The organism is Pseudomonas sp. 1, from assembly GCF_056626735.1.
This window is the reverse complement of record NZ_JBWXMQ010000007.1, coordinates 110706-167375: the sequence shown is the minus strand read 5'-3', so window position 1 is coordinate 167375 and position 56670 is coordinate 110706. Positions and strand designations below refer to the sequence as shown.

The window sequence follows — 56670 nt, the reverse complement described above, 5'->3', positions numbered from 1 at the left end:
GCTCAATGTGGGAGCGAGCTTGCTCGCGAAGGCGGCCTTACAACCGCCGACTCAAATCAAGGCTTACGCTTGCGCGGCCCGGTATTGAACACCGGCACCTTGCGCACAGGCTTGATCGAAGGCTCCGGCGCCTGAGTCTCGCCGCTGTCCACCCACTTGCCCAGATTGCGCTTGCCACCGCCGCCACTGGAAGCTTTCGGCTTCTTCGGTTTTTTCGGCTTCTTGATCACCTGGCCACTGGCATCGGTGTCCGGCACACGGTGCTCGGGCACGAAATCCGGCTCGACCTCACGCTTCAACGTACTGCGGGTCAGCATCTCGATCGCCGACAACATGTTCACTTCATCGGCACACACCAGCGAAATCGCCTGACCGGTCGAACCCGCGCGGCCAGTGCGGCCGATACGGTGAATGTAATCCTCGGCAACGATCGGCAGATCGAAGTTGACCACCAATGGCAGGTCTTCGATATCCAGACCACGGGCCGCCACGTCGGTGGCCACCAGAATCTGCACTTCGCTCATTTTGAAACGGTCCAGCGCCCGCTGCCGGGTCGCCTGCGGCTTGTCGCCGTGGATGCCGTCGGCGTTAACGCCCAGACCTTGAAGTTTTTCGACCAACGCATCCACACCGTTGCGAGTCTTGGCGAACACCAGCACCTGCTTCCACTTGTTCTTGCGCATCAGGTGCACGAACAGTTCCGGCTTGCGCTTCTTGTCCACCGTGACAATCCACTGCTTGACGGTATTGGCGGCCACGTTGCGCGGGCTGACTTCAATGCTCAGCGGATCGTTGAGCATCTGCCCGGCCAGCAGGCGGATGTCATCGGAGAAGGTCGCGGAGAACAGCAGCGTCTGACGTTTTTTCGGCAACGCGCGGTAAATGTTCGCCAGCTCTTCGGAAAAGCCCAGGTCGAGCATGCGGTCGGCTTCGTCCAGCACCAGGGTTTGCAACTGGTTGAACTTGAGCGCGTTCTGACGGAACAGGTCGAGCAGACGGCCCGGAGTGGCGACCAGCAGATCGACGCCGCCGCGCAGCTTCATCATCTGCGGGTTGATGCTGACGCCGCCGTACACCGCATAAGTGCGCAATGGCAGGTTTTCAGCGTACTGGCGCACGGCTTCGTGGACTTGTTCAGCCAGTTCGCGGGTCGGCACCAAAATCAGCGCGCGAACCGAGTTGGCAGCGACTTTCGGCCCTTCCATCGCCAGCAATTGCAGCAGCGGCAAGGCAAAACCGGCGGTCTTGCCGGTCCCGGTCTGGGCCGCGGCCATCAGGTCGCGACCGGCCAGCACCGCCGGAATGGCTTGCGCCTGCACCGGCGTCGGGGTCTGGTAGCCGAGCTTCTCGAGGGAGCGCAGCAAGGGTTCGATCAGGCCAAGGTTGGCGAAAGTCATGGGAGTACCGTAGGAAAAATCAGAGCAGATTGTGCAAAACGAGTATGCGATGGCGCGCAGTTTACCCTAATTCCCACGCTGCTCCGTCGCTATGACCTTCGCTGCGCCAGCCGGCTCGCTGACCACCGGCAACTGCCGAGGACGCCGCCACTGCGGCAGACCGATCAGCACCACCGCGCCGATGATCACCAGCATCGCCAGCGCCTCTTCGATGCCGATGGTCTCGCCGACAAACACGATCCCCAGCAACACCGCCACCGCCGGGTTCACATAGGCATAACTGGTGGCCGCCGCCGGGCGAACGTTTTTCAACAGATACATGTAGGCGTTGAAGGCGATGATCGAGCCGAAGAAGATCAGGTACGCCAGCGCCAGCCAGCCTTCCAGCGGCGGCATGGCTTGCAGGTGTTCGCCACTGGCCGCGCTGCCGATCAGCAGCACAGCACCGCCCACCAGCATTTCCACGGCACTGGCCATCGCGCCCTGGGGCAATGGCAGGTGTTTGCTCCACACCGAGCCGAACGCCCAGCTCGCCGCGGCAAAAATCAGCAGCGCCGCGCCCAGCGGGCTCGATTGCAGGTTGGAGCCCATGTTGAGCATCGCGATGCCGATAATCCCCATCGCCACCCCGGCCCATTCCAGACGGGTGTTGCGCGCACCCCAGAAATAACCGCAGAGCAAAGTGAACAGCGGCACCGTCGCCACCGCCAGCGCAGCAACACCCGATGCCACGCCGCTGTGTTCGGCCAGCGTCACCGCGCCGTTACCGAAACTCAGCAACAGAATCCCGATGATCCCCGCCGCTTTCCACTGCGCCCAGGTCGGCGCCGGTGCCCCGCGCCAGCGCAGGAAGGCGTACATCAGAGTGCCGGCAATCACGAAGCGCACGCCGCCGAGCATCAGCGGCGGCCAGTATTCGACACCGATGCGGATCACCAGATAGGTCGATCCCCAAATCACGTACAACGCAAAAAACGCAGCGATCAAGGGCAGGGAAAAACGGCGCAGGGCAGACATGGGCAGCTCGAAAGTCAGACTCAGTGGATTGGTTATTCTAGAAAGGCCAACCGCTAAAAATAAGTTACAAAACCTGTTTATAGCGCCGGTACACTTTTGAAAACACGGAGATCGACGGCCGAAACCGCGATTTCGAAAGTCTGCCATTTTCAGGAGTCCGACCTTGGACAAATACGACCGCATGCTGCTCAGCGCCCTGCTCGAAAACGGTCGCGCGTCCTACGCCGACCTCGCCCGCAAAGTGAACCTCTCCGCCCCCGCCGTCGCCGAGCGCGTGGCCAAACTCGAGGCCAGCGGCGTCATCACCGGCTACTCGGCCAAAGTCGACATGGCCAGGCTCGGCCTGCCGATCCAGTGCGTCATCGAACTGCGCCTGAACCAGCACGGCAATCCAAAGGTGTACGAGGAGCTGATCAGCATCCCGCAACTCACCGAATGCCACCGCGTCACCGGCGACCCGTGCGTGATCATGCAGGCCGCCGTGGGCTCGATGACCGAGCTGGAAGAGCTGATCAACCGGGTGGCGAAATTCGGGTTCAGCAAGACGTCGATCGTGTTGTCGAGTGCGATAGAGAAGCGGGTGCCGCTGGGGCATATCGAGGGCAACGGAAAGTAACCTTCCCGTCCCGCTCGTTCCCACGCTCTGCGTGGGAATGCCTCAACGGACGCTCTGCGTTCGGCTTTGGAAGGGACGCGGAGCGTCCCGGGCTGCATTCCCACGCGGAGCGTGGGAACGATCAACAGGGAAATGTGTTTGCCTGAAAATCAGCGATAGCGCTGGAGGTGTTCGCCGACTTTAGCGGCCGGCACTTTCTGCAATTTGCACAGCAGGTCGTGCGATAGCTCCCGCACGCCGTGCTTGTGCCGCAACTCATCCGCCAGATGCGCCAGCAAGTTCGCCGCCATCTCCGCATCCGCCATCGCCCGGTGCGCCTGGCCGGTGTGCGGCAATTGGGCAAACGTGGTGAGCGTGCCGAGCTTGTGGTTCGGCGCCGCCGGCATCAGACGACGGGCCAGCAGCAGCGAGCAGGCGAAGTTCTGCAAACGGGTGCGTTTGATCCGGCCCAGTTCGAAGTCCCAGAACTTCTGGTCGAACGCGGCGTTGTGCGCCAGCAAGGGGGTGCAGCCGACGAATTCGTTGACTTCGTTCATCACCCGCTCGGCCGACGGCGCGGTGCGCAGCATGGCGTTGCTGATGCCGGTGAGTTGTTCGATGAAGGCCGGGACGCGCACGCCGGCGTTCATCAGGCTCTGGTAACGCTCGACGATGCGGCCGTTTTCCAGCATGACCACGGCGATTTCCGTGGCCCGGCAACTGCTGCTCGGCGAGATGCCGGTGGTTTCAAAGTCGATGACTGCAATGCGTTCCAAACCGGGTGGTACTCCGTCCAGATCAATTCTTGAGCAGGGCTCAGTTTTTCAACAGCAGCGCGCCTTCGATCGGCACGTAACGGCTGGCGGCGCGGATCAGCGAGTTGGCGGTCAGGCCGGGAACGCCGTAGGCCACCGCTTGCACGCCGTGTTTGTTGATGATGCGTTCGAGCAGCATGTCGAAATCGCCGTCACCGGAGGCCAGGACGATTTCGTCGACGTGGTCGGCGGCGTCCATGATGTCGAGGGTGATGCCCACGTCCCAGTCACCCTTGGCCGAGCCGTCGCTGCGCTGGATGTAGGGTTTGAGTTTCACGGTGAAACCGAGGTTGCGCAGGATCTGCTGGAACTGCTGCTGTTTGCTGTCGCCCCGGTCGATGGCATAGGCGTAGGCCTCGACGATCTGCCCGTGCTGGCTGACATCCGCCCACAGCGCCGCGTAGTTGAAGTGGCAACCGTAGGCCTGGCGGACGGTGTAGTAGAGGTTCTGCACATCGGCGAACACTGCGATTTTTTTCACCGGAGTTCCTGTGAGCGCTGACGCGCATGAGCCGGATCAGGCACCAGGCCCGAAAAAGACGCCCAGTATGCCAGCCCGAAGGAAGGTTCCGCGAATAATCGGCCCGGGGCGCTCAGGCGCCCCGGACGAATGGTGAATCAGACGAAGGAATCGTCGTCATCGAAGAACGATGAGTTGTCATCGCTGTAGTCGGTGTCGGCAAAGCCGCCCTGGTCATTACCCCAGGAGTCGTTGTTGGCCATGCGCTGGTCATCGCCCCAGCCGTTGTTGCTCTGATCATTGACCTGAGCCGGCTCTTCCTTGATGACTTCGACGATTTCCTGCGGCTGCTGGTTGTGATGGAACAGGCTGCTGATACCTTGTGCCAGCATCACGCCACCCGCCACGCCGGCAGCGGTTTTCAGGGCGCCGCCGAGAAAGCTGCTGCCGGCCGCCGGGGCTGCTTGCTGCTGACCATAACCCGGTGGTGGCGCGCCGAAGTTCTGTTGCGGCGCGGGCGCACCGAAGTTCTGCTGCGGTGCCGGCTCACGCCAGCCGCCGGTGGACGTCGGGGCGCTCTGGGTCGGCGCCGGGCGCGAGCTGCTGCCACCGAAGATGCTCGACAGGAAGCCACCGCCGCTGGAGGCCGGCGGCGCGCTCTGCGCCTTGGCCGATTGCAGTTCGGCCTGCAATTGCTTGACCTGTTGAGTCAGTTGCTTGTTTTGTTCGTCGAGGCTCTTGAGGGCAGCCTCCTGCACCAGAATCGCCTGGGTCATGAAATAACCTGCGGCCGGCTGGCGCGTCAGGTGTTCCTTGATCCGCGCCTCAGCCTGGGCGTCGCGCGGGGCTGCCTCCGTTTCGGCCTGCTGCAGCCGGGAAAACAGTCCATCGATCAGGGTTTGTTCTTCGCTGTTCATGGCGACCTCGTAGATTGCCGGGGATAACGTTGCCCTCGTCCACGTCGGAGGAGGCGCCCCTCTGTAATGGAGGCAGCAACAGAATGTTTCAATAACCTTTACCGAACGTTTACGTTTGCGCAGCGAAACGGATCATCGGTTAAAGTGAGCCACTGTTTTTGACCTGCGATACCGACTGATGAATGCCTTCGATGTGCTGCGCGACTCCCTGTATTTCTTCAAACGCAATCTGGGCCGGATCGTCCAGTTGTGTCTGCCGCTGGTGATTTTCGAAGCCGCGCTGCAACAGGTGGTCGACCATGCCAGCGACCCGGACGGTTACTCGGCCATCAGCGTGATCGTCGGCCTGCTGGTGTATCCGTTGTACACCGCCGCGCTGATCCTGTTTCTCGATGCCCGCACCCGCGGCGAATCCCCGCAAACCCGCGATTTGCTGGCGATGGCCGCTCGCCTGTGGCCGCGCTTTGCCGTTCTTACTGCGCTGAACACGTTGCTGATCCTGCTCGGACTGTCGCTGTATTTCCTGCCGGGGCTGTGGCTGATGGTCACTCTGGCTTTCGGTGAATACCTGCTGGTGCTGCGCGGTTATGGTCCGTTGCAGGCGATGAAGGAAAGCCTGCGTCTGAGCCGTGGGCATTTTCTGCGGATTCTGGTGTGCATCCTGTGTGTGATGGGGCCGCTGTGGTTGCTCAAGGGCCTGACTTTGCAGGTCTATCCCGATCCGCAGAATCCGTTGATCGCAGTGCTGATCGACAGTGGCCACAGCTTCCTGCAACTGTTCACCAGCGTGGTGCTGTTCCGCCTGTTCATGCTGATCAGCGAATTGCCCGACAAACGTGACGGAATGGTCTGACCGCTCGGCGCTTGGGTGACGCGGCAGGTCTCGGGTATGCTCGGGACCACTTCCGTATCGCTACAAGCCGAGCCATGACCCGTCTACTGCGCTACATCCTGTTGCCCCTATTGCTCGCCTCCGCCCTGATCGGCACGCTGATCTACAGCCTGACCTGGCGCCCGGACGCCCGGGAAACCCTGCCGGTCAGCTGCACCGGGCAACCGCCGACGCTGGTTCCCGGCCAGGCTTTGAAGGTCATGACCTGGAACGTGCAATACCTGGCCGGCAAGCGCTACGTGTTCTGGAATGATCTGGCGCAAGGCGATGACGAAGCCCCGACCCCGGAAGACATGGCATTCAGCCTCGATGAAGTGGCGCGGGTGATCCGCGACGAACAGCCCGACGTGGTGCTGTTGCAGGAACTCGATGACGGCGCCAAGGCCAGCGACTATCAGAACCAGCTCAAGCTGTTGCAGGAGCGCCTGACCGACCTCTACCCGTGCAGCGCTCACGCCTTTGACTGGAAGGCCGATTTCGTCCCGGATCCGCATATTTTCGGCAGCGTCGGCCGGCAACTCGCCACCCTCAGCCGCTACCGCATCGAACACGCCGAACGCCTGCAATTGCCGGTGCAGCCGGCGAACATCATCAGCCGTCAGTTCAAGCCGAAAGACGCCTTGCTCGCCACCACTCTGCCGCTCAGCGATGGCGGGCAACTGGTGGTGTTCAACACCCATCTGGATCGCGCCACGCAGCCGGACGACACCTTGCAGGCACAGGTGACAGCGGTGGCCAAGGTCCTCGACAAACACGAAAGCCAAGGCACGCCGTGGCTGATCGGTGGCGACTTCAACCTGTTGCCGCTCGGCCAGTACCGGCGTCTGCCGGTCGAACAGCGCACGCCCTACGCCGTGGACAGTGCGCTGCACCTGTTGTGGGACAGATACCCGATGATCCCGACCAACAATGAAGCCGGCGGCATCGACCGCGCCAAATGGTTGACCCACTACCCCAACGATCCCGGCTTGAATGGTCCGGATCGCACGGTCGATTACCTGTTCTACAGCCCGAAGATCAAACGGGTCGAAGCCACGGTGCGGCAAGACGATACCTTGCGCATTTCCGATCATTTGCCGGTGATTGCGAAGTTCCTCCTGCCACCCAACTGACCTCAATGAGCCTCTTCGAGATCGTCGTGCAACAACCCGAAGATCTGCCGTTTCATGTCGATGAACGAGCGCTCCATCACCATGTCCAGCGTGCGCGGACGTTCGATCGGCACATCGAGAATCTGCTTGATCCGCCCAGGCCTGGCGCCCATCACATACACCCGGTCGCCCAGCAGGATCGCTTCGTCGATGTCGTGGGTGACGAACAGCACGGTCTTCTTGCTGTTGCCCCACACCCGCAATAACAGTTGCTGCATTTGCAGACGGGTCTGGCTGTCGAGGGCACCGAAGGGTTCGTCCATCAGCAGGATCTGCGGGTCGTTGGCCAGGGCCCGGGCAATCGCCACCCGCTGCATCATGCCGCCGGACAACTGCTTGGCGTAGTTGTCGGCAAATCCCGACAGGCCGACTTCGTGCACATAGTGATCGACGATCTCCTTGCGTTTCGCTGCCGGCATGCCCCGGCGCTTGAGGCCGAACTCGACGTTCTGCCGCACGGTCAGCCACGGGAACAGCGTGTAGCTCTGGAACACCATCCCGCGATCCGCGCCGGGGCCCTGCACTTGCTGGCCGCCGACGTAAATATCGCCGGACGTCGGCTCGGCCAGGCCGGCGGTGAGGTACAGCAGGCTCGACTTGCCGCAGCCCGATGGCCCGACCAGCACCGCGAACTGCTGATCCGGCACTTCGAACGACACTTCTTCAAGCGCGGTGAAGGTTCCGCCGCCGGGCTTGGTGTAGCGCAGGCTGACCTTGTCCACCTGCAACCTTGGCGCAGCGTGTGCCGGTACAGCGACCGGCTCGATGAAACGACGGTTGGCAGCGGTTACTGAGCCCATGCGGCAATCCTCAAACGCAAGAAGCGAAACAGTTGATCGGTGACCAGGCCGAGCAGGCCGATGATCGCGATGGCGAGAAAAATCACATCCACCTGAAAGCCGCGCATGGCCTTGAGGCTCAAGTAACCAAGGCCGCTGGACGCGGCGACCAGTTCGGCGACCACCAGATACGTCCAGGCCCAGCCCATGGTCACCCGCAAGGTGTCGAGCACGCCGGGCAACGACGCCGGGGCGATCACATGCAGCACCGCGTCACGCCGGTTGGAGCCGAGGGTGTAGGAGGCGTTGATCAAGTCCTTGGAGATGCCTTTGGACACGTCGGCGATCATCACCAGTTGCTGGAAGAACACGCCGAAGATGATCACCGACACCCGTTGCTCCAGACCGATGCCGATCCACAGAATGAACAGCGGCACGAACGAGGTCACCGGCAGGTAGCGGATGAAGTTGACCAGCGGTTCGAGGAAAGCCTGGACGATACGGAAGCTGCCCATCAGCAAGCCCAGCGGCACCGCCACCAGCGACGACACGATGAAACCGACCATCACCACTTCGACACTGGCCCAGACATGCTGGCCAAGAGTGCCGTCGCGGCTGAGGCGCACGGCGGCCTCAACCACCGCGCCGGGCGTGGGCAGGAACATCCCCGGCACGATGCCGCCGTAGGACAACCCGGCCCACAGGCCGACCAGCAACACCCAGGCCAGACCGCTGGCGCTCCACACCACCGGCACCGGCAATCCGGTCTTCGGCGTGATGCAGCGGCTCAGCCATGAATTGCGCTTGAACATGACCAGTCTCCTAGAGCGGGCTGACGAAACGGTTATCCACCAGATCGTCGTTGCTGACGTTGTAGGGCTTGCCCTGCAATTCGCTGGCGGTTTCGTTGGCCAGTTTGATCAGCGGTGCGCTGTCACCCGGCGCGCCCGGTTTGCCCAGCAACTTCTCGCTCATGGCCTGATCGTAGAAGCGCACGCCTTGCGCGGCGGCGGCCAGTTCCTTCGGATCGGACAGGTAACCGCCGACGCCCTTGGCCATGATTTCGTAGGCTTTCTGTGGGTGATCCTTGGTGTACTGCACGGCTTTGTAGAGACCGGCGACCAGCGCCTTGACGTCCTCAGGCTGCTTCTCGATCACCGTGCAGTTGAGCGCCACCACATCGACGATCACGCCCGGCGTACTGCTGCTGTCGATCAGCACCTTGCCCTGCTGCTTGTCGCGCACCATCGACAGATGCGGCTCCCAGGTCACGGCGGCCGGCACGCGACCGGCGATGAATGCGGTGGCGGCATCGTCGGCGGTCATGTTCTGCACGGTGATGTCGCTCATGCTCATGCCGTTCTTTTTCAGCAGGTACGAGAGCCAGAACTGCGAGGTCGACCCTTCGTTGACGGCCACGGCCTGGCCCTTGAGCTCTTGCAGGCTCTTCACGTTTTTACCCACCAGCACGCCATCGCCGCCATGACTGTCATCCAGCGCCGCCACGGCCTTGAAGCAGAACTGCGGACGGTACTTGAGCACTTCATCAATGGTCGAAGCCGAGCCGGACAATTGCCCGGACGCCTGGGCGGCCATGTACATCGACGCCTCTTCGACCACCGGCAATTCGACGGTCAGGCCGTTTTCCTTGAAGTAGCCCAGATCCTGAGCCAGGTACAGAGTGCCGTAACCGACCCACGTGGTATGGCCGATCGACAAGGTGCCGGCCTGAGCGGCGGTGACACAGAGGGCGGAAATCGCCAGAGGACATGCAAGACGGGTAAACAAGGACTTGTTCATGGAGCACTCCCAACGCTGTTGATTTAGTTGTCATGGGCAGTACGGCCAGCCGGGGTGTCGCGATTGCACGCTGCGGTCTCTGTCGGACTCTGGCGGGCAATGCCCTGGCTGGCGAAATCGATGTTGACCCAGGCTTGGCGTCAGGAAAACGAGGAAATAGTTAGACGCGAACGATGAAAAAACTGGGTAGTGCGCACCGCGAAAGGGCGCGGCGGGCGGGGGTGCCCGAGGTGGGTGCAGATTGGGAAAAAGTCTGGCGGAGATCGTTCCCACGCTCTGCGTGGGAATGCAGCCCAGGACGCTCTGCGTCCCATTCGAGAGCTGGAACGCGGAGCGTCCCTTGAGGCATTCCCACGCAGAGCGTGGGAACGATCAGGACACGGAACGAGCGATCCGGGGGGTTAGAGGCGACCGTACTCCTGCGCCGTACGATCCAGCGCTTTCAAGGTCTTGCCCACCAGTTCATCTATCTCTTCACGGCTGGCAATCAACGCCGGCGCCATGATCATCCGCCCCAGGGTCGAGCGAATGATCACTCCTTCTTCAAACCCGATCGTGCGGCAGCGCCAGGCGATGTCGTTTTCATTGGCAAAGCGTTTGCGCGTGGCCTTGTCTTGCGCCAGTTGCAGCGCCGCGACCATGCCAGTGCCCTGAATGTCACCTACCAGCGGATGATTGCCGAACACCTCGCGCAGGCACTGTTGCAGGTACGGGCCGATGTCATCCTTGACCCGCGTCACCACGCCTTCATCGCGCAAGGCCTTGAGGTTGGCAATCGCCACCGCTGCCGCCACCGGGTGCCCGGAATAGGTCAGGCCGTGGGCGAACACGCCGCCCTGCTCCACCAGCACGTCGGCCATTTTCTTCGACAGGATCAGGCCACCCATCGGGATGTAGCCGGAGGTCAAACCCTTGGCGATGGACAGGGTGTCCGGCTCGAAACCGAAGTATTCGTGAGCGAACCATTCGCCGGTACGACCGAAGCCGCCGATCACTTCATCGGCGCACAACAGCACGTCGTACTTGCGGCAGATGCGCTGGATTTCCGGCCAGTAGCTTTCCGGCGGGAAGATCATCCCGCCCGCGCCCTGGAACGGTTCGGCGATGAAGCCGGCGACCTTGTCGGCGCCCAGTTCGAGGATCTTCGCTTCCAGCTGCTGCGCCGCCCGCAGGCCGAATTCCGCCGGGGTCAGGTTGCCTTCATGAGCGAAGAAGTACGGCTCGTCGATGTGCGCGATATCGGGAATCATCCCGCCCATTTCGTGCATGAACTTCATGCCGCCGAGGGCCGTCGCCGCGAGGGTCGAACCGTGGTAGCCGTTCCAGCGGCCGATCATGATTTTCTTCTCGGGCTTGCCCAGCACCTGCCAGTAACGGCGCACGGTACGGATCAGCACCTCGTTGGCCTCGGAGCCGGAGTTGGTGTAGATCGCGTGGCTGTAGTGCCCCGGCAGCAGGCTGAACAACAGCTCGGAGAGCTCGATCACCTGCGGGTGGGTGGTGTGGAAAAACATGTTGTAGTACGGCAACTGCTCCAACTGCCGGCTCGCCGCCGCGTTCAGGTCTTTTCGCCCGTAACCGAGGTTGGTGCACCACAGCCCGGACATGCCGTCGAGGTAGCGCCGACCGTCGTTGTCCCACAGGTGCAGGCGATCACCGCGCACCATCACCCGTGGGCCTTCGTCGTTGAGGGCCTTCTGGTCGACGAACGCATGAATGTGGTGCGCTGCATCGGCGGCCTGGTAGTCGCGGGTTTCACGTGAGGTGGTCATCGCCGGATCTCCTTTTTTGTTGTGAGCGGCTGTCATGAGCGCAGTTGAAACCAGGTGGTTTTCAACTGGGTGTATTTGTCGAACGAGTGCAGCGACAGATCGCGGCCGAAACCGGATTGTTTGCCGCCGCCGAACGGCACGGTCACGTCCAGCGCATCGACGCTGTTGACCGACACCGTACCGGCTCGCAATTGCCGCGCCACTCGATGGGCGCGGTGCAGATCGTCAGTCCACAGCGACGCCGCCAGACCGTAGACGCTGTCGTTGGCCAGTTGCAAGGCGTGGGCCTCGTCATCGAACGCAGTCACCGCCAGCACCGGGCCGAACACTTCTTCGCGAAACAGGCTCATGTGCGGCTGCACGTCGGTGAAAATCGTCGGCTGAACGAAGTTGTCCGAGCCGTTGAAACTCAGCTGCCGCCCGCCGCAGACGCGGGTCGCGCCTTCACGCTCGGCCTGATGAATGAAGCGCAGAATGCTTTCGGTCTGACGGGTATCGACGATCGCCCCGGCCGCACTCGCCGGGTCCAGCGGATCGCCCGGCTGCCAGCGCTCGGCCTGAGCCTTCAGTCGCTCGACAAACTCATCGTGAATCGAGCGCTCCACCAGCAACCGCGAGTTGGCCGAGCAGACTTCGCCCTGATTGAAGAAGATCCCGAACGCGGCTTTCTGCGCCGCCAGATCCAGATCCTTGCAATCGGCAAACACCAGGTTGGCACTCTTGCCGCCGCACTCCAGCCACACCTGCTTGAGGTTCGACTGCGCGGAGTACTGCATGAAATATTTGCCGACCTGAGTCGAGCCGGTGAACACCAGACAATCCACATCCGGGTGCAGGCCCAACGCTTTGCCGGCCTGTTCGCCGAGACCCGGCAGCACGTTCAATACGCCGGCCGGTAGCCCGGCTTCCAGCGCCAGCTCGGCCAGACGCAAGGCGGAGAACGGCGATTGCTCGGCAGGTTTGAGGATCACCGAGTTGCCCGCCGCCAGCGCCGGCGCAAGTTTCCATGCGGCCATGTCCAGCGGGAAATTCCACGGCACCACGGCGGCGACCACGCCCAGCGCTTCGCGGGTAATGGTCGCCAGCACGTTGGACGCACTGGGAGCGACCTGATCGTAGAGTTTGTCGAGGCTTTCGGCGTACCAGCGGAACACCCCGGCGGCGCCCGGCACGTCGATGTTGTAAGCGTCCGTCACCGGTTTGCCCATGTTCAGCGAATCGAGCAGGGCCAGCTCTTCGCGATGGGCCAGAATCAGATCCGCCAGCCGCAGCAGCACTTGCTTGCGCTCGGTCGGTGAACGCCCGGCCCACGTGCCAGCTTCGAACACCTGTCGCGCATTCTGCACCGCCGAGTCGACATCCTTTTCACCGCACGCGGCGACGTCTGCCAGAAACTGGCCGGTGGCCGGGTTGATCGCGGCAAAGGTCTGCCCCGACTGCGCCGCACGCAGTTTGCCGTCGATCACGGCCTGGTACGGATAGCTCAACGCAGCGGCCTTGCGCTGCCAGTCTGCAAGCTCGAACACGGTGGTTGCTCCTTGGACTTTTGTTCTTTTGTAAACAGTGCGGGATCGATAGTCGCTCAGGCCCGCGCGCGCTAAAACCAGTAAAAATGTCTTCGCAGACAATAAAAAAGGTAACCAGCCGACAGCCCCTTCGCGCGCGTATGGGGCTATTGTTCAGGGACAAAAAAAACCGCTGACAGAACGGAGGCCGGCGGCTTACAAATTGCTTGGATGTGAAATCCGTTCGCTTTGAGGTTCACCGTGGCCGCTTACAACCTGCGTCAGTTGAAATACTTCATCACTACCGTCGAATGCGGCAGCGTCGCCGAAGCGTCGCGCAAGCTGTACATCGCGCAACCGGCGATTTCCACGGCAATCAAGGGGCTGGAAGACAGCTTCGGCGTGCAACTGCTGATCCGCCATCACGCTCAGGGCGTGTCTCTGACACCGAGCGGCGCGCGTTTTTTCCGCAAGGCCCAGGAACTGCTGCGCATGGCCAAGGAGTTCGAACAGAACGCCCTCGCCGACAACGACGTGGTGGCCGGGCAGATCGATATCGGCTGTTTTGAAACGGTGGCGCCGCTGTATTTGCCGCAACTGATTGCAGGCTTCTCGGCGCTCTATCCGGGGGTGAAAATCCGCATCCGCGACGGCGAACAACAGGAACTGGTGCAGGGCCTGACCTCGGGCACCTTCGACCTGGCAATCCTGTACAAGCACGACCTCGACGCCACCATCGAAACCGAGCCCTTGATGCCGGCCCAGCGGCCTTACGCGCTGCTCCCGGCAGATCACCGCTTCGCCCAGCTCAAGCAGGTTTCGCTGCGGGACTTGTGCCTGGAACCGATGATCCTGCTCGACGTACAACCGAGCCGCACCTACTTCGTCAGCCTGTTCGAAGAACTAGGCCTGTCGCCACGCATCGAGTTCAGCTCGCCCTCGATCGAAATGGTGCGCGGCATGGTCGGCCAGGGCTTCGGCTTCTCGATCCTGGTCACCCGCCCACATTCGGAATGCACCTACGACGGCAAGAAAGTCGTGTGCGTCGACATCGTCGAAGACGTCACCGGTTCAGGCCTCGTGGCCGCGTGGCTCAAACGCGGGCAACTGACCAAACCGGCGCAGTTGTTTGCCGATTATTGTCGGGAGCAGCTGACGGCGAAGGCTGGTCGCTGACCCTCACGTACCGCGCGGTTTGGCTCGTGCAGTGGCTTCGGCCACCAATGGGTCATCCGGCCAATAGTGTTTTGGATACCGCCCCTTCAAATCCTTCTTCACCTCGGCATAGGTGCTGCGCCAGAAGTTGGCCAGGTCCTGCGTCACCTGCACCGGCCGCCGCGCGGGCGACAGCAGGTGCAGCTTGACCACCTGCCGACCGCCGGCAATGCGCGGTGTGTCGGCGAGGCCGAACAACTCCTGCAAGCGCACGGCGAGAATCGGTGGTTGCTCGCTGTAGTCGAGGCGAATCGACGAGCCCGACGGCACGCTCAGGTGATGCGGTGCCTGTTCGTCGAGCTGTTGCGGCAGTGGCCATGGCAGCAGATTACGCACGATGCTCGACAGGTCGAGGTTGGCGAAATGGCTGAGGCGCGAGACTTTGCCCAGATAAGGCATCAGCCAGTCTTCGAGGGTTTTCAGCAGCGTCGCGTCGCTGACATCCGGCCATTGGCTGTCGCCCCTGGCGTCCAGATCGAGCTGGCGCAACAGCGCGACTCGCGCCTGCCATTGGCGCAGTTCCGGGGTCCACGGCAGCAGTTCCAGACCTTTGCGGCGCACCAGATTGACCAGCGCCTGGCTGCGGGCGTTTTCGTCGAGACCGGTCAGCGGTTCACGGCTGAGGATCAGTTCGCCGACCTTGCGCTGACGCTCGGCGCGCAACACGCCTTCGCGTTCGTCCCAGTCCAGTTGATCGACGGTGTGCACCTGTTCGGCCAGCACCGAATCGAACAGCACCGGATCGAAATCCGCCGCCAGATAAATCCGTTCTTCACGTTGACCTTGGCGGCTGCCGAGGTCGGCGATGACGATCCACGGCTCCTTCATAAGGCTGTCGGCTTCGGCGAACAACGCCGCGCGGCCGTTGGCCAGACGATATTCGGCACCTCCGGCACGCCGCTGCTGGGCGACGCGATCCGGGTAGGCCAGTGCCAGCAAGGCGCCGAGCCAGCGTGGATGATCGGGATCGCTGACCGGTTCGCTCGGTTGCCCGCGCAGGTAGCCACGATATTGCCGCGCCAGTTGCCGAGCGCGCTGCACGCCGCCCTGGGCACCGCGCGCCGCACGTTCTTCGCCGGACAGCAGCGCCAGACGACTGTGCAGATCCGCTCCGGCGCCGCGCAAAATGTCGCGCTCACCGAGCAACGCGGCAACGTCGCACGCCATGTCCGCCAGCCCCAGCGCCTGACCGCGCAACAGCAAATGGGCGATGCGCGGATGGGCCGGCAATTCAGCCATGGCCTGACCATGACGGTTGAGACTTTCGCCGTCCAGCGCACCGAGGCGCTGCAACAAATCCTGAGCCTGTGCATACGCGGCGGCTGGCGGTACGTCGAGCCAGATCAGATCACTCGGCGCCACGCCCCAGCGTCCGAGTTGCAAGGCCAGCCCGGCCAGATCCGCCGAGAGGATTTCCGCACTGCCATAAGCCGCCAGTTGTTCGTGCTGATCCTGCGACCACAGGCGATAACACACGCCCGGCTCCAGACGCCCGGCCCGGCCCGCGCGCTGGGTGGCACTGGCTTTGGAGATACGTTGAGTGTCGAGGCGAGTCATGCCGCTGCCCGGATCGAAACGCGGCACCCGCGCCAGCCCGGCGTCGATTACCACGCGCACGCCGTTGATGGTCAGGCTGGTCTCGGCGATGTTGGTGGCCAGCACCACTTTGCGCTGGCCAGCGGGCGCCGGGTCGATGGCGGCGCGTTGCGCATTCAGGTCGAGTTCGCCGTGCAACGGACAGAGCAGGATGTCGCTGCGCTCACCGATGGCGTCCGACAGTTGCTGATGAACACGCCGGATTTCCGCCTGCCCCGGCAGGAACACCAACAGGCTGCCGGCTTCATCGTGCAGGGCTTCGAGTACCGTTTGCGTGACGCGTTGATCGATGTATTCGCCCGGCTGGAACGGCCGGCCCCAGCGCATCGTCACCGGGAACATCCGGCCTTCGCTGCGCAGGATCGGCGCGTCGTCGAGCAAGCCGGCAAGACGTTCGCCCTCAAGGGTGGCGGACATCAGCAGAATCTTCAGCGGCTGTTCAGCTCGAAACAGCTCGCGACCGTTCAGACTGAGGGCCAGCGCCAGATCGGCGTCGAGGCTGCGCTCGTGGAATTCGTCGAAGATCAGCAGACCCACGCCCTCCAGCGCCGGGTCGTCCTGCAAGCGCCGGGTGAGGATGCCTTCGGTGACCACTTCGATGCGCGTGTCGGGGCCGACCTTGCTGTCGAGGCGGATGCGATAACCGACGGTTTCACCGACCTTCTCGCCCAGCTCGCTGGCCAGCCGTTCCGCCGCTGCGCGGGCGGCCAGCCGACGCGGTTCGAGCATCAAAATGGTCTGCCCGTTCAACCACGCTTCATTGAGCAGGGCCAAAGGCACGCGGGTGGTTTTACCGGCGCCGGGCGGTGCTTCGAGCACGGCTTCATGGCGTGTCGCCAACGCTTCACGCAGGGCGGGTAAAACTTCATCGATTGGCAAAAAATTCATGCTGGCTCCCAAACAGAGGGCCGAGTATAACGGCGAACTGCCAGGCGTTCGTCAGGGTCTTAACTTCACACGATGACGCTTCGTTAACAGATGACTCAGGAGATTCCCATGCGCTTACCTTTTCGCCTGATCGGCGGTGTACTGGTTGCCACCCTGCTCACCCAGATCACTGCGTGCGGTTCGATTTTCTATCCCGACCGGCGCGGCCAGATCGACGGCAAGATCGACCCGGCGATTGCCGTGCTCGATGCCGTGGGCCTGTTGTTCTATATCCTTCCCGGCGTAATCGCGTTCGCCGTGGACTTCGCCACCGGCGCGATCTATTTCGAACCGGGCCACACGGCGCAGGTCGATCCGGCCAAACTCAAGCAAGCCATCGGCCCGGACGGCCAGGTCGATAACCTCAAGTTGCAGGCTATTCTCGAAACAGAACTGGGCCGCAACCTGCCGCTGGACGACCCGCGCCTGATCCGGCACAAGGGCAGCACCCAGCAACTGGCGATGTTCGGCCTGCAACCTGCCGCATAAGGAATCGACGCCCCCATGACCACAAGCACCGAACACGCCCGCCTGCTGCGGCTGGCGACCCGCGCCTCGGTGGCGGTGGCCTGTACGCTGATCATCGCCAAAGCCATCGCCTGGTGGCTGAGCAGTTCGGTGAGCATGCTCGCCGGCCTCACCGACTCGGCCCTCGATGGCATCACTTCGTTGCTCAATCTGCTGGCAGTGCATTACGCGCTGCGCCCGGCGGATGACGATCATAGTTATGGCCACGGCAAGGCCGAATCCTTGGCGGGCATGGCGCAAGCGCTGTTCATCGGCGGCAGTGCGGTGCTGATCGCGTTCCAGGCTTATGAGCGCTTGAACAATCCTGAACCGCTCGGCGCGCCGTGGTTAAGCATCGGCGTGATCCTGTTTTCCCTGCTTCTGACGGCGGCGCTGTTGATGTTGCAGCATCGGGTAATCAAGCAGACCGGCTCCAACGCGGTGCGGGCGGACTCGCTGCATTATCGTTCGGACCTGTTACTCAACGGCAGCATTCTGATTGCGCTGGTGATGGCCGGACTGGGGTTCGAGCAACTGGATGCGTGGTTCGGTCTGGGAATCGCGGGGTACATTTTGTGGAGCGCGATCCAGATCGCCCGGGAAAGTTTTTCGGTGCTGATGGATGAAGAGCTGCCGACGGATGTCAGTCAGCACATGCTCGAACTGGCGTGCGGCGTGCCAGGCGTGTTGGGTGCGCATGATTTGCGCACGCGGATTTCCGGTAATCACTGGTTCGTGCAGTTGCACCTGGAATTGCCGGGGGAGCTGACGCTGTCAGTCGCCCATGGCATCAGCGATCAGGCCGCAGATGCCATTCACAAAGCCTACCCAAAGGCCGAAGTGCTGGTGCACGCCGACCCGCAGGAAGTTGTCAAGGCCGCCCGGGCTCAGTAGTTGACCTGATAGCCGCGACTGCTCAGGCAATTGCCCTGGGCCTGGCGGTAGGCCTGCACCACTTCGGGCGCCGGTTGATAAGTCGCGGTGCGCGGGTTGAAGCCGCTCTGCTGCACCGCGTATTGATAACACTCGTAGCCATCGCGCTGAACCTGCTCCGGTGACTGACCGTTGGCCGGATACGCCTCCACGTCATAACCATTGCCGGTCGGCTGCGGTGGCTGCTGTACCGGCGGCTCGACCACCACGTAATCCTGGGTCGCTTCCTGATAGGCATAGTAGGAGCCGGCAGCGAGGAACAGCAGCGAACCGCCGATCCATACCTCACGGGCGTAATCCGGCAGGTACTGAATGCGAATCCCGCGCGGCGGCTGAACCACGATGTAGCGCGGACCTTGCGGGCGATACCAGTAGCCGCCGGAGTAGAAATAGTCCTGGCCGCGATACGGCACGCGGTATTCACGATCCGGGAAACGGTCGATCACATGGCCCGGCCGGTATTGCGGGCCCGGACCCCAGCCATTGCCATGCCCGTCGGGGCGACCCGGCCAGCGATTGTCATTGGGGCGGCCGGTTTGCCAGTTCTGGTGATAGCCGCTCTGCGGGCGCTCGTCGCGGTAGTAGCCCTGACGGGGTTCCTGAGTCTGGCGCACGGTGTCGGGACGCGGCTGGATCGGCAGGTCATTGGCCGGCAGTTGCGGCGGCGGTGGCGGCTGGCGTACCGGGTTGGGATTGTAGGCCGGACGTGGCTGATTCTGATTCTGCCACTGGCCATTGTTCGGTTGGCCGTGGTTCTGCTGGCCGTTGTGCTCGAACTGGCGGCTGTTGTCGCCACGAATAATGTCGTTGTTCTGCCGCTGCGGATTGTTCTGACCGTGCGGCTGATTGCCGCCGCCATGTCCCTGATAATTGCCCTGATGCTCCGGCCCGCGTCCGCCGCCGTCAGGACCGCGATTCTGCGGCTCATCCGCCAGCGCTTGCGCACCGACACTCACACACAGCAAACCAACACTGGCCAGACGCCAGATGCGCGACTTCATGAAATTCCTCACTGCGGGCCAGAGCCTGTAATAGAAGGTCTTGTAGCTAAGACCGGGGACGAGCACACCGGGTTCTGCTACAGGTTATCAGTCACGTCATTTATTTATTGAGCGAGACGGGCCAAATCGCGGGCAAGAAAAAAGGGAGACCCGTCGGCCTCCCTTTCAGAGAACTTCGTCCTGGCTCGACGCTTTTGACGTCGGCTCACCTCACGCCGTCTTCTGGACAGTGTGCAGCTCGGGGGCCGGCACAACCCCGGTGGGGGTGGCGGCCGCGGCGGGCCGGATTGGGCGGGCCGCAGTGGACTGTGTTACCGAGCAGTGATTCTGGTGATAAGGATAGGCGCGGAGCCGCGACAGATGATTGCGAAGATTGCTCAAATAAACACCACTTGCGCAATTTTTAACCCTGGATAGATAATCCGCCGCAATAGTTAAGACAAAGGACCGTTTGATGAGCAAACTCGACCGTTACGACCTCAGTATTTTGGCGGAATTGCAGCGCGACGCCCGCATCTCCAACCAGGAACTGGCCGAGCGCATCGGTCTGTCGCCCTCCCCGTGCTCGCGCCGGGTCAAGCAACTGGAGGACGACGGCTACATCTCCCGCCAAGTCGCTCTGCTCGATCGCAAGATGCTCGGCTTGAGCCTGACCGCCTATGTGCTGATCGGCATGGACCGGCACACGCCGGAGCGTTTCGAGAACTTCGAAGCGGCGATCCGCACCTTGCCGCAAGTGCTGGAATGCAGCCTGGTGACTGGCGTGGATGCCGACTATCAGCTGAAAGTGGTGGTGCCGGACATGGATCACTATCAGAAACTGCTGCTGGGGCACCTGACACGGATCGAAGGCGTGACCAGCGTGCGCTCGAGCTTTGTGCTGAATCAGGTGCTCAACAGCACGGAATTGCCGCTGACTCATCTGCGTAGCTGAAACCGCCTTCGCGAGCAAGCTCGCTCCCACATTTGAAATGCATTTCCCTGTGGGAGCGAGCTTGCTCGCGAAGAAGCCGGTGCAGGCGACGAATGACTGCGGCACACCGACGCAGGTCAATGCTGCGTCGTTCGCCGCTGGCGTATACTCCCGGCCGCCCTTTCAGCCGCGCAGCGCCGGAGATGCCCGATGGATCCAGCAGTATTTGAAGAGTGGATGATGACCGGTCTGGTCAGCATCCTGATCATTTTCATGGGTTTCATCGTCTGGGATCTGGCGAAGAAGTCCAAGGCCGGGCGTTTCGGCTCGTTCATTCTGTTCTTCGTGCTGGGCCTGGGCGTGGCCGCGTTCATCATCAAGAGCGTGGTGATCGGCCTGATCGAATCCGGCGCCTTATAAGCGCGCCGGCACTTCTTTCCATTGGCCCTGATCGAGCCCTTCGATCGTCCAGTCACCAATCCTGACCCGCACCAGCCGCAACGTCGGCAGCCCGACCGCCGCCGTCATCCGCCGCACCTGACGGTTGCGTCCTTCGCGAATCACCAGTTCCAGCCACGTTGTGGGGATGGTCGCGCGAAAGCGTACCGGTGGGTTGCGCGGCCACAGCTCGGGCTCATCCAGTTGCCGCGCTTCGGCGGGCAAGGTCATGCCGTCATTCAATTCGACGCCGTCACGCAGGCGCTGCAACTGCTCGGCCGTCGGCACGCCTTCGACTTGCACCCAATAGGTTTTCGCCAGTTTGTGCCTGGGGTCGGCGATCCGCGCCTGCAACTGGCCGTCGTTGGTCAACAGCAGCAAACCTTCGCTGTCACGATCCAGCCGTCCTGCCGGGTAAATGCCCGGAATGTCGATGTAATCCTTGAGCGTCGCCCGCCCATCTGCGTCGCTGAATTGCGTCAGCACATCGAACGGTTTGTTGAACAGGATCAGCTTCGGCTCGGCGGGCGGTGCCTTGGCCACACGGCGCGGGGCTGAATAGGACGGCTTCGCGCCGGGACGGCGGGAAGGTGGACGCGGGGGACGGGACATAAGTGAGAAGACATTTAGCGATCAGGGCTGACAATGCTAGTGCCCCGACCGCCAAATGACCACGACAAACCGTTAGCGGAACGGCGGCTCGTCGAAGCTGCGCAGTTTGCGCGAGTGCAGCGAGTTGAGTTCGGTGCGTAGCAGGTCCACCGCTTCGATGCCGATCTTCAAGTGCTGGCTGACCGCACGCTCGTAGAACGCGTTGGCCGAACCCGGCAGCTTGATTTCACTGTGCAGCGGCTTGTCCGAAACGCACAGCAACGTGCCGTACGGCACCCGCAGACGATAACCCTGGGCGGCAATGGTGCCGCTTTCCATGTCCACCGCCACGGCGCGGGACAGGTTGATCAGCGGTCGCTCCTGGGCCCAGCGCAATTCCCAGTTACGGTCGTCGTAAGTCAGCACGGTGCCGGTGCGCAGACGCTTTTTCAGCTCCTCGCCTTTTTCGCCGGTGATGTTGGCCGCCGCTTGCTGCAACGCCAGCTGCACCTCGGCCAGGGCCGGGATCGGAATGTTCGGCGGCACCACCCGGTCGAGAATCCCGTCGCGACGCATGTAGGCGTGAGCCAGCACATAGTCGCCGATGGTCTGCGACTGACGCAGGCCGCCGCAATGCCCGATCATCAGCCAGCAATGCGGGCGCAGCACGGCCAGATGGTCGGTGATGTTCTTGGCGTTGGACGGACCGACGCCGATGTTGACCAGGGTCACGCCGTGGCCATCGCTGGCGATCAGGTGATAGGCCGGCATCTGGTAGCGGTGCCAGACCACACCGGCGGCAATGGCCGAGGCTTCGCCGTGATCCATGCCTTTTTCGATGATCACGTTGCCCGGCAACACCATGCGTACAAAACGCGGGTCACGGCGCAGTTGCTCCAGACCGTGGACGATGAACTGGTCGACATAACGGTGGTAGTTGGTCAGCAGGATCCACGGCTGCACATGGCGCCAGTCGCTGCCGGTGTAGTGCACCAGACGACGCAGCGAGAAGTCGACGCGGGCCGCATCGAACAGCGCCAATGGCAACGGATCGGTGTTTTCCCAGTCGTAGAGCCCGTCGGCGATGCCATCGGTGGCGGCAGACAGGTCGGTACTCGGGAATACTCGCGCCAGCACGGCAGCGGTGACACCGGAGCCGGCCAGCTCATCGCCCTGCTCGACCACGTACGGATAGGGAATGTTCTGCTCGCTGACCCCGACTTCCACCGTCACGGTGAAGTCGTGCATCAGCGGCGTGAGCTGTTCCAGCAGGTATTTGCGAAACGCCGCAGGGTGGGTGACGGTCACGCTGTAGGTGCCCGGCAACTGCACCTTGGCGTAGGCGCGGGTGGTCTGCGGGACTTCGCCCTGGCAGTGGTAGGTCAGACGCAGTTCGGGATAACGGAACAGGGCACGTTGCTCGGCGTCGGGCTCGACGCGATCCTTGAGGTAACGCTTGAGCGCCGAGTTCAGCGCCGTGGTGGCCCGCTCATGCAGCTCGGCGAGACGATCCACGGCCTGTTCGGCGGTTTGAACGACAATAAACGCTTCGGTCACGATCAGCTTCCTGTGTTCTGACTTGCAGAGCTTCATCTTGCCTGCATCGTGGCGTCACGGAAACAGTGGCGTTGTGGCAATTCATCAATCTGACCGGTAGAGGCGTTCCCTGTGGGAGCGGGCTTGCCCGCGAAGGCGTCAGCACAGCCAGCATTGATGTTGAATGTACCGGTTCCTTCGCGAGCAAGCCCGCTCCCACAGGGTGTTTCAGAAACCTTGTGGCGTCGAGCGGGCAACAATGGCTTCGACATCCAGCCCACGGGGCAACGCGCCGTAGACCCGACCGCCCCCACTCAGGCGACTGGCGATAAAGGCATCACTGACCGCCGAATTCCCGGCCTCCAGCAGCAGCTTAGCTTGCAGCCCGAGGGCAATGTCTTCGGTCAGTTGCCGCGCGCGGTACTGAATGTCGCTGGTGTCCTTGAACTGCGCCTGCAATTGCTGAATGTGCGCAGCCAGTCGCTTGTCGCCATGGCCGTCGCCCAACTCGCTGAACAACACATCAAGCACGCCCGGCTCTTTCGACAACGCCCGCAGCACATCGAGGCATTGCACGTTGCCAGAGCCTTCCCACGTCGAGTTCACCGGCGCCTCGCGGTACAGCCGCGGCAGGATGCTCTCCTCGACATACCCGGCGCCACCCATGCATTCGGCGGCTTCGTTGATCATTCCCGGCGCACGTTTGCAGATCCAGTATTTGCCCACCGCCGTCACCAGCCGGGCGAACTGCGCTTCATGGCGATCATTCAGATGATCCAGCGCCTTGCCCATGCGCAGGCTCAACGCCAGCGCGGCTTCGCTTTCCAGCGCCAGATCGGCCAGCACGTTCTGCATCAGCGGTTGCTCGCTGAGCAGCTTGCCGCCGACCTTGCGGTGGGTGCAGTGATGGCTGGCCTGGGTCAGCGCCTGCCGCATCAGCGAGCTGGAGCCGACCATGCAGTCAAAACGGGTCATCGCCACCATCTCGATGATCGTCGGCACGCCGCGCCCTTCCTCACCGACCATCCACGCCAGTGCGCCTCGGAATTCCACTTCGCTGGAGGCGTTGGACTGGTTGCCGAGCTTGTTTTTCAGGCGCTGGATATAGAACTGATTGCGCGTGTCATCCGGGCGATGGCGCGGCAGCAGGAAGCAGGTCAGGCCCTTGTCGGTCTGCGCCAGCGTGAGGAATGCATCGCACATCGGCGCCGAACAGAACCACTTGTGGCCCACCAGTTCATAAGCCTGACCGGGGCCGCTGGCGCCAACTGGATAAGCCTTGGTGGTGTTGGCCCGCACATCGGTGCCACCCTGTTTCTCGGTCATCGCCATGCCGATGGTGACACCGGCCTTGTGGGCCATGCCGACATTGCGCGGATCGTATTCGGTGGCGAGGATTTTCGGCAGCCATTGCTCGGCCAGATTCGGTTGTAAACGCATCGCCGGCACGCTGGCGAAAGTCATGGTCAACGGACAGCCACTGCCGGCTTCGGCCTGGCTGTGCAGGTAGGTCATGGAAGCGCGGGCAACATGGGCACCGTCCTGTGGATGAGCCCAGGGCAACGACGTCAGGCCATGTTCGATGGCGGTGCGCATCAGCTCGTGATACGCCGGATGAAATTCCACCAGATCGATGCGATGACCGTAGCGGTCATGGCTGGCGAACACCGGTTTGTTCTGATTGGCGAGGAACCCGGCCTCCATCAGCGGCCCGCCGGCCAGCGCGCCGTAGGCGTCGATCCGCGACTCGGCCCAGCCGGCGCCGAACCGCCGCGACCACTCCTGCAACGGCAGGTCGATGCGGTACAGGTTGGTGCCGTCCAGCGACGGTGGCTGGTTGGTGACTTCGTGGGTTTCGGCGAACTGATGCAGGTTCATGACGGGGCTCCTTGATCGGCCAGAGCTTCAGTTAAGCACCGCCCCCGAATCGATCAAAGTGTCATATCGGCCTAAATGCCGGCGCTTTCACCCTATCAGCAACTCAATACCCGTCGCTGCATTGCGACCTGCAGATCCTCGAATTTCACCGGTTTGTTCAGATAATCGATCGTGCCACCCGACGCGCAATGCTCTCGATCCGCCCCCAGCGCGATCATGAACACCGGCAGATGGGCGCATCCCGGCAGGTCACGAATCTGGCAGCACAGCGATGCTCCGTCGAGCGGCGGTAGCTGGCAATCGATCAACACTGCATCGAAGCGCTCGCGCTGCAAACAGTCTAGTGCCGCCACGCCGTGGTCGGCAGTGCGCACCCGGAAACCGAGCTTGAGCAACATGCCGCGCATCACCAATTGGTTGACACTGTTGTCGTCCACCAGCAGCACGGTGCAATCCTGCGGCGCGCGCTCGGTGTCACGACTGAACGCAGGCACGGCTTCCACTTCCGGCAACTCAAACTCGACATCCAGCTGAAAACGGCTGCCGCGCCCCGGTTCGGAGCGGTGTGTGAGCTTGCCACCGAGCAATTCCACCAATTGACGGCAAATCGCCAGACCGACGCCCAGCCCGCCGTATTCGCGGGTCATCGAACCATCGAGCTGGAAGAATCGCTGATACAGCGTGGCCTCGCCCAGATCGGTAAAACCGATACCGGTGTCGATCACCGCGAAGGACAGCGCCAGGCGATTGTCCGTCGACGGTTTGCCGGTGACCCGCAAGGCCAGACCGCCGACGCGGGTGAACTTGATCGCGTTGTCCAGCAGGCACTCCAGGCATTGCGCGAGTTTGGCACTGTCGCCGTGCAGGCGGTCCGGCAGGGTCGGCAGCACGTCGACCTTGAAGTCCAGCGACTTGCTCGCCGCGTTGCCATCGAACTGAATCCGCAACGCCTCTACCACCCCGCGCAGGCTGAAACTGCCCGGCGTCGCCTTGAGCTTGCCGGCCTGCAATTCGGTCAGGGTGAGGATGCCGTTGACCATACGCATCATGTCCCGCGCGGAACCGGCGGCAGTCTGCTGGTATTGCTCCAGTTCCGGATCGAGCTCGACGGTCTGCATCAGCTCCAGCGAACCGATCACCCCGTTCATCGGTGTGCGCAGTTCGTGGGTCAGGGTCGCGAGAAATTCGTCCTTGAGCTTGTTGCTGTGGGCCAGTTGCTGGTTCAGCACTTCGAGCTTCTGGCCGGCGTCGAACAGGGTCTGCGCCTGTTGTTCACGCATCGCGTTGATGCGGTCGGCCAGGGCCAGCGACAGCAGCGCCACTTCAATGGCCGAACCGATCTGACTGGCGTACATGGTCAGGAACACATTCGGCAGCAAGCCCAGGACCATCATGGTGTTGACGATGCCGCCGATCAGGAACGCCGACCAGGCAATGATGAAATAACGCGCCACCCGCAGGCCGCGCCACCAGGCGAGGATCCCGGCGGCGAAGATCACCACGGTAAAGGTCAGGGCCAGGGTCGTCGCCAGACGCAGGGCCAGGCCATAACTGGTCATCAACGACAGACCGATCACTACGGCACCGAACGCGATCAGGGCGATCAGCAGGCGATCGAGCCAGCGGCTGTGGTTCTTCGTCTGCAGGAAACTGCGGGCGAACTGGCTGCCGAACAGCCCCGCGCAACCAATGAAGAACGGCGTGGCAGCGTTGGCCCACCAAGGATTGTCCGGCCAGAAATACTCGACCGCCGCACCGTTGACCGACAGCTGATAGAGGCCGAACGAGGCGATGTAGAAGATGTAATAGAGGTAACTGGTGTCGCGCACGCTGAGATAGATGAACAGGTTGTAGACCAGCATCCCCAGCAGCACGCCATAAATGATCCCCAACACGTACAGGCGCACTGGCTGATCTTCGAGGTACGCGGTGCTCGACCACAATGTCACCGGCGCCTGGATCGAGCCTTCGCTGGACAACCGCAGATAAACGGTGCGTTGCTGATTCGGCTTGAATGCCAGGTCGAACAGGTAATTGTTCTGGCGGATCTCGCGACTGGCGAACGGCAAGGCGTCGCCGGTCTGCCGCACCAGACGATAGTCACCGGCCGCATCGGGCAAATACAGATCAAGATGATCGAGCGGCGGATACGCCAGCTCCAGCAACCAGCTGCGCTGCGCCGACGCATTGGTCGGGCGGTAATGCAGGTCGATCTTCAGCCAGAACGCCGAGCGCGAATAACCGGCATTGAGCGTGGCTTTGTCATGAGGTTTGAAGTTTCCGGCGGCGGCTTGCGCGCGGACGTCGGCAATGCTCGCCTGACCGCTCGGGTCTTCGAACACTTGCAGGGATCGACCCAGCGGGAGGCTCTGGGTGAACTCATCGAACTCGACGGCGCTTGCCAGGAGGGGCAAGCAGAACAGCAACATCAACAAATAGCGCATTGAAGCCCCAGCGTGGCTTGTCCGGTTGTGTCAGGAAGCCCCCATTCCCTTTGAGATGACGTAAAACCGGTATTACCTGTTATTGGTTTGGATCCACTCTAGCATAGCCGTTGATGGCCATTGAGCACCATGGAAATTTTTCCTACAAAGGCTCTAGAACGGGCGTTTCAGAGCAGAGCGCCGGGCTAGAGCTGTTTGCTCGGTCAGATTGCGCCAAACGTTACCGATCCCGCTACCCGTGTTATCGGCCGGGCGCTGCGCCACAACACCCGAAAAACAGGTTTGGTGGTAAGCTCGCGCACCATGAATATCTACAGCTCACGCCCCGTTGTCCTCTGTCTCTCCGGCCACGACCCCAGTGGTGGCGCCGGCTTGCAGGCAGATATCGAAGCCCTGCTCGCTCAGGGCTGCCATGCGGCTCCGGCCGTCACCGCCCTGACCGTGCAAGACACCGTCAACGTCACTGACTTTCGCGTCCTCGACCGTGAGTGGGTACTGGCCCAGGCCAATGCCGTGCTCAACGATTCCGAAGTCGCGGCAGTGAAACTGGGCATGCTCGGTTCCCTGGAAATGGTCGACACCGTCGTCGAACTGCTCCAGGCGCACCCGCACTTGCCGGTGGTCTGCGACCCGGTGCTGCGCGCCGGCGGCGGTGGACGCCTGGGCAAGGACGAAGTCGGCTACGCCATGCGCGAACGCCTGCTGCCGCTGTCGATCATCGCCACCCCCAACCTTCCCGAAGCCCGGATCCTCGCCGAACTGCCAGAAGGCACCGCGGACGAGTGCGCTGAAAAACTGTTGCCGTACATCAAGAACCTGCTGATCACCGGCGGTCACGGCGACGAAACCGAAATCCACAATCGCCTGTACAGCCGCGACGGCCTGCGCGAAACCTTCAAGTGCCAGCGTCTGCCGGGCAGCTATCACGGCTCCGGCTGCACCTTGGCCAGCACCCTCGCCGGCCGACTGGCTCAGGGCGAAAACCTTGCCAGCGCCGTGCGTACTGCGCTGGATTACACCTGGCGCACCCTGCGCGATGCCGAACAGCTGGGCAAAGGCCAGTTCGTGCCGCGTCGCCTGCCGCTGGATTTCTGTTCCTGATGTTTCGAGCCTGAGGTCTGCGCGATGAAACTACGTGGCCTGTATGCCATCACCGACAGCCAGTTGCTGGCCGGCAAGTTTCTGTCCTACGTGGAGGCGGCGCTGGAAGGCGGCGTCACCCTGCTGCAATACCGCGACAAAAGCAGCGACGAGGCCCGCCGCCTGCGTGAGGCCGAAGCCCTGCGCGATCTGTGCGAACGCTACAAGACGCAACTGATCATCAACGATGACGCCGAACTGGCCGCACGCCTGAACGTCGGCGTGCACCTGGGCCAGACCGACGGCCCGCTGTCGCCGACCCGCGCCCTGCTCGGTTCCAGGGCCATCATCGGTTCGACCTGCCACGCGCAACTTGAACTCGCCGAACAAGCCGCCAAAGAGGGTGCGAGTTACGTCGCCTTCGGTCGCTTCTTCAATTCCAGTACCAAACCCGGTGCACCGAGTTGCAGCCTCGATCTGCTCGACGAGGCCAAACGCACCCTGCACCTGCCGATCTGCGCGATCGGCGGCATCACCCTCGACAACGCTGCGCCGCTGGTGGCCCACGGCGTCGATCTGCTGGCCGTGGTCCATGGCCTGTTCGGCGCCGACAGCACCGCCGAAGTGACCCACCGCGCCCGCGCCTTCAATGAATTATTAAAAGTCTGAGAGCCCGATCATGTCTCGTTCCGAAACCCTGTTTGCCAACGCCCAGAAACACATTCCCGGTGGCGTGAACTCGCCGGTGCGCGCGTTCAAGAGCGTTGGTGGCACGCCGCTGTTCTTCAAGCACGCCGAAGGCGCCTACGTCACTGACGAAGATAACAAGCGTTATGTGGATTACGTGGGTTCCTGGGGCCCGATGATCCTTGGCCACAGCCACCCGGACGTACTGGACGCGGTGCGCAACCAGTTGCAGCACGGCCTGTCCTACGGCGCGCCGACCGCGATGGAAACCGAGATGGCCGATCTGGTCTGCTCGCTGGTGCCATCGATGGAGATGGTGCGCATGGTCAGCTCCGGCACCGAAGCGACCATGAGCGCGATCCGTCTGGCCCGTGGTTTCACCGGCCGCGACAGCATCATCAAGTTCGAAGGCTGCTACCACGGTCACTCCGACAGCCTGCTGGTCAAGGCCGGTTCCGGCGCACTGACCCAAGGCGTACCGAGCTCGGCCGGCGTGCCGGCAGCATTCGCCAAACACACTTTGACCCTGCCGTTCAACGACATCGACGCGGTTGAAAAAATGCTCGCTGAAGTCGGTCAGAACGTCGCGTGCATCATCGTCGAGCCAGTGGCCGGCAACATGAACTGCGTACCGCCGGCGCCGGGTTTCCTCGAAGGCCTGCGCAACCTGTGCGACAAGCACGGCGTGGTGCTGATTTTCGACGAAGTGATGACCGGTTTCCGCGTCGCCCTCGGCGGTGCCCAGGCTTACTACGGCGTGACCCCGGATCTGACCACCTTCGGCAAGATCATCGGTGGCGGCATGCCGGTCGGCTGCTTCGGCGGCAAGCGCTCGATCATGGAGCGCATCGCACCGCTGGGCCCGGTCTATCAGGCGGGCACCTTGTCCGGTAACCCGCTGGCGATGGCTGCCGGCCTGACCACCCTGCGCCTGATCAGCCGTCCGGGTTTCCACGCCGAGCTGACCGACTACACCACGCGCCTGCTCGACGGCCTGCAACAGCGCGCCGATGCCGCCGGCATTCCGTTCGTGACCACCCAGGCGGGCGGCATGTTCGGTCTGTACTTCAGTGGTGCCGACGACATTGTTACTTTTGAAGACGTGATGGCCAGCGATGCAGCGCTGTTCGGCCGCTTCTTCCACTTGATGCTGGAAGGTGGCGTGTACCTGGCGCCGAGCGCCTTCGAAGCCGGCTTCACCTCGATCGCCCATGGCGAGGCCGAGCTGAAAATCACCCTCGACGCCGCCGAACGCGCCTTCGCCAAGTTGAAGTAAAACGCTTCGCCGCTGACGTTGGCCATTGCCAGCGTCAGCGTTCTCCTACATCCGCGCGCTTTTTCCGACACTCCTGCCAAAAATTTCCCATAAAGTGGGCGATATATTTCCCGCGCAGCAGAAAATCGAGTAAAGACTTTGTAAGGATGGCCCTGCTTATTTCATAATGCGCGCTTATTGGATCCCTAGACGGGTCCGCGCGCCCTTCAGAGGTAAGTCGATTCCCATGAACCGCACCGGCCGCACCCTTGCCTTGGGCTGCCTGTTGCTCCTTCAGCCGCTGCTCGCACATGCACAAGCAGGCGGCAACTCGTTGTTGATACCGGCGATGGGTCGCTGCACCCTCAATACTCAGCCGCAAGATGTCACGCAGGCCCTCGCCGCCTGCCAAAAGGCAGCGGATGAAGGGGATGCGCAAGCGCAATACGAGTTGGGTGAGTTCTACTACGACGGCAAGAACGCGCCGCGCGACCTCAATCAAGCCCTGAGCTATTTCGAAAAGGCCTCGCTGCAAGGCCACGCCCAGGCGCAATTCAAGCTCGGCACCATGTTCTTCCACGGCGAAGGCGTGCAGGCCAACAACATTCAGGCGTACATCGTGCTGAAGATGGCGGCGGTCAATGGCGCTGAAGACGCGCTCGACACCGCCGACGAAGTGTCCGAAAAAATGTCCCGCGAAGAACTGGAAACCGCAACCCAGGTGCTCGGGCAAATTTTCCGTAAATACCTGATGGAACTGCAGAGCGCCGACGGGCGTACGCCGTTCTCGCCCCTTCCCTGATTTCTCTATAGATTTTTCTGGCCTCTTCGCGAGCAAGCTCGCTCCCACATTGGAATGCATTCCCCTGTGGGAGCGAGCTTGCTCGCGAATGAGGCGACTCGATCTTACGGTTTACTTCTCGGGCATCGGCACCGGGAACGGCATCACGTTGCCGACGCCGCCACGGGCTTCGGTGATCTTCGGTGTCCCCAGCCGCTCCACTTCATCGATGCGCACGATCGAATGCATCGGCACAAAGCTGCGCACCACGCCTTCGAACTGCGCCTTGAGCTTTTCTTCGCTCGGGTCGACGACCACTTGCGTGCGCTCGCCAAAGACGAACTCTTCCACTTCCAGGAAACCCCACAGATCACTTTGATAGATCTGCTTGGCGTACATTTCGAACACCTGGCCCTGGTTGAGGAAAATCACCTTGTAGATTGGAGCTTCGCGTTTGGTCATGGCGGGCGGACAACATCGGGGTAAAAATGAGGGCGCGAACTATAGCATAGCCACCGGACGCACAGCGGTAGGAACCTGGGGACATGTTCCCTATAATGCGCGGTTCTTTGAACCACGTGACGACCCTATTCCATGGCCAAGAAGCTTTACATCGAAACCCACGGTTGCCAGATGAACGAGTACGACAGCTCGCGCATGGTCGATCTGCTGGGCGAACATCAGGCCCTGGAAGTCACGGCGCGCGCCGAAGATGCCGACGTGATTCTGCTCAACACCTGCTCGATCCGCGAACGCGCCCAGGACCGGGTGTATTCTCAGCTCGGCCGCTGGCGCGAACTGAAACTGGCCAATCCGGACATGGTGATTGCCGTCGGCGGTTGCGTGGCCAGCCAGGAAGGCGCGGCGATCCGTGATCGCGCCCCGTACGTCGACGTGGTTTTCGGTCCGCAGACCCTGCACCGTCTGCCGGAAATGATCGACGCCGCGCGTATCAGCAAGCTGCCGCAAGTCGACGTCTCGTTCCCGGAAATCGAAAAGTTCGACCACCTGCCCGAGCCGCGCATCGACGGTCCGAGCGCCTACGTGTCGGTGATGGAAGGCTGCAGCAAGTACTGCACGTTCTGTGTAGTGCCTTACACCCGCGGCGAAGAAGTCAGCCGGCCGTTCGACGACGTGATCGCCGAGATCATTCATTTGGCCGAAAACGGCGTGCGTGAAGTGACCCTGCTGGGCCAAAACGTCAACGGTTATCGCGGGCTGACCCACGACGGTCGCCTGGCCGACCTGGCCGAACTGATCCGCGTGGTCGCGGCAGTCGACGGTATCGACCGCATCCGCTACACCACCTCGCACCCGCTGGAATTCTCCGACAGCCTGATCCAGGCACACGCCGAAGTGCCGGAACTGGTGAAGCACCTGCACTTGCCTGTGCAGTCGGGCTCGGACCGGATCCTGGCTGCGATGAAACGCAACCACACCGCGCTTGAGTACAAATCCAAGCTGCGCAAACTACGCGCCGCCGTGCCGGGCATCTGCATCAGCTCGGACTTCATCGTCGGCTTCCCGGGGGAAACCGAGAAAGATTTCGAACAGACCATGAAGCTGATTGCCGACGTCGGTTTCGATTTTTCCTACTCGTTCGTCTACAGCCAGCGCCCAGGCACCCCGGCCGCCGATCTGCCCGACGACACCCCGGAAGAACTGAAGAAAGAACGCCTGAACGCCTTGCAGCACCGTTTAAATCAGCAAGGCTTCGAGATCAGCCGACAAATGGTCGGTTCGGTCCAGCGGATTCTGGTAACCGACTATTCGAAGAAAGACCCCGGCGAGCTGCAAGGGCGCACCGAGAATAACCGTATCGTCAACTTCCGCTGCGATAATCCGACCCTGATCGGCCAGTTCGCCGACGTCCACATCGACGCGGCGCAACCGCACTCGCTGCGCGGCTCGCTGATCCAGTAACAGCGCAAGGAGACCGCGCCAGAGGGCTGAATCGGTGCCAGGCTTTTTAAGAGCTTTCGCACCCACGCCGCTGGCGTTATCCTTGATTTCATCCCAATTGCCCCAGGGCGGCTAAATACGACCTTGAACGCACCCATAGAACCTCATCGTTTCATCCTCGAGCCCTTTGAGGCTCGCCGCTTCGCCAATCTGTGCGGGCAGTTCGACGAGCACCTGCGGCTGATCGAACAGCGCCTGGCCATCGAGATCCGCAACCGCGGCAATCAGTTCGAGCTGATCGGCGAACCCAAGCACACCACTTCCGCGGAAAACCTGATTCGCCGCCTGTACCGTGAAACCAAGGGTTCAGAGCTGTCGCCGGATATGGTTCACCTGTTCCTCCAGGAATCGGCCGTCGAGCAACTGGACAACCACGCCCCCGCCGAAGCCTCCGTCGCCCTGCGTACCAAGAAAGGCATGATTCGCCCACGCGGCTTGAATCAGCTGCGCTACGTGAAGGAAATCCTCGGCAACGACATCAACTTCGGCATCGGCCCGGCCGGTACCGGCAAGACCTATCTGGCGGTGGCCTGCGCTGTGGATGCGCTGGAACGTGAGCAGATCCGCCGCATCCTGCTGGTGCGTCCGGCGGTCGAAGCGGGTGAAAAACTCGGTTTCCTGCCCGGCGACCTGTCGCAGAAGATCGACCCGTACCTGCGCCCGCTCTACGACGCGCTCTACGAGATGCTCGGCTTCGAATACGTGGCCAAGCTGATCGAACGTCAGGTGATCGAAGTCGCACCGCTGGCCTACATGCGCGGTCGCACGCTGAACAACAGCTTCATCATCCTCGACGAAAGTCAGAACACCACCGTCGAACAGATGAAGATGTTCCTGACCCGGATCGGTTTCGGCTCCACGGCCGTGATCACCGGCGACATTACCCAGGTCGACCTGCCACGCGGCACCAAGTCCGGACTTCATCACGTCATCGAAGTCCTGAAAGATGTGCCGGGCATCAGCTTCACCCACTTCCAGCCCAAAGACGTGGTGCGCCATCCGTTGGTGCAACGCATCGTCGAAGCCTACGAGCGATTCGAGACGCGACTGGCCGATGAAGCGCCAAAGGACACCCGCCACGATGCTTGAGCTTGATCTGCAAATCGCGACCCAAGCGTCTGCGCCGACCGAGGAAGAATTCCGCCAATGGTGCGAACTGTCCCTGCGCCAGCGCACTGCCGACTCGGAAATGACCATTCGTCTGGTCGACGAAGAAGAAGGTCGCGAGCTGAATCACACCTGGCGCCACAAAGATTACGCGACCAACGTCCTGTCCTTCCCCGCCGAAGTGCCCGACGAGTTTCTCGACATCCCGCTGCTGGGCGATCTGGTGATCTGCGTGGCGGTGGTCGAACGCGAAGCCGCCGAGCAAGGCAAGGAACTGAAGGCTCACTGGGCACATCTGGTCATTCACGGCTGCTTGCATCTGCTGGGTTACGACCATATAGATGACGAGGAAGCCGAGGAAATGGAAGCACTGGAACGCGAGTTGCTTGCCGAATTGGGTTATCCCGATCCGTACGCGGACGACGAAACCGAAACATCCCCTACTGTTACAACAAAGGATTCAGAGTAATCGCTATGAGCGAAGATCGATCGAGCAACGGGCAAAAGTCATGGCTGGGTAAACTGACCCAGGCTTTTGCTCACGAGCCGAAGAACCGCCAGGAGCTGCTTGAGCTGCTGCGCGATGCACATCAGAACAAACTGCTGGACAGCGAAGCGCTGGCCATCGTCGAAGGCGCCATCCAGGTGGCTGACCTGCAGGTACGCGACATCATGGTGCCGCGCTCGCAGATGATCAGCATCAAGGCGACCCAGACACCCCGCGAATTTCTCCCTGCCGTGGTCGACTCGGCCCACTCGCGCTACCCGGTCATCGGCGAAAGCCATGACGACGTGATGGGCGTGCTGCTGGCCAAGGATCTGCTGCCGCTGATCCTCAAGGAGAATGGCGACAGCTTCAACATCAAGGATCTGCTGCGCCCGGCCACGTTCGTGCCGGAGTCCAAGCGTCTGAACGTGTTGCTGCGTGAATTCCGCGCCAACCACAACCACATGGCCATCGTCATCGACGAGTACGGCGGCGTGGCCGGTCTGGTGACCATCGAAGACGTGCTGGAGCAAATCGTCGGCGACATCGAAGACGAGCACGACGTCGAAGAAGACAGCTACATCAAGCCGCTGCCCAGCGGTGATTTCCTGATCAAGGCCCTGACGCCGATCGAGAACTTCAACGAGTTCTTCGACAGCGAATTCTCCGACGACGAGTTCGACACCGTCGGCGGGCTGGTGATGAGCGCGTTCGGGCACTTGCCAAAACGCAACGAAATCACTGAAATCGGCGCCTATCGTTTCCGCATCCTGAACGCTGACAGTCGCCGGATTCATTTGCTGCGACTGACGCCAATCGCTCGTTAATTCTAAGGACTGAAATGCGCTGGACAACCCGCCCCGGCTGGCCCGGTAACCTGCTGGCCGTGGCGGCCGGTGCAATCACCACCTTCGCGCTGGCACCGTTCGATCTCTGGCCGCTGGCCCTGCTGGCGGTCGGCCTGTTCTATGCAGGCCTGCGCGAGCTGAGCCCGCGCCAGGCCTTGGGTCGCGGCTGGTGCTTCGGTTTCGGCCTGTTCGGCGCCGGCACCAGCTGGATCTACTACAGCATCCACCACTTCGGCGGCGCTTCGGTGCTGCTGGCCGGGTTCCTGATGCTGATCTTCACGGCGGCCATTGCCTGGTTCTTCGCCCTGCCCGCCTGGCTCTGGGCGCGCTGGCTGCGGCGTAACGAAGCGCCGGTGGCCGATGCCCTGGCCTTTGCGGCGCTGTGGGTGGGTCAGGAAGCGTTTCGTGGCTGGTTCCTCACCGGTTTCCCGTGGCTGTACTCCGGTTACAGCCAGCTCAATGGTCCGCTGGCCGGGCTCGCGCCGGTGGGCGGCATATGGCTGGTATCGTTTGTCCTGGCGCTGACCGCTGCACTGATCTACAACGCACCGCGCCTGCTGCAAACCCGCCGCAAAGCCTTCATTGCTGCCGGCGTGGTATTGCTGATCGGGCCATGGGTGGTGGGCATTGCCTTGAAAGGCCACGCCTGGACCAGTCCGTCAGGCGCACCGCTGAGCGTTGCCGCCATTCAGGGCAACGTCGCGCAAAGCATGAAATGGGATCCGGCCGAGCTCAACGCGCAACTGGCGCTGTACCGCGACCTGAGTTTCCGCTCCAAACCGGTGGACCTGCTGATCTGGCCGGAAACCGCCGTGCCAGTGCTCAAGGAGTCCGCCGAGGGCTACCTGAACATGATGGGCACCTTCGCCGCCGAGCGTAAATCGGCGCTGATCACCGGCGTACCGATCCGCGAAACGGTCCGTCACGAAAAACGCTTCTTCAACGGCATCACCGTGGTCGGCGAAGGCGATGGCACTTATCTGAAACAGAAACTGGTGCCGTTCGGCGAATACGTACCGTTGCAGGACATCCTGCGCGGGCTGATCGCGTTCTTCGACCTGCCGATGTCCGACTTCGCCCGCGGCCCTGCCGATCAGGCCCTGTTGCAGGCCAAGGGGTATCAGGTCGCACCGTTCATCTGCTACGAAGTGGTGTATCCGGAATTCGCCGCTGGCCTGGCGGCACGCAGCGATTTGCTGCTGACGATCAGCAACGACACCTGGTTCGGTACGTCGATCGGCCCGTTGCAGCATCTGCAAATGGCGCAGATGCGCGCGCTTGAAGCCGGACGCTGGATGATCCGCGCGACCAACAACGGCGTGACCGGGCTGATCAACCCGTTCGGACAGATCACCGAACGCATTCCGCAATTCGAACAGGGCGTGCTCTACGGCGAAGTGGTGCCGATGCACAACCTGACGCCGTATCTACAATGGCGCTCGTGGCCGCTGATCGTCCTGTGCGTGGTGCTGTTCGGCTGGGCGCTGATGACCAACCGGATGTCCAAGACTCTCTGAGAGATCGCCCGCTCCCACAGATGAACGCTGTGGGAGCGGGCTTGCTCGCGAAGGCGCCGTCAAGGACACCCCATCAATCGGCGGCGCCACGCCCTCGGTAGAACAGCGAGTAACCGATCTGCCCCACCGCCTCGTTCATCAACTGCCCGCTCTGCCAGATCGACTTGAATTCCGGCAGCCAGCCGCCAAACGGTCGCGCATTGTCAGTGCCAAGGAAACCGACCGGCGCCGGTACCACTTCAAATCCAGCCTGTTGATAACTCCACACCGCTCGCGGCATGTGCCAGGCCTGGGTCACCAGCACGATACGTTTGACGCCTTCCGGCAACAGCATCCTGGCGCTGAATTCGGCGTTTTCCCACGTAGTGCGGCTCTCCCCTTCCTGCCAGCGCACCGTCACACCGAAATCATTGCGCAACGAATCGGCCATCAATTTCGCTTCGGTCGGCGGCGTACCGTAATGCAGGCCACCGCTGGTCAGAATCGGAAGTCCGGACGCCTTGGCCAGTCGCGCCGCGTAACGCTGCCGTTCAAGCCCGACACCGGTCGGCTGATCTTCGCCCCAGGCCACATCGCCGCGCTCGCGACCGGAACCCAGCACCACAATCGCATCGGCGCGCTGTGCCAGATCTGCCCAAGCTTCGCGGGCCAGCGGCGGCTCGCGCTCCAGAGCCTTGGCGCCCCATTGCACGACCACCGGCAGACTCATCAGCAAAAACCCGCCAAAACCCAGGGCAAAACACAGCCCGGCCAGTCGCGGCCGCGAACGTCGCAGCCACCAGGCCGCCAGCAACAGCAGCAAAAGAAGGCCGGGCGGCAACAGCAGTTGTTTAATGAAATAACGAAAAGGCATCGAGCATCTCCAAAGATGCCCGAAGCCTAAGTGGGTTGATACAGCGCGACAACCAGTAGGGTCGGATCCTGTTGAAAAAGATCCGCTTTTTGACCTGCCATGCGTTTACTTGGCCTGCAGAGTCCGAACCTTGACGGCGTCTCTGCCGGGCGCCTTGTCCTTGAGCCAGATGACTTTGGCCGTATGGGCTGCATCGAGTTGTTTCACTGCTTGTGACAGGTATCCGTGGGTTTCACGCTCACTGCGATCCAGATAGGCCTTGACCAGTTTGAACTCGGCGGGACTCAAGCCACGCAATTCCAGCTCCAGGGGGCGCTCGTCGCGCAGCCTTCCTGCGGTTTTTGCTGCGTCCAGGGCCATCCCCAGACGATCGATCAACCGCTCGTACAACTCGGGTTTGGTAACGTTTTTTTGCTGTGACTCCACCATCCCTCACCTCATTGAAGATAAGACTCACTCCCCAGTTAGAGCTTAGCTTCGCTGCACAAACCGGCTGCACGCCGCGACCAACGGCCCTCGCCGCGATTTGAGCCGGTCAAACGGCTGCAATCAGGGTTTCCCTAGGCCAAGCGCGGTCATGTATGCTACGGCGCTTCCTGTAACTCCACTTCCAGCTCGTCCGGCACGCCCCGAACGTCGCATTGAAGAGGATTAGGCCACCCCTATCCAGTACAAAAGTAGCCATGCACGAACAATATCAACCCCGTGAAATCGAAGCCGCCGCCCAGTCGTTCTGGGACGAGCAAAAGTCCTTTGAAGTCAGTGAACAGCCAGGCAAGGAGACTTACTACTGCCTGTCGATGTTCCCTTACCCCAGCGGCAAGCTACACATGGGGCACGTGCGCAACTACACCATCGGCGACGTGATCTCCCGCTACCAGCGCATGCTCGGCAAGAACGTTCTGCAACCGATGGGTTGGGACGCCTTCGGCATGCCGGCGGAAAACGCCGCGATGAAGAACAACGTGGCCCCGGCCAAGTGGACCTACGAAAACATCGCCTACATGAAATCCCAGCTGCGCAGCCTGGGCCTGGCGGTGGACTGGTCGCGCGAAGTCACCACCTGCAAACCGGATTACTACCGCTGGGAACAATGGCTGTTCACTCGCCTGTTCGAAAAAGGCGTGATCTACCGCAAGAACGGCACCGTGAACTGGGACCCGATCGACCAGACCGTTCTGGCCAACGAGCAGGTGATCGACGGTCGCGGCTGGCGTTCCGGCGCGCTGATCGAAAAGCGCGAAATCCCGATGTACTACTTCAAGATCACCGCCTACGCGGATGAGCTGCTGGAGAGTCTCGACGAACTGACCGGCTGGCCCGAGCAGGTCAAGACCATGCAGCGCAACTGGATCGGCAAGTCGCGCGGCATGGAAGTGCAGTTCCCGTACAACGTCGAATCGATCGGCGAAAGCGGCACCCTGAAAGTCTTCACCACCCGTCCGGACACCCTGATGGGCGCAACCTACGTTGCCGTGGCAGCCGAACACCACCTGGCGGCTCTCGCCGCGAAGAACAACCCTGAGCTGCAAGCGTTCATCGCCGAATGCAAGGGCGGCAGCGTCGCTGAAGCCGACGTCGCCACTCAAGAGAAGAAAGGCCTGCCGACCGGCCTGTTCGTCGAGCACCCGCTGACGGGCGAAAAACTGCCGGTGTGGGTCGCCAACTACGTGCTGATGCACTACGGCGATGGCGCGGTCATGGCTGTGCCGGCGCACGACGAGCGCGATTTCGAATTCGCCCACAAGTACAACCTGCCGGTCAAATCCGTGGTCCGCACCAGCTCCGGTGAAACCAACCCGGCGCCATGGCAAGACGCCTACGGCGAGCACGGCACGCTGATCAACTCCGGCGAATTCGACGGTCTGGACTTCGCTGGCGCGTTCGACGCCATGGAAGTGGCCCTGATCAAGAAAAACCTCGGCGCCTCGCGCACCCAGTTCCGCCTGCGCGACTGGGGCATCAGCCGTCAACGCTACTGGGGCTGCCCGATCCCGATCATCCACTGCGATGCCTGCGGTGACGTGCCGGTGCCGGAAGATCAACTGCCGGTCGTCCTGCCGGAGGACGTGGTGCCGGACGGCGCCGGTTCGCCGCTGGCGCGCATGCCCGAATTCTACGAGTGCACCTGCCCGAAATGCGGCCAGCCTGCCAAGCGTGAAACCGACACCATGGACACCTTCGTCGAGTCGTCCTGGTATTACGCCCGTTACGCCTCGCCGCACTTCGAAGGCGGTCTGGTGGAAAAATCCGCGGCCGACCACTGGCTGCCGGTGGATCAGTACATCGGCGGTATCGAGCACGCCATTCTTCACCTGCTCTACGCGCGTTTCTTCCACAAGCTGATGCGCGACGAAGGCCTGGTGAGCTCCAACGAGCCGTTCAAGAACCTGCTGACCCAGGGCATGGTGGTCGCCGAGACTTACTATCGTCGTGAAGCCAACGGCGCCTACACCTGGTTCAACCCGGCTGACGTGGAACTCGAGCGCGACAGCAAGGCCAAGGTCATCAGCGCCAGGCTGATTGCCGACGGCCTGCCGGTGGAAATCGGCGGCACCGAGAAAATGGCCAAGTCGAAGAACAACGGCGTCGACCCTCAGTCGATGATCGATCAGTTCGGTGCCGATACCTGCCGTCTGTTCATGATGTTCGCCTCGCCACCTGACATGAGCGCTGAATGGTCCGACTCCGGCGTGGAAGGTTCGCACCGTTTCCTCAAGCGCGTATGGCGTCTGGCTCAGGCCCACGTCACTCAGGGCCTGCCGGGCAAACTGGATATCGCCAGCCTGAATGACGAGCAGAAAGTCATTCGTCGCGCGATCCACCAGGCGATCAAGCAGGCCAGCCATGACGTCGGCCAGAACCACAAATTCAACACCGCCATCGCTCAGGTGATGACGCTGATGAACGTGCTGGAAAAAGCCGCGCAAGCGACCGAGCAGGATCGCGCACTGGTTCAGGAAGGTCTGGAAACCGTGACGCTGCTGCTGGCTCCGATCACACCGCATATCAGCCACGAGTTGTGGAACCGCCTGGGCCACGCCGATCCGGTGATTGACGCCGCCTGGCCGGTGCTGGACGAAAGTGCGCTGGTGCAGGACAGCCTGACTCTGGTGATCCAGGTCAACGGCAAGCTGCGTGGCCAGATCGAAATGCCGGCCGCCGCCACCCGTGAAGAAGTCGAAGCGGCAGCCCGCGCCAACGAAAACGTGCTGCGTTTCGTTGACGGCCTGACGATTCGCAAAGTGATCGTAGTGCCCGGGAAACTGGTCAATATCGTCGCCAGCTAATTGGATCGGGCGTCAGGTGAGCCTGACGCCCAGTAAAACCTTTCGGGCCACAGAGTCGGCCCACATGGTTTCAAGGGGAGCAACACAATGATCAAACGCAATCTGCTGGTGATGGGCCTCGCCGTCCTGTTGAGCGCCTGCGGTTTCCAGCTGCGTGGTACCGGCACCAACGAACTGTCGATCAAGGAGCTCGATCTGAGCGCCCGCAACGCCTACGGCGAAACCGTGACGCAACTGCGTCAGGTGCTGGAGGCCAGCGGCGTCAAGATCGTTTCCGGCGCACCGTACAAGCTGTTCCTGGCCGATGAGCAGGAAAACCAGCGCATCCTCAGCTACGCCGGTGCCGGTCGTACTGGTGAGTACCAGGTGAGTACCGTGCTCTCATACGACATCCGTGGCGAAAACAACCTGCTGCTCAAAAGCGACAAGCTTGAAGTGCAGAAAGTGTTCATTCACGACGGCAACAACCTCGTGGGTTCCGACCAGGAAGCCAACGATGCCCGCCGTGAAACCCGTCGCGAGCTGGTACAGCGCATGATGCTGCGTCTGCAACAACTGACGCCGGCTCAGCTCGACGCTCTGCAGCAAACCGCCAACGCGCGGGCCAAGGCCGAAGCCGACGCCCTCGAAGCGGCGCAGAAGGCTGAAGCGGAAACCCCGCGTCAGTCGCCGCTCGAACTGCCGCAGCAGTAAGACGTTCGGGGCGCTCAGGCGCCCCGTTCGCCCTCTCTTATGAAACTCGCTCCCGCCCAACTCGGCAAACACCTGCAAGGCGCCCTTGCGCCGGTCTACATCATCAGCGGCGATGACCCGCTGCTGTGCCAGGAAGCTGCCGACGCCATTCGTTCCGCTGCCCGCCAGCAAGGATTCGACGAACGTCAGGTCTTCGCCGCCGACGCCAATTTTGATTGGGGGACGCTGCTGCAGGCCGGCGCCAGCATGTCGCTGTTCGCCGAAAAACGCCTGCTGGAACTGCGCTTGCCTTCCGGCAAGCCTGGTGACAAGGGCGCCGCCGCATTGATCGAATACTGCTCGCGCCCCGCAGAGGACACGGTGCTGTTGATCAGCTTGCCCAAGCTGGACGGCAGCGCGCAGAAGACCAAGTGGGGCAAGGCGCTGGTGGAAGGTCAGCAGACCCAGTTCGTGCAGATCTGGCCGGTGGACGCCAACCAGCTGCCGAGCTGGATTCGTCAGCGTCTGTCTCAGGCCGGCTTGTCTGCCAGCCAGGATGCGGTGGAACTGATTGCCGCGCGGGTCGAAGGCAACCTGCTGGCCGCTGCGCAAGAGATCGAAAAGCTCAAGCTGATGGCCGAGGGCGGGCAAATCACCGTCGAAACCGTGCAGGCGGCCGTCGCCGACAGTGCGCGCTTCGACGTGTTCGGCCTGACCGACGCAGTGCTCAACGGCGAACCGGCTCACGCCCTGCGCATGCTCGAAGGGCTGCGCGGTGAAGGGGTCGAGCCGCCGGTGATCCTTTGGGCTCTGGCCCGGGAATTGCGCCTGCTGGCCAACATCTCGTTGCAATACAGCCAGGGAACGCCGCTGGACAAGTGCTTCAGCCAGGCCAAGCCGCCCGTCTGGGACAAGCGCAAACCGCTGATGAGCAAGGCTCTGCAACGCTATTCGGCGCAACGCTGGGCGCAATTGCTGCTTGAAGCACAGCGCATCGATGCGCAGATCAAGGGGCAGGCAGCCGGTTCGCCGTGGATGAGCCTGAGCCGGTTGGCGCTGCTGATGGCCGGTCAGCGCCTGACATTGCCTGCCGAATGAAATCCGGGATCGCGCTGCGATCCCGTTTTTTATCAAGTCCGTTTCCTACAGAACATTGCGCCCTCCGTCCTATAGACAGACGCCCGAGATCGGCAGATGATCTGCCGCGCATAATCTCACTCAATCGAGAGCATCCTCATGAGCAAAAAGCCATCGAAACATGGCCACAACAAGGCCAAATCCATCGTCGCCCAACCCCTGTTCCGCAGCCGCCAGGAACGACCCACCAAGGGTAAAGGCAGCTACCGCCGCGAAGCCTTCCAGTCTGACAGCTGGGAGGCTTCTTACTTTCTGGCCGCTTGAAGCGCAGCACCCCTTCCTCATGTTAAGGTCTGCACCTGATTCGTATTCCCTGGACCTGTGCATGCCCCTCAGTCTTTCCCGTCGTTGGCCCTTGCGCCAACTGATCGCTGCCTCCAGCTTCGTACTGCTTGTCGCCTGCGCGGAAAAACCTACCGCCGCCGACGCTCAACCGCTTCAGACCGCTCCCGTTGCCACAGCCCCAGCGGTCATCCCGCCGGTAGTGCCGTCCGGTGACAACCTCGACCTGCAACCGACCCAGACCTTTGCCGAATGGCAAGCGGGTTTCCGCAAGGACGCGCTGGCCGCCGGCATCCGTCCAGACCTGTTCGACCGCGCCTTCGCCAATGTCAGCTTCGACGCCAGCGTGATTCGTGCCGATCGCAGCCAGCCGGAATTCGCCCGGCCGGTCTGGGAGTACCTGGATGGCGCGCTTTCGCCCTTGCGCGTACGCAAAGGCCAGGCGCTGATCAGCCAGTACGCCGACATCCTGCAAAGCATCGAACAGCGCTATGGCGTCGATCGTCAGGCGCTGGTGTCGGTGTGGGGGATGGAAAGTAATTTCGGCCAGTTCCAGGGCAGCAAATCGGTGATCAACTCGCTGGCCACCCTGGCCTATGAAGGTCGCCGTCCGGGCTTTGCCCATGCGCAGCTGATCGCGGCACTGCAGATCCTGCAGCAGGGCGACATCACCCCGGAGAAAATGCTCGGTTCCTGGGCTGGTGCCATGGGCCAGACCCAGTTCATCCCGACCACCTACAACACCCACGCCGTGGATTTCGACGGTGACGGTCGCCGCGATATCTGGGGCAGCCCGGCCGACGCCCTGGCCTCCACCGCGCATTACCTGCAAAGCTCCGGCTGGCAGCGTGGCCAGCCGTGGGGCTTCGAAGTGCAACTGCCGAGCGGTTTCAACTACACCCTGGCCGACGGCGCGATTCGTAAAAGCGTCGCCGAATGGCGGCAACTGGGCGTGATCCTGCCGAACGGCGGCCAGGTGCCGGCCGGCGCCGAGCAACTGTCCGCTGCCCTGCTGCTGCCGGCCGGCTATCGTGGCCCGGCGTTCCTGATCCTCGATAACTTCCGGGCGATCCTCAAGTACAACAATTCGTCGTCCTATGCCTTGGCCGTCAGTCTGTTGTCCGAGCGCTTCAACGGCGCCGGCCTGATCAATGGCACCTGGCCAAAGGATGACCTGCCGTTGAGCCGCACCGAGCGGATCGAACTGCAAAACCTGCTGACCGCGCGCAACTACGACGCCGGTGCGGCGGACGGGATCATCGGCGCCAATACGCGCAAGGCTATCCGCAGTGCGCAGCAGTCATTCGGCTGGCCGGCGGATGGTTACCCGACGCACAAGCTGCTGGAAAGCCTGCGCAACCAGTAAAAGCATCGCGGGCAAGCCCGCTCCCACGGGTTTAGAGGGGTTCGCAATATCTGCGTACGACCTGAAAACTGTGGGAACGGGTTTGCCCGCGATGACTGACTATCAGGCGATTAATCCCTACGCCTTGATCACCACATCCTGCTCCAGCATCAACTCCTTCTTCCCGGCATCCAGTCGAACCAGCGCCCCCAGTGGCAACGTCAGGTTCGGATCGCAGTGCCCGCTACGCCAGCCGGACAGCACCGGAATCCGCAGTGGTTCAAAAGTCTGCTTGAGCAAGCGGTTCAAGGCCTCGACATCCACGCCCGCCACGTCCCCGACCAGCACGCCACGCAATCTGGCCAACTTGCCTGCCAGACGCATTTGCGTCAGCAAACGGTCGATCCGGTACAACGGCTCGTTGATGTCCTCGATGAGCAGAATCACCCCTTCGACGTCGATTTCGTAAGGCGTGCCCAGGGTCGCGGCGATCATCGCCAGATTGCCGCCCTGCAAACGTCCGTGGGCAATGCCCGGCTCCACGGTGGTCAATGGATAAGCCGCCGGATGAATCAGTACACTGCCGGCCTTCAACTGACCGCGCAGCATGGCGAAGAACGACGTCACCGTCGGCGGTTCTTTGTCCCCCAGCAGATCGGCATTCAACAACGGCCCGTGAAAGGTCACGAACCCGGCGTAGCGACTGATGGCCAAGTGCAGCGCGGTGATGTCGCTGTAACCGACGAAGGGCTTGGCATGACGGCTCAACAGATCGTAGTCGATCCGGTCCAGCAACCTTGGCGTGCCGTACCCACCGCGCAGGCAAATGATTGCATCGACCTCTTTGTCAGCAAACGCCGCATGCAGATCATTGAGCCGCACCTCGTCGCTGCCGGCCAGATAACCGTCCTTCTCGTAGACGCCGGGGAACACCCGCAAACCGTAACCCCGGGCGCGCATCCACTGAACGGCCTTTTCGGTATCGAGCGTGCCGGGGCCGGCAGGCGCAATTACGCCTATCAGCCCTTCCGACGGCAGCGCGGGCACAGGCTTGTGCGGAAAAAGGGTGTGGGTCGGTCGAACGGTCATCCATGGATCTCCCTGTGTGAAGTCATGCTCACACAGTAGTCAGGAACGGCGACAAACAGAAGAGGCCCGGCCGCGCCGCAGATTGCAGGAAAAGTCAGTAACGAGTGTAAGCCAGACAAAAAAATGCCCGCCGGGCGATAAACCCCGGCGGGCATTTTCTCATTCAGCGCTGAATCAGGAACCGAGCAGCTCGGCCTTGACCAGTTTCGCCTGTTCGTCGGCATGGTACGAAGAACGCACCAATGGGCCGGACGCAACGTTTTTGAAGCCCATCTTGTAACCTTCCTCGGCGAACCAGGCGAAGGTGTCCGGGTGTACGAAACGCTGCACCGGCAAGTGGCTGCGGGACGGTTGCAGGTACTGGCCCAGGGTCAGCATGTCGATGTCGTGTTCGCGCATGCGCTTCATGACTTCGATGACTTCGTCGTCGGTCTCGCCCAGACCCAGCATCAGGCCGGATTTGGTCGGGATGTGCGGCATCATCTGCTTGAAGCGTTGCAGCAGGGTCAGCGACCACTGGTAGTCCGAACCCGGGCGCGCAGCCTTGTACAGGCGCGGTACGGTTTCCAGGTTGTGGTTGAACACATCCGGCGGCTCGGCGGCGGTGATTTCCAGGGCGATGTCCATGCGGCCACGGTAGTCCGGGACCAGGGTCTCGAGCTGCACGTTCGGCGACAGTTTGCGGATTTCGCGGATGCAGTCGGCAAAGTGCTGGGCACCGCCGTCACGCAGGTCGTCGCGGTCAACCGAGGTGATCACCACGTACTTGAGTTTCAGGTCGGCGATGGCGATGGCCAGGCTTTCCGGCTCGTTGACGTCCAGTGGCTTCGGACGACCGTGGCCAACGTCGCAGAACGGGCAGCGACGGGTGCAGATGTCACCCATGATCATGAAGGTCGCGGTGCCGCCGGAGAAGCATTCGCCCAGGTTCGGGCAGGACGCCTCTTCGCAGACGCTGTGCAGCTTGTGTTTGCGCAGCAGGCTCTTGATGCGGTCGACTTCCGGCGAAACCGGGATGCGCACGCGGATCCAGTCGGGTTTCTTCGGCAGTTCGGTGGTCGGAATGATCTTCACCGGGATGCGTGCAACCTTCTCGGCGCCGCGCAGCTTGACGCCGGCTTCAACCTTGGGACGCGGGGCCGGGCGCTCGGTCACGTCGAGCGTCGGGATCATGGTTTGCACTGCATCAGTAGTCATATCAGTCGATTCCGCCCGTCAGGGTCGTCTGCTCAGCATAGTCGAGGTGTTTGACGAGCTGCGCGCGCAGCCGGGCACTTACCTCGGCAAATTCAATCGATCCTGCGTGCTCGCTGAGCTGGGTCATCGCCAGCCCGGCATAGCCGCAGGGATTAATCCGTCGAAACGGTTCCAGGTTCATGTCCACGTTCAGGGCCAGGCCATGAAAGGAACAACCGTGGCGAATCCGCAAACCCAGAGAAGCGATCTTCGCTCCCTCGACGTAGACGCCGGGAGCATCCGGCTTGGCCACGGCGGTCACACCGTAACTGGCCAGCAGTTCGATCAGGCAGCGCTCCATGCGGCTGACCAGATCGCGCACGCCGAAACCAAGTCGGCGCACATCCAGCAGCAGGTACGCCACCAGTTGACCGGGGCCATGGTAGGTCACCTGACCGCCGCGGTCGACCTGCACCACCGGAATATCTCCCGGCAGCAACAGGTGCTCGGCCTTGCCGGCCTGACCCTGGGTGAACACCGGCGGGTGTTCAACCAGCCAGATTTCGTCCGGGGCCGTGGTGCCACGCTCGTTGGTAAAACGTTGCATGGCCTGCCAGACCGGCTCGTAAGCCATCTGGCCAAGCTCGCGAAAGCCCAGCGTGCCCGGCATCACAGCACCATGTGCACGAAACCGGTAGCCCGCAGTTCGCTGTTGATGTTGTACAGCTGATCCTGGTCGGTCGCGACGATGTGCAACTGGATGGTGGTGTACTTGCCGTTGCTGCTTTGACGCTCGTCGACACGCTCATCATTGATGCTGGCGTGTTTCTTGACGATGTCGATGATCTTGTCTTTGTTGCCGACGCCCGTATCGCTGATCACCTTAACCGGATAATCAACCTGGGGAAATTCGATCTTTGGCGCCTTTACTTCGGTATCGGTCATGGCGTAACGGCCTCGTAATCGTAAGCCCGGTAACGAACAAGGCCCCGCTCCGGACAGGAACGGGGCCATGCAGGTCAACTCAAATCAGTTGAACAAGCCGTAGAAGAATAGACGGATGCTATCCCACATGCGGCGGAAGATACCACCCTCCTCGACAGCGTCCAGAGCGATCAGGTCGGCGCTGTGCACCACCTTGTCGTCCAGTTTCACTTCGACTTTACCGATCACGTCGCCCTTGGCGATTGGCGCGGTCAGTTGCGGGTTCATGGTCATGCTGGCAGCAAGCTTCTTCAGCTGGCCTTTCGGCAGGGTCATGGTCAGGTCTTCAGCCAGGCCGGCCTTGACCTGGCTGGTGGTGCCTTTCCACACCGGAGCCTGAGCCAGTTCGGTGCCCTTCTGGTAGAAGGTCTGGGTTTCGAAGAAGCGGAAACCGTAGGTCAGCAGCTTCTGTGTCTCGGCGGCACGGGCCGCTTCGCTGTTGGTGCCGAACACCACGGCGATCAGGCGCATGCCGTCGCGTACGGCCGAGGACACCATGCAGTAGCCGGCTTCTTCGGTGTGGCCGGTTTTCAGACCGTCGACGGTCTTGTCGCGCCACAGCAGCAGGTTGCGGTTAGGCTGTTTGATGCCGTTCCAGAAGAACTCTTTCTGCGAGTAGATCGCGTAGTGAGCCGGGTCTTCGTGGATGATCGCGCGAGCCAGGATCGCCATGTCGTGAGCCGACGAATAGTGCTCAGGGTTCGGCAGACCGGTCGGGTTCATGAAGTGGGTATTGGTCATGCCCAGATCGGCGACGGTCTTGTTCATCAGGTCGGCGAAGGCGTCTTCGCTGCCGGCGATGTGTTCAGCCACCGCGACGCTGGCGTCGTTGCCGGACTGAATGATGATGCCGTGCAGCAGGTCGCTGACCGTGACCTGCGAGCCGACCTTGATGAACATCCGCGAACCGCCGGTGCGCCAGGCGTTTTCGCTGACGGTCACCGGGTCGTTTTCACCGATCTGGCCGCGACGGATTTCCAGCGTGGCAATGTACGCGGTCATCAGTTTGGTCAGGCTGGCCGGTGGCAGACGCTGGTCACCGTTGTTCTCCACCAGCACGTTGCCGCTGTTGGCATCCATGAGCACGTAGGATTTGGCGGCCAGTTGTGGTGGCGACGGCATCATCTCGGCCGCGAACGCGGCAGGCGAGAGGAGCAGCGGGACTAGCAGACACAGGCGTTTGGCAAAGGTGGTGATGTTCATCCGTCTCTCGAAATCGCTAATGGAAACTGCCCGAGGGCAGAATTTAATCAGATGTCTTTCAGGCTTTGCCCGAAACCTGCCTGCGCGACGATCATGCTGCGTTAAAAACAGATTCGGAGTGCTCATGTAGGTCCCCTACAATCCGCTTCCTCACCTGTTTTTGCCTTGCCTGATCGCCGCTCGGCGAGCTTTCGAGCAAACCCTGCGAGCATCGCGTGTTCAGTTGCTCACTCCAGTCACCCTTGCCGGGCTTTTGTTCTTCGACGAGCCAACAACCTGGTTCACCCCCCAATCGCTGGTGAACCGTCAATCAAGTCCTACGTTTACTCGGTGACCACACTTGGCGAACCCAGGTTGGCCAGGCGCACGCTGTTCTGTACCTGGGCAATTTCACCCGGCGAACCGATCGGTCCCAGGCGAACCCGGTGCAGGGTCTGCTGATTGCGCACGATCGAGCTGATGAACACCGGAGCGCTCACCATCCCGCTGAGCTTCGACCTCAGGAGTTCTGCAGCGTCCGGGTTGGCGAACGCGCCCACCTGCAGATACTGGCCAGACGCTGGTGCAGAAGCGTTTTTTTTTGCATCGAGCTGAACTGGCACGACGGCCGCGGCGTGCTGCTGCGGCGGCGGGGTCCATTGTTCGACGGTGCCCGCCGAAGCCGTGATCACCGGGGCGCTATTCTGCGCGACTTGCGGCTCGTTGAGCATCAAGGGCGCCGGACGGCCCTTCGCGGCCCACCACTGCTGCGGGTCGATGCCTTCGACCTTGACCCGCGCGGTGCCGATTTCGGCATAACCGAGCTTCTTGGCGGCGGCGTAGGACAGGTCGATGATCCGGTCCGAATAGAACGGCCCACGGTCATTGACCCGCAGGATCACGCTCCTGTTGTTGTCCAGGTTGGTCACCCGAACGTAACTCGGCAGCGGTAGTGTCTTGTGGGCGGCGCTCATGCCGTACAGATCGTAGACCTCGCCGTTGGCGGTGTTCTGACCATGGAACTTGGTCCCGTACCAGGACGCGGTGCCGGAGGCCACGTAAGTCTTGGATTCCTGCAACGGGAAGTAGGTTTTGCCCAGCACGGTGTAAGGGTTGGCCTTGTACGGTCCGGTGTGCAGGGTCGGCGTGGCGTCCGGGATGCGCGACACATCGACGTCCCACCACGGCGCGCCGTCCTTGTGGGCCCGGTTGATGTCCAGGCCCGGCTGCGAACGCACGGCGGTGGTCGGCTTCTGGCTCGGCGAACGGCTGGTCGAACAACTGGCGACCAACACCGCCAACGCAGCGAAGGCCACCAGTTTCAGGGGTTTATTGATAGGCAATGCCCGCATTACTTGACGCCCCGTGCTTGTACCAGCTGTTCAGACAGTTGATGTACGGCCATGGCGTACATCACGCTGCGGTTATAACGCGTGATCGCGTAGAAATTCTTCAGGCCCATCCAGTATTCCGGACCGTTGTCGCCTTCCAGGCGGAACGCGGTGACCGGCATGTCATCGCGCAGCGCATCATGACTCGACCAGCCCAGCGCTCGCAACTCCCCGACGGTTTTCGTCGGCTCGATGCCGGTGGTCAGGCCTTCATCCACCTGCTCGCCGCGCACATCCGCGCGACTGACCACCGGCTCGCCGGCGACCCAGCCGTGACGCTTGAAATAGCTGGCGACACTGCCGATCGCGTCATCCGGGTTGTTCCAGATATTGATGTGGCCGTCACCGTCGAAATCCACCGCGTAGGCGCGGAAACTGCTCGGCATGAACTGCGGCAAACCCATCGCCCCGGCGTAGGACCCCTTGAGGGTCAGCGGGTCGACCTGCTCTTCGCGTGCCAGCAGCAGGAACTCACGCAGCTCCTTGCGGAAAAATTCGGCACGGGGAGGATAGTCGAAACCCAGCGTGGACAAGGCATCGATCACCCGGTAATTGCCGGTATTACGTCCGAAAAAGGTCTCAACGCCGATGATCGACACAATTACCTGGGCCGGAACGCCGTATTCCTGCTCGGCGCGGGCCAGGGCGGCCTCGTGCTGACGCCAGAAGTCCACACCGCGGGCAATGCGCGCGTCGGTGATGAACATCGGCCGGTATTCTTTCCACTGTTTGACCCGTTCGGCGGGTTTGGAAATGGCGTCGAGAATCGCCTGCTTGCGTTGGGCTTCGCGGAACACGGCCATCAGCTGTTCGCCGGCGAAACCGTAGTCGCGGGTCATTTCACCGACGAATTCGGCCACCTGGGGCGAGCCTTCGTAATCGCCGGCCAACGCTTCCTGCGCGCTGCCAAGGATGCCTACCAGGCCGAGCCACGGTGCGTATCGTGTCGCCCAGTCACGCATTACTTGCATTGAACTCTTCACCTTATTCAAACCTGTGCGATCCACTTGCGATGGGTATGGATCGACATCAAAACCCCAAACGCTGACAGCAGCGTCACCAGCGAAGTTCCGCCGTAGCTAATGAACGGCAACGGCACCCCCACCACCGGCAACAGGCCACTGACCATACCGATGTTGACGAAAACGTAAACAAAAAACGTCATGGTCAAAGCGCCGGCCAGCAATTTGCCGAACAGCGTCTGCGCCTGGGCGGTAATCACCAGGCCACGACCGATCAGCAACAGATAGATCAGCAACAGTGCGCAGATACCCACCAGCCCGAACTCTTCACCGAGCACGGCGATGATGAAGTCGGTGTGGCTTTCCGGCAGGAAGTCCAGGTGCGACTGGGTGCCCAACAGCCAGCCCTTGCCGAATACACCGCCGGAACCGATGGCGGCTTTCGACTGGATGATGTTCCAGCCGGTGCCCAGCGGATCGCTTTCCGGGTCGAGGAACGTCAGGATCCGTTGCTTCTGGTAGTCGTGCATGATGAAGAACCACATCGCGACCGACACCGGAATCGCCGCCGCCAATACACTGAGAATCCAGCGCCAGCGCAACCCGCCCATGAAAAGTACGAAGGCGCCGCCGGCCAGAATCAGCAGCGAAGTGCCGAGGTCCGGCTGACGCACGATCAGGGCGAACGGCACACCGATCAGCAACAGGCTGATGCCGACATGCTTGAGCTGCGGCGGCAGCGTGCGCTTGGACAGGTACCAGGCGATCGTTGCCGGCATCAGGATCTTCATGAATTCCGAGGGCTGGAAGCGGATCACCCCGGGGATGTTGATCCATCGGGTCGCGCCCATGGCGTTGTGACCCATGATGTCCACCACCAGCAACAGCACCACCCCGATCACATAGCCGAGCGGCACCCAGCGTGCCATGAACCGCGGCTCGAACTGGGCAATGATGATCATCGACACCAGACCGATGCCGAACGACGTGGCCTGTTTGGCCAGCAGATCCCAGCTCTTGCCACTGGCCGAATACAGCACGAACAGGCTGCCGGCCGCCAGGATCAACAACAGCACCAGCAACGGGCCGTCGATATGCAAACGTTGCAACAGCGTCGCCCGGCGACGCATCACATCCTCGCTGGAGAGCATGCGATCGAAATTATTCATCACGGGCCGTAGCCTCCGCACTGATAGGGCTGGCGTATTCGGCTTTCAACCGTCCGTCCTGATCCAGCAGCCAGGCATCCATGACCTGCCGCACCACCGGTGCCGCGACGCCGGAACCGGACTCACCGTTCTCGACCATCACCGACACCACGATTTTCGGGTCATCCGCCGGCGCGAAACCGACGAACAGGGCGTGGTCGCGGTGGCGCTCCTGAACCTTGGAGCGGTCGTATTTCTCACCCTGCTTGATCGCCACGACCTGGGCCGTACCCGACTTGCCGGCGATCCGGTATTGCGCGCCGATCGAGGCCTTGCGCGCGGTGCCTCGGGCACCGTGCATTACCTGCTGCATGCCGTGGTTGACCTTGTTCCAGTCCGACGGGTCGCGCAGGATGATGTCCGGCATCGGATTTTCATCCTTCGGCTTCTCGCCTTCGATGGTCTTGGCCAGATGCGGGCGGTTCCATACGCCTTTGTTGGCCACCAGCGCCGTGGCCTGGGCCAGTTGCAGCGGGGTCGATTGCATGTAGCCCTGGCCGATCCCGAGAATCAGGGTTTCGCCGGGGAACCACGCCTGACGCCGGGTCGCGCGCTTCCACTCGCGGGACGGCATCAGGCCGGGGGATTCTTCGAACATGTCCAGCGAGACCTTCTGGCCGATCCCGAACTTGTTCATGTAGGCCGACAACCGGTCGATGCCCAGCTTGTGCGCCAGATCATAGAAGTAGGTGTCGTTGGACCGCATGATCGCCGTGTCGAGGTCGACGAAGCCGTCCCCGGTGCGGTTCCAGTTGCGGTACTTGTGGTCGTAGTTGGGCAGCATGTAATAACCGGGGTCGAACACCCGGCTCGACGCCGTCACCACGCCCGCGTCGAGACCGGCAATCGCCACTGCCGGTTTGATCGTCGAGCCCGGCGGGTAAAGACCGCGCAGCACGCGGTTGAACAGCGGCCGGTCAATCGAATCGCGCAGCTCGGCGTAAGCCTTGAAGCTGATGCCGGTGACGAACAGGTTCGGGTCGAAACTCGGTTGACTGACCATCGCCAGCACTTCGCCGGTTTTCGGATCGAGTGCCACCACCGCACCACGTCGACCGCCCAGCGCGGCCTCGGCGGCTTCCTGCAATTTGATGTCGAGGCTCAGGACAATGTCCTTGCCCGGCACCGGATCGGTACGCTTGAGCACACGCAGGACCCGGCCGCGGGCATTGGTCTCGACCTCTTCGTAGCCCACCTGACCGTGCAGCTCGGCTTCGTAGAAGCGCTCGATGCCGGTCTTGCCGATGTGGTGGGTGCCGCTGTAATTGACCGGATCGAGGGTCTTCAGCTCTTTCTCGTTGATCCGCCCCATATAACCCACCGAGTGCGCAAAATGCGCGCCCTGCGGGTAGTGACGCACCAGTTGCGCGACCACTTCGACGCCGGGCAGGCGGAACTGATTCACCGCGATCCGGGCAATCTGTTCTTCGGTCAGCTCGAACAGGATCGGCACCGGCTCGAACGGCCGGCGGCCCTGGCGCATGCGTTTCTCGAAAATCACCCGATCTTCCGGCGTCAGCTCCAGTACCTCGACGATCACGTCGAGCACCTGCTGCCAGTCGCCGGAACGCTCGCGGGTCATGCTCAGGCTGAAGCTCGGACGGTTGTCCGCCACCACCACGCCGTTGCGGTCGAAAATCAGGCCACGGGTCGGCGGGATCGGCTGAACGTGAACCCGATTGTTTTCCGACAGCGTCGAGTGATAGTCGTACTGAATCACCTGCAGGTAATACAGCCGCGCAATCAGCACGCAGATCAGCGCCACCACCGCAATTGCGCCGAACACGACGCGACCACGCACCAGACGGGCGTCTTTTTCGTGGTCCTTGATGCGGATCGGCTGAGACATGAGGGCGGATTACTTGTGGTAAGGGTGGCCGGACAGCACGGTCCAGGCACGATACAACTGCTCGCCGATGAGGATGCGCACCAGCGGGTGCGGCAGCGTCAGCGGCGACAACGACCAGCGCTGATCCGCGCGGGCACAGACTTCCGGCGCCAGCCCTTCCGGGCCACCGACCATGAAGTTGACCGTGCGCGAGTCCAGGCGCCAGCGATCGAGTTCGACCGCCAATTGCTCGGTGCTCCACGGTTTGCCATGAACTTCGAGGGTGACAATCCGCTCGTTCGGCCCGACCTTGGCCAGCATGGCTTCGCCTTCCTGACGGATGAAGCGGGCCACGTCGGCGTTCTTGCCACGGGTATTGAGCGGAATTTCCACCAGTTCCAGCGCCAGCTCGGACGGAAGACGCTTGGCATATTCATGCCAGCCTTCTTCCACCCACTTGGGCATGCGTGAACCGACGGCGATCAGGCGCAGTCGCACAGCAATCCCTTACAGCTGGTCTTTGTTGAGCTTGGTGAAATGCTCGTGGGTGTTTTCCGGGCTGTGGTGCTTGGCGTCCGCCGCACGGCTTTGCTCGGCACCGGCCCACAGGCGCTCCAGGTCGTAGAACTGACGGGCCGAGGCGGTCATCATGTGCACGATCACCAGATCCAGGTCCAGCAGCACCCAGTCGCTGTCGCCCTTGCCTTCTTCGCCCAGCGGCCTGGCGCCCTGCTTTTTGACCTCTTCGCGAACCTTGTCCAGCATCGCGTTGATCTGGCGGTTGGAAGTACCGGTGGCGATGATCATGTAGTCGGTGATGCTCTGCTTGTCGCGCACATCAATGATCTGGATGTCCTGGGCCTTGACGTCTTCCAGGGCTGCAACGGCCACCTTGACCAGCTCGTCGCCCTTAAGTGGTTCGTTAGTGTTGACCGGCTCTGGCAGCGGGGCGCTCTTGAATGTGCCTTTGCGCTTTACTTTGGTTTGGTCTTTGTCAGTCATATAAAACTCGTTTTGCTCATATATTCGGCGGCTTGGCGACACGTGGATTCGTATCAGTGAAGCACGCCTTGTTCAGTTCGACGCACGGTACAGACCGTGCGCATCGATGTAGGCCAGGACCGCGTCGGGCACCAGGAAACGTACCGACTTACCGCTGGCCAGCAGTTGACGGATCTGGGTGGCGGAAACCGCGAGCGGTGTCTGCCAGACGAATGCAATCTGTCCGCTCGGCCCCTTCAGGGCCAGCGGGTCGCTCACCGAACGCGCTGCCAGCAGGTTGCGCAAGGCATCCGGCGGTTCGCTGTCGGCGTCCGGGCGCTGTAGCACCAGGATGTGGCAATGCTGGAGCAACTCTTCCCAGCGGTGCCAAGTGGGCAGGCCGCAAAATGCGTCCCAGCCCAGAAGCAGAAAAACCTGGGTCTCGTCGGCCATTTCGGCGCGCAGCGACTCCAGGGTATCGATGGTCCAGGACGGTTTGTCCCGCTGCAATTCGCGGGCGTCCACCACCAGCGGCGGCACACCGGCTACCGCACATTCAACCATTGCCAGCCGGTCCTGCGCCGACACTTGCGGCGTATCGCGGTGCGGCGGCCGGGCGCTGGGCATCATGCGCAGCTCATCGAGCCCCAGCGCTTCGGCGACTTCCAGCGCGCCACGCAAATGGCCGACGTGCACCGGATCGAACGTCCCGCCCAGTACGCCAATGCGCCGGGGACGGGATTTCTTGCCGGTTTTCGGCGCTTTCAGATCGAGGTCGGACAAGTCAGACCGTCGCCTGGCCGCGCAACTGGCCATCACCGACCACGATGTACTTCTCGCAGGTCAGTCCTTCCAGGCCCACCGGGCCACGGGCGTGCAGCTTATCAGTAGAAATGCCGATCTCGGCACCCAATCCGTATTCGAATCCGTCGGCGAAGCAGGTCGGGGTGTTGATCATCACCGATGCCGAGTCGACTTCGGCCACGAACTGCCGGGTGTCGGCGAGGTTTTCGCTGACGATCGAGTCGGTATGGTGGGAGCCGAAATGGTTGATGTGTTCGATGGCCTGATCCAGGCCATCCACCACACGGATCGACAGAATTGGCGCCAGGTACTCGGTGCTCCAGTCTTCTTCGGTCGCCGCCACGGCTTCGATGATCGCCCGGGTACGCTCGCAACCGCGCAGTTCGACGCCCTTTTCGCGGAACTGCTTCGCCATCGGCGGCAGGAAATCCTTCGCAACACTTTGATCGACCAGCAAGGTCTCCATCGCACCGCAGATGCCATAGCGGTAGGTCTTGGCATTGAAGGCGATGCGCTGGGCTTTCGGCAGGTCGGCGTGTTCGCTGACATAGACGTGGCAGATACCGTCCAGGTGCTTGATCACCGGCACCCGGGCGTCGCGGCTGATGCGTTCGATCAGGCCACGGCCACCGCGCGGTACGATCACATCGACGTACTCCGGCATGGTGATCAGCGCGCCAACG

Annotated in this window: 54 protein-coding genes (1 of these 54 cut by a window edge); 22 read left to right on the top strand and 32 right to left on the bottom strand. The window is 62.0% G+C overall.

What is annotated here, in order from left to right:
• Positions 1–56: 56 nt before the first annotated feature.
• Together rhlE1 and yedA are read right to left on the bottom strand one after the other, a co-directional pair.
• Positions 57–1397, bottom strand: a complete 1341-nt coding sequence (rhlE1, locus tag AC1MDC_RS12805; protein WP_480393095.1) for an RNA helicase RhlE1 — start codon at positions 1395–1397, stop codon at positions 57–59.
• A 66-nt stretch (positions 1398–1463) separates the two neighbouring features.
• Positions 1464–2414, bottom strand: coding sequence for a drug/metabolite exporter YedA (gene yedA / locus AC1MDC_RS12800; protein ID WP_480393094.1), 951 nt, complete (start codon positions 2412–2414; stop codon positions 1464–1466).
• A gap of 163 nt (positions 2415–2577) precedes the next feature.
• On the opposite strand from yedA, the gene AC1MDC_RS12795 reads away from it, so the two are divergent.
• Positions 2578–3030 carry an Lrp/AsnC family transcriptional regulator gene (locus tag AC1MDC_RS12795; protein WP_085703128.1) on the top strand — a complete coding sequence of 151 codons (453 nt, stop codon included), beginning with the start codon at positions 2578–2580 and terminating at the stop codon, positions 3028–3030.
• A gap of 149 nt (positions 3031–3179) precedes the next feature.
• Here AC1MDC_RS12795 and AC1MDC_RS12790 read toward each other — a convergent pair whose 3' ends face one another.
• From AC1MDC_RS12790 to AC1MDC_RS12780, 3 genes are all read right to left on the bottom strand, one after another.
• The gene (locus AC1MDC_RS12790) at positions 3180–3785 is read right to left on the bottom strand and encodes a 3'-5' exonuclease (RefSeq protein ID WP_480393093.1); all 606 of its coding nucleotides are present in this window, start codon (positions 3783–3785) and stop codon (positions 3180–3182) included.
• Positions 3786–3825: 40 nt separating this feature from the next.
• The gene (locus tag AC1MDC_RS12785; RefSeq protein WP_007958730.1) at positions 3826–4305 is read right to left on the bottom strand and encodes an NYN domain-containing protein; all 480 of its coding nucleotides are present in this window, start codon (positions 4303–4305) and stop codon (positions 3826–3828) included.
• 137 nt (positions 4306–4442) lie between these two features.
• On the bottom strand, positions 4443–5201 hold the full coding sequence (locus AC1MDC_RS12780; RefSeq protein ID WP_480393092.1) for a DUF2076 domain-containing protein: 759 nt from the start codon (positions 5199–5201) through the stop codon (positions 4443–4445).
• Between the two features lie 178 nt (positions 5202–5379).
• On the opposite strand from AC1MDC_RS12780, the gene AC1MDC_RS12775 reads away from it, so the two are divergent.
• On the top strand, positions 5380–6054 hold the full coding sequence (locus tag AC1MDC_RS12775) for a YciC family protein (protein WP_085697582.1): 675 nt from the start codon (positions 5380–5382) through the stop codon (positions 6052–6054).
• A 74-nt stretch (positions 6055–6128) separates the two neighbouring features.
• Positions 6129–7205 carry an endonuclease/exonuclease/phosphatase family protein gene (locus AC1MDC_RS12770; RefSeq protein ID WP_085697583.1) on the top strand — a complete coding sequence of 359 codons (1077 nt, stop codon included), beginning with the start codon at positions 6129–6131 and terminating at the stop codon, positions 7203–7205.
• Between the two features lie 2 nt (positions 7206–7207).
• Here AC1MDC_RS12770 and AC1MDC_RS12765 read toward each other — a convergent pair whose 3' ends face one another.
• The 5 genes from AC1MDC_RS12765 to AC1MDC_RS12745 form a co-directional block, all read right to left on the bottom strand.
• Positions 7208–8044: an ABC transporter ATP-binding protein gene (locus AC1MDC_RS12765; RefSeq protein ID WP_480393091.1), complete on the bottom strand. Its 837-nt coding sequence runs from the start codon at positions 8042–8044 to the stop codon at positions 7208–7210.
• Complete coding sequence (locus AC1MDC_RS12760; RefSeq protein WP_007958721.1) at positions 8032–8835, bottom strand: ABC transporter permease; 804 nt, start codon at positions 8833–8835, stop codon at positions 8032–8034. The genes AC1MDC_RS12765 and AC1MDC_RS12760 overlap by 13 nt, the downstream gene beginning before the upstream one ends.
• Positions 8836–8845: 10 nt before the next feature.
• Positions 8846–9823: an ABC transporter substrate-binding protein gene (locus tag AC1MDC_RS12755; RefSeq protein ID WP_085703124.1), complete on the bottom strand. Its 978-nt coding sequence runs from the start codon at positions 9821–9823 to the stop codon at positions 8846–8848.
• A 401-nt stretch (positions 9824–10224) separates the two neighbouring features.
• Positions 10225–11595 (bottom strand): aspartate aminotransferase family protein, encoded by a 1371-nt coding sequence (locus AC1MDC_RS12750; RefSeq protein WP_266200674.1) that lies wholly within the window; start codon positions 11593–11595, stop codon positions 10225–10227.
• Between the two features lie 32 nt (positions 11596–11627).
• Positions 11628–13121, bottom strand: a complete 1494-nt coding sequence (locus AC1MDC_RS12745) for an aldehyde dehydrogenase (RefSeq protein WP_085697588.1) — start codon at positions 13119–13121, stop codon at positions 11628–11630.
• 240 nt (positions 13122–13361) lie between these two features.
• On the opposite strand from AC1MDC_RS12745, the gene AC1MDC_RS12740 reads away from it, so the two are divergent.
• On the top strand, positions 13362–14276 hold the full coding sequence (locus AC1MDC_RS12740) for a LysR family transcriptional regulator (protein ID WP_085697589.1): 915 nt from the start codon (positions 13362–13364) through the stop codon (positions 14274–14276).
• A gap of 3 nt (positions 14277–14279) precedes the next feature.
• Here the strand turns inward: AC1MDC_RS12740 and hrpB are convergent, their stop codons facing one another.
• The gene (gene hrpB, locus AC1MDC_RS12735; protein ID WP_480393090.1) at positions 14280–16799 is read right to left on the bottom strand and encodes an ATP-dependent helicase HrpB; all 2520 of its coding nucleotides are present in this window, start codon (positions 16797–16799) and stop codon (positions 14280–14282) included.
• Positions 16800–16907: 108 nt separating this feature from the next.
• Here hrpB and AC1MDC_RS12730 point away from each other — a divergent pair, with 108 nt between their 5' ends.
• Entirely contained in the window at positions 16908–17327 is a 420-nt protein-coding gene (locus AC1MDC_RS12730) for a polyribonucleotide nucleotidyltransferase (RefSeq protein WP_227233622.1), read from the top strand.
• Between the two features lie 15 nt (positions 17328–17342).
• A complete protein-coding gene (locus AC1MDC_RS12725) occupies positions 17343–18239 on the top strand; it encodes a cation diffusion facilitator family transporter (RefSeq protein WP_480393089.1) in 897 nt (298 codons plus the stop codon).
• Here AC1MDC_RS12725 and AC1MDC_RS12720 read toward each other — a convergent pair.
• Complete coding sequence (locus AC1MDC_RS12720; protein WP_266200670.1) at positions 18233–19279, bottom strand: DUF6515 family protein; 1047 nt, start codon at positions 19277–19279, stop codon at positions 18233–18235. The genes AC1MDC_RS12725 and AC1MDC_RS12720 overlap by 7 nt on opposite strands.
• Positions 19280–19733: 454 nt before the next feature.
• Between AC1MDC_RS12720 and AC1MDC_RS12715 the strand changes: the two genes are divergently transcribed.
• Both AC1MDC_RS12715 and AC1MDC_RS12710 read left to right on the top strand, forming a co-directional pair.
• On the top strand, positions 19734–20213 hold the full coding sequence (locus AC1MDC_RS12715) for an Lrp/AsnC family transcriptional regulator (RefSeq protein WP_007909658.1): 480 nt from the start codon (positions 19734–19736) through the stop codon (positions 20211–20213).
• Positions 20214–20402: 189 nt separating this feature from the next.
• Complete coding sequence (locus AC1MDC_RS12710) at positions 20403–20612, top strand: DUF2788 domain-containing protein (RefSeq protein WP_003228500.1); 210 nt, start codon at positions 20403–20405, stop codon at positions 20610–20612.
• Here the strand turns inward: AC1MDC_RS12710 and AC1MDC_RS12705 are convergent.
• From AC1MDC_RS12705 to AC1MDC_RS12690, 4 genes are all read right to left on the bottom strand, one after another.
• Complete coding sequence (locus AC1MDC_RS12705; RefSeq protein ID WP_170929720.1) at positions 20607–21173, bottom strand: pseudouridine synthase; 567 nt, start codon at positions 21171–21173, stop codon at positions 20607–20609. The two genes, AC1MDC_RS12710 and AC1MDC_RS12705, sit on opposite strands and share 6 nt — an antisense overlap.
• A 141-nt stretch (positions 21174–21314) precedes the next feature.
• Positions 21315–22814 (bottom strand): AMP nucleosidase, encoded by a 1500-nt coding sequence (amn, locus tag AC1MDC_RS12700; RefSeq protein WP_162130486.1) that lies wholly within the window; start codon positions 22812–22814, stop codon positions 21315–21317.
• Between the two features lie 171 nt (positions 22815–22985).
• Positions 22986–24635, bottom strand: a complete 1650-nt coding sequence (locus tag AC1MDC_RS12695) for an acyl-CoA dehydrogenase family protein (protein WP_480393088.1) — start codon at positions 24633–24635, stop codon at positions 22986–22988.
• 95 nt (positions 24636–24730) lie between these two features.
• Positions 24731–27079: a 7TM diverse intracellular signaling domain-containing protein gene (locus tag AC1MDC_RS12690; RefSeq protein WP_480393087.1), complete on the bottom strand. Its 2349-nt coding sequence runs from the start codon at positions 27077–27079 to the stop codon at positions 24731–24733.
• Between the two features lie 303 nt (positions 27080–27382).
• On the opposite strand from AC1MDC_RS12690, the gene AC1MDC_RS12685 reads away from it, so the two are divergent.
• From AC1MDC_RS12685 to AC1MDC_RS12670, 4 genes are all read left to right on the top strand, one after another.
• On the top strand, positions 27383–28180 hold the full coding sequence (locus tag AC1MDC_RS12685; RefSeq protein ID WP_085697597.1) for a hydroxymethylpyrimidine/phosphomethylpyrimidine kinase: 798 nt from the start codon (positions 27383–27385) through the stop codon (positions 28178–28180).
• 24 nt (positions 28181–28204) lie between these two features.
• Positions 28205–28828: a thiamine phosphate synthase gene (gene thiE / locus AC1MDC_RS12680; RefSeq protein WP_480393086.1), complete on the top strand. Its 624-nt coding sequence runs from the start codon at positions 28205–28207 to the stop codon at positions 28826–28828.
• 10 nt (positions 28829–28838) lie between these two features.
• Positions 28839–30122, top strand: coding sequence for a glutamate-1-semialdehyde 2,1-aminomutase (gene hemL / locus AC1MDC_RS12675; protein WP_480393085.1), 1284 nt, complete (start codon positions 28839–28841; stop codon positions 30120–30122).
• A gap of 226 nt (positions 30123–30348) precedes the next feature.
• Positions 30349–30903: a tetratricopeptide repeat protein gene (locus AC1MDC_RS12670; RefSeq protein ID WP_085697600.1), complete on the top strand. Its 555-nt coding sequence runs from the start codon at positions 30349–30351 to the stop codon at positions 30901–30903.
• 111 nt (positions 30904–31014) lie between these two features.
• Here the strand turns inward: AC1MDC_RS12670 and AC1MDC_RS12665 are convergent, their stop codons facing one another.
• Positions 31015–31344, bottom strand: a complete 330-nt coding sequence (locus AC1MDC_RS12665; protein ID WP_085697601.1) for a DUF1820 family protein — start codon at positions 31342–31344, stop codon at positions 31015–31017.
• 132 nt (positions 31345–31476) lie between these two features.
• Here AC1MDC_RS12665 and miaB point away from each other — a divergent pair, with 132 nt between their 5' ends.
• The 5 genes from miaB to lnt all read left to right on the top strand — a co-directional run bounded on the left by miaB (position 31477) and on the right by lnt (position 36803).
• Positions 31477–32805: a tRNA (N6-isopentenyl adenosine(37)-C2)-methylthiotransferase MiaB gene (miaB, locus tag AC1MDC_RS12660; RefSeq protein WP_085697602.1), complete on the top strand. Its 1329-nt coding sequence runs from the start codon at positions 31477–31479 to the stop codon at positions 32803–32805.
• Positions 32806–32928: 123 nt separating this feature from the next.
• A complete protein-coding gene (locus tag AC1MDC_RS12655) occupies positions 32929–33933 on the top strand; it encodes a PhoH family protein (RefSeq protein WP_085697603.1) in 1005 nt (334 codons plus the stop codon).
• A complete protein-coding gene (ybeY, locus tag AC1MDC_RS12650; RefSeq protein ID WP_480393084.1) occupies positions 33926–34420 on the top strand; it encodes an rRNA maturation RNase YbeY in 495 nt (164 codons plus the stop codon). Before AC1MDC_RS12655 ends, ybeY begins: the two co-directional genes overlap by 8 nt.
• Positions 34421–34425: 5 nt before the next feature.
• On the top strand, positions 34426–35265 hold the full coding sequence (locus AC1MDC_RS12645) for an HlyC/CorC family transporter (protein WP_007909641.1): 840 nt from the start codon (positions 34426–34428) through the stop codon (positions 35263–35265).
• A gap of 14 nt (positions 35266–35279) precedes the next feature.
• Positions 35280–36803, top strand: coding sequence for an apolipoprotein N-acyltransferase (gene lnt, locus AC1MDC_RS12640; protein ID WP_266200651.1), 1524 nt, complete (start codon positions 35280–35282; stop codon positions 36801–36803).
• A 73-nt stretch (positions 36804–36876) separates the two neighbouring features.
• Here the strand turns inward: lnt and AC1MDC_RS12635 are convergent, their stop codons facing one another.
• Both AC1MDC_RS12635 and AC1MDC_RS12630 read right to left on the bottom strand, forming a co-directional pair.
• Positions 36877–37656 carry a YdcF family protein gene (locus tag AC1MDC_RS12635; RefSeq protein ID WP_480393083.1) on the bottom strand — a complete coding sequence of 260 codons (780 nt, stop codon included), beginning with the start codon at positions 37654–37656 and terminating at the stop codon, positions 36877–36879.
• A gap of 105 nt (positions 37657–37761) precedes the next feature.
• Complete coding sequence (locus AC1MDC_RS12630) at positions 37762–38085, bottom strand: hypothetical protein (protein WP_011336088.1); 324 nt, start codon at positions 38083–38085, stop codon at positions 37762–37764.
• Between the two features lie 254 nt (positions 38086–38339).
• Between AC1MDC_RS12630 and leuS the strand changes: the two genes are divergently transcribed.
• From leuS to AC1MDC_RS12605, 5 genes are all read left to right on the top strand, one after another.
• Complete coding sequence (gene leuS, locus AC1MDC_RS12625) at positions 38340–40946, top strand: leucine--tRNA ligase (RefSeq protein WP_085697607.1); 2607 nt, start codon at positions 38340–38342, stop codon at positions 40944–40946.
• Between the two features lie 87 nt (positions 40947–41033).
• Complete coding sequence (locus tag AC1MDC_RS12620) at positions 41034–41639, top strand: LPS-assembly lipoprotein LptE (RefSeq protein WP_085697608.1); 606 nt, start codon at positions 41034–41036, stop codon at positions 41637–41639.
• A gap of 39 nt (positions 41640–41678) precedes the next feature.
• On the top strand, positions 41679–42716 hold the full coding sequence (gene holA, locus AC1MDC_RS12615; protein ID WP_007958673.1) for a DNA polymerase III subunit delta: 1038 nt from the start codon (positions 41679–41681) through the stop codon (positions 42714–42716).
• A gap of 138 nt (positions 42717–42854) precedes the next feature.
• Positions 42855–43019, top strand: a complete 165-nt coding sequence (arfA, locus tag AC1MDC_RS12610) for an alternative ribosome rescue factor ArfA (RefSeq protein WP_007958672.1) — start codon at positions 42855–42857, stop codon at positions 43017–43019.
• Positions 43020–43080: 61 nt separating this feature from the next.
• Positions 43081–44403 carry a lytic murein transglycosylase gene (locus tag AC1MDC_RS12605; RefSeq protein ID WP_085697609.1) on the top strand — a complete coding sequence of 441 codons (1323 nt, stop codon included), beginning with the start codon at positions 43081–43083 and terminating at the stop codon, positions 44401–44403.
• Positions 44404–44520: 117 nt separating this feature from the next.
• On the opposite strand, the gene AC1MDC_RS12600 is transcribed toward AC1MDC_RS12605, so the two are convergent.
• The 13 genes from AC1MDC_RS12600 to AC1MDC_RS12540 all read right to left on the bottom strand — a co-directional run.
• A complete protein-coding gene (locus AC1MDC_RS12600) occupies positions 44521–45471 on the bottom strand; it encodes a S66 peptidase family protein (protein ID WP_480393082.1) in 951 nt (316 codons plus the stop codon).
• A gap of 174 nt (positions 45472–45645) precedes the next feature.
• Positions 45646–46644: a lipoyl synthase gene (lipA, locus tag AC1MDC_RS12595; protein WP_162130488.1), complete on the bottom strand. Its 999-nt coding sequence runs from the start codon at positions 46642–46644 to the stop codon at positions 45646–45648.
• Between the two features lie 25 nt (positions 46645–46669).
• Complete coding sequence (gene lipB, locus AC1MDC_RS12590) at positions 46670–47317, bottom strand: lipoyl(octanoyl) transferase LipB (RefSeq protein ID WP_480393081.1); 648 nt, start codon at positions 47315–47317, stop codon at positions 46670–46672.
• Entirely contained in the window at positions 47317–47592 is a 276-nt protein-coding gene (locus AC1MDC_RS12585) for a DUF493 domain-containing protein (protein WP_064382178.1), read from the bottom strand. Before AC1MDC_RS12585 ends, lipB begins: the two co-directional genes overlap by 1 nt.
• 84 nt (positions 47593–47676) lie before the next feature.
• Positions 47677–48834 (bottom strand): D-alanyl-D-alanine carboxypeptidase family protein, encoded by a 1158-nt coding sequence (locus tag AC1MDC_RS12580; RefSeq protein ID WP_085697611.1) that lies wholly within the window; start codon positions 48832–48834, stop codon positions 47677–47679.
• Positions 48835–49157: 323 nt separating this feature from the next.
• On the bottom strand, positions 49158–50165 hold the full coding sequence (locus AC1MDC_RS12575) for a septal ring lytic transglycosylase RlpA family protein (protein ID WP_064382179.1): 1008 nt from the start codon (positions 50163–50165) through the stop codon (positions 49158–49160).
• Positions 50165–51175: a lytic murein transglycosylase B gene (mltB, locus tag AC1MDC_RS12570; protein WP_085687944.1), complete on the bottom strand. Its 1011-nt coding sequence runs from the start codon at positions 51173–51175 to the stop codon at positions 50165–50167. Before mltB ends, AC1MDC_RS12575 begins: the two co-directional genes overlap by 1 nt.
• 17 nt (positions 51176–51192) lie before the next feature.
• Positions 51193–52296, bottom strand: coding sequence for a rod shape-determining protein RodA (gene rodA / locus AC1MDC_RS12565; RefSeq protein ID WP_085688090.1), 1104 nt, complete (start codon positions 52294–52296; stop codon positions 51193–51195).
• A 31-nt stretch (positions 52297–52327) separates the two neighbouring features.
• Positions 52328–54223 carry a penicillin-binding protein 2 gene (gene mrdA, locus AC1MDC_RS12560; protein ID WP_085687946.1) on the bottom strand — a complete coding sequence of 632 codons (1896 nt, stop codon included), beginning with the start codon at positions 54221–54223 and terminating at the stop codon, positions 52328–52330.
• Between the two features lie 9 nt (positions 54224–54232).
• On the bottom strand, positions 54233–54700 hold the full coding sequence (rlmH, locus tag AC1MDC_RS12555; RefSeq protein ID WP_003185785.1) for a 23S rRNA (pseudouridine(1915)-N(3))-methyltransferase RlmH: 468 nt from the start codon (positions 54698–54700) through the stop codon (positions 54233–54235).
• Between the two features lie 9 nt (positions 54701–54709).
• On the bottom strand, positions 54710–55204 hold the full coding sequence (gene rsfS, locus AC1MDC_RS12550) for a ribosome silencing factor (RefSeq protein WP_064382180.1): 495 nt from the start codon (positions 55202–55204) through the stop codon (positions 54710–54712).
• A 72-nt stretch (positions 55205–55276) separates the two neighbouring features.
• The gene (gene nadD, locus AC1MDC_RS12545) at positions 55277–55999 is read right to left on the bottom strand and encodes a nicotinate-nucleotide adenylyltransferase (RefSeq protein WP_085703109.1); all 723 of its coding nucleotides are present in this window, start codon (positions 55997–55999) and stop codon (positions 55277–55279) included.
• Positions 55968–56670 carry the 3' portion of a glutamate-5-semialdehyde dehydrogenase gene (locus AC1MDC_RS12540; protein ID WP_266200641.1) on the bottom strand. Its footprint extends 569 nt past the window's final position, so 703 of the gene's 1272 nt are visible here — the last part of the coding sequence; its start codon lies beyond the right edge, outside the window; it ends in the stop codon at positions 55968–55970. The genes nadD and AC1MDC_RS12540 overlap by 32 nt, the downstream gene beginning before the upstream one ends.

Excerpts from the sequence above, each read along its gene's own strand:
- rhlE1 (WP_480393095.1), bottom strand. The coding sequence starts at position 1,397 with ATGACTTTCGCCAACCTTGGCCTGATCGAACCCTTGCTGCGCTCCCTC.
- yedA (WP_480393094.1), bottom strand. The coding sequence starts at position 2,414 with ATGTCTGCCCTGCGCCGTTTTTCCCTGCCCTTGATCGCTGCGTTTTTT.
- AC1MDC_RS12780 (WP_480393092.1), bottom strand. The coding sequence starts at position 5,201 with ATGAACAGCGAAGAACAAACCCTGATCGATGGACTGTTTTCCCGGCTG.
- AC1MDC_RS12775 (WP_085697582.1), top strand. The coding sequence starts at position 5,380 with ATGAATGCCTTCGATGTGCTGCGCGACTCCCTGTATTTCTTCAAACGC.
- AC1MDC_RS12770 (WP_085697583.1), top strand. The coding sequence starts at position 6,129 with ATGACCCGTCTACTGCGCTACATCCTGTTGCCCCTATTGCTCGCCTCC.
- AC1MDC_RS12765 (WP_480393091.1), bottom strand. The coding sequence starts at position 8,044 with ATGGGCTCAGTAACCGCTGCCAACCGTCGTTTCATCGAGCCGGTCGCT.
- AC1MDC_RS12760 (WP_007958721.1), bottom strand. The coding sequence starts at position 8,835 with ATGTTCAAGCGCAATTCATGGCTGAGCCGCTGCATCACGCCGAAGACC.
- AC1MDC_RS12755 (WP_085703124.1), bottom strand. The coding sequence starts at position 9,823 with ATGAACAAGTCCTTGTTTACCCGTCTTGCATGTCCTCTGGCGATTTCC.
- AC1MDC_RS12750 (WP_266200674.1), bottom strand. The coding sequence starts at position 11,595 with ATGACCACCTCACGTGAAACCCGCGACTACCAGGCCGCCGATGCAGCG.
- hrpB (WP_480393090.1), bottom strand. The coding sequence starts at position 16,799 with ATGAATTTTTTGCCAATCGATGAAGTTTTACCCGCCCTGCGTGAAGCG.
- AC1MDC_RS12730 (WP_227233622.1), top strand. The coding sequence starts at position 16,908 with ATGCGCTTACCTTTTCGCCTGATCGGCGGTGTACTGGTTGCCACCCTG.
- AC1MDC_RS12725 (WP_480393089.1), top strand. The coding sequence starts at position 17,343 with ATGACCACAAGCACCGAACACGCCCGCCTGCTGCGGCTGGCGACCCGC.
- AC1MDC_RS12720 (WP_266200670.1), bottom strand. The coding sequence starts at position 19,279 with ATGAAGTCGCGCATCTGGCGTCTGGCCAGTGTTGGTTTGCTGTGTGTG.
- AC1MDC_RS12715 (WP_007909658.1), top strand. The coding sequence starts at position 19,734 with ATGAGCAAACTCGACCGTTACGACCTCAGTATTTTGGCGGAATTGCAG.
- AC1MDC_RS12710 (WP_003228500.1), top strand. The coding sequence starts at position 20,403 with ATGGATCCAGCAGTATTTGAAGAGTGGATGATGACCGGTCTGGTCAGC.
- amn (WP_162130486.1), bottom strand. The coding sequence starts at position 22,814 with ATGAAGCTCTGCAAGTCAGAACACAGGAAGCTGATCGTGACCGAAGCG.
- AC1MDC_RS12695 (WP_480393088.1), bottom strand. The coding sequence starts at position 24,635 with ATGAACCTGCATCAGTTCGCCGAAACCCACGAAGTCACCAACCAGCCA.
- AC1MDC_RS12690 (WP_480393087.1), bottom strand. The coding sequence starts at position 27,079 with ATGCGCTATTTGTTGATGTTGCTGTTCTGCTTGCCCCTCCTGGCAAGC.
- AC1MDC_RS12685 (WP_085697597.1), top strand. The coding sequence starts at position 27,383 with ATGAATATCTACAGCTCACGCCCCGTTGTCCTCTGTCTCTCCGGCCAC.
- thiE (WP_480393086.1), top strand. The coding sequence starts at position 28,205 with ATGAAACTACGTGGCCTGTATGCCATCACCGACAGCCAGTTGCTGGCC.
- hemL (WP_480393085.1), top strand. The coding sequence starts at position 28,839 with ATGTCTCGTTCCGAAACCCTGTTTGCCAACGCCCAGAAACACATTCCC.
- AC1MDC_RS12670 (WP_085697600.1), top strand. The coding sequence starts at position 30,349 with ATGAACCGCACCGGCCGCACCCTTGCCTTGGGCTGCCTGTTGCTCCTT.
- AC1MDC_RS12665 (WP_085697601.1), bottom strand. The coding sequence starts at position 31,344 with ATGACCAAACGCGAAGCTCCAATCTACAAGGTGATTTTCCTCAACCAG.
- miaB (WP_085697602.1), top strand. The coding sequence starts at position 31,477 with ATGGCCAAGAAGCTTTACATCGAAACCCACGGTTGCCAGATGAACGAG.
- ybeY (WP_480393084.1), top strand. The coding sequence starts at position 33,926 with ATGCTTGAGCTTGATCTGCAAATCGCGACCCAAGCGTCTGCGCCGACC.
- AC1MDC_RS12645 (WP_007909641.1), top strand. The coding sequence starts at position 34,426 with ATGAGCGAAGATCGATCGAGCAACGGGCAAAAGTCATGGCTGGGTAAA.
- lnt (WP_266200651.1), top strand. The coding sequence starts at position 35,280 with ATGCGCTGGACAACCCGCCCCGGCTGGCCCGGTAACCTGCTGGCCGTG.
- AC1MDC_RS12635 (WP_480393083.1), bottom strand. The coding sequence starts at position 37,656 with ATGCCTTTTCGTTATTTCATTAAACAACTGCTGTTGCCGCCCGGCCTT.
- AC1MDC_RS12630 (WP_011336088.1), bottom strand. The coding sequence starts at position 38,085 with ATGGTGGAGTCACAGCAAAAAAACGTTACCAAACCCGAGTTGTACGAG.
- leuS (WP_085697607.1), top strand. The coding sequence starts at position 38,340 with ATGCACGAACAATATCAACCCCGTGAAATCGAAGCCGCCGCCCAGTCG.
- AC1MDC_RS12620 (WP_085697608.1), top strand. The coding sequence starts at position 41,034 with ATGATCAAACGCAATCTGCTGGTGATGGGCCTCGCCGTCCTGTTGAGC.
- holA (WP_007958673.1), top strand. The coding sequence starts at position 41,679 with ATGAAACTCGCTCCCGCCCAACTCGGCAAACACCTGCAAGGCGCCCTT.
- arfA (WP_007958672.1), top strand. The coding sequence starts at position 42,855 with ATGAGCAAAAAGCCATCGAAACATGGCCACAACAAGGCCAAATCCATC.
- AC1MDC_RS12605 (WP_085697609.1), top strand. The coding sequence starts at position 43,081 with ATGCCCCTCAGTCTTTCCCGTCGTTGGCCCTTGCGCCAACTGATCGCT.
- AC1MDC_RS12600 (WP_480393082.1), bottom strand. The coding sequence starts at position 45,471 with ATGACCGTTCGACCGACCCACACCCTTTTTCCGCACAAGCCTGTGCCC.
- lipA (WP_162130488.1), bottom strand. The coding sequence starts at position 46,644 with ATGATCCCGACGCTCGACGTGACCGAGCGCCCGGCCCCGCGTCCCAAG.
- lipB (WP_480393081.1), bottom strand. The coding sequence starts at position 47,317 with ATGCCGGGCACGCTGGGCTTTCGCGAGCTTGGCCAGATGGCTTACGAG.
- AC1MDC_RS12585 (WP_064382178.1), bottom strand. The coding sequence starts at position 47,592 with ATGACCGATACCGAAGTAAAGGCGCCAAAGATCGAATTTCCCCAGGTT.
- AC1MDC_RS12580 (WP_085697611.1), bottom strand. The coding sequence starts at position 48,834 with ATGAACATCACCACCTTTGCCAAACGCCTGTGTCTGCTAGTCCCGCTG.
- AC1MDC_RS12575 (WP_064382179.1), bottom strand. The coding sequence starts at position 50,165 with ATGCGGGCATTGCCTATCAATAAACCCCTGAAACTGGTGGCCTTCGCT.
- mltB (WP_085687944.1), bottom strand. The coding sequence starts at position 51,175 with ATGCAAGTAATGCGTGACTGGGCGACACGATACGCACCGTGGCTCGGC.
- rodA (WP_085688090.1), bottom strand. The coding sequence starts at position 52,296 with ATGCGTCGCCGGGCGACGCTGTTGCAACGTTTGCATATCGACGGCCCG.
- mrdA (WP_085687946.1), bottom strand. The coding sequence starts at position 54,223 with ATGTCTCAGCCGATCCGCATCAAGGACCACGAAAAAGACGCCCGTCTG.
- rsfS (WP_064382180.1), bottom strand. The coding sequence starts at position 55,204 with ATGACTGACAAAGACCAAACCAAAGTAAAGCGCAAAGGCACATTCAAG.
- nadD (WP_085703109.1), bottom strand. The coding sequence starts at position 55,999 with ATGGCCAGTTGCGCGGCCAGGCGACGGTCTGACTTGTCCGACCTCGAT.